Annotated in this window: 56 protein-coding genes (2 of these 56 running past the window's edge); 32 read left to right on the top strand and 24 right to left on the bottom strand. The window is 69.8% G+C overall.

All coding sequences use genetic code 11. The features are described 5' to 3' along the window. Together AB0383_RS00585 and AB0383_RS00580 are read right to left on the bottom strand one after the other, a co-directional pair. On the bottom strand, window positions 1-826 hold the 5' portion of the coding sequence (locus tag AB0383_RS00585) for an MFS transporter (RefSeq protein ID WP_366184239.1). It extends 704 nt beyond the left edge of the window; 826 of the gene's 1530 nt are visible here — the first part of the coding sequence; the start codon lies at window positions 824-826; its stop codon lies beyond the left edge, outside the window. 345 nt (window positions 827-1171) lie between these two features. Further along, window positions 1172-4285: a BTAD domain-containing putative transcriptional regulator gene (locus AB0383_RS00580; protein WP_366184237.1), complete on the bottom strand. Its 3114-nt coding sequence runs from the start codon at window positions 4283-4285 to the stop codon at window positions 1172-1174. Window positions 4286-4415: 130 nt separating this feature from the next. On the opposite strand from AB0383_RS00580, the gene AB0383_RS00575 reads away from it, so the two are divergent. The 7 genes from AB0383_RS00575 to AB0383_RS00545 all read left to right on the top strand — a co-directional run bounded on the left by AB0383_RS00575 (window position 4416) and on the right by AB0383_RS00545 (window position 10288). After that, window positions 4416-5561: a DegT/DnrJ/EryC1/StrS family aminotransferase gene (locus tag AB0383_RS00575; RefSeq protein ID WP_364173757.1), complete on the top strand. Its 1146-nt coding sequence runs from the start codon at window positions 4416-4418 to the stop codon at window positions 5559-5561. Between the two features lie 35 nt (window positions 5562-5596). Then, a complete protein-coding gene (locus AB0383_RS00570; RefSeq protein WP_366184235.1) occupies window positions 5597-6526 on the top strand; it encodes an NAD-dependent epimerase/dehydratase family protein in 930 nt (309 codons plus the stop codon). A gap of 32 nt (window positions 6527-6558) precedes the next feature. Then, window positions 6559-7755: a glycosyltransferase family 4 protein gene (locus AB0383_RS00565; RefSeq protein ID WP_364173752.1), complete on the top strand. Its 1197-nt coding sequence runs from the start codon at window positions 6559-6561 to the stop codon at window positions 7753-7755. Continuing rightward, window positions 7742-8356, top strand: a complete 615-nt coding sequence (locus AB0383_RS00560; RefSeq protein ID WP_364173749.1) for an acyltransferase — start codon at window positions 7742-7744, stop codon at window positions 8354-8356. Before AB0383_RS00565 ends, AB0383_RS00560 begins: the two co-directional genes overlap by 14 nt. Beyond that, a complete protein-coding gene (locus tag AB0383_RS00555; RefSeq protein WP_366184232.1) occupies window positions 8313-8924 on the top strand; it encodes a Uma2 family endonuclease in 612 nt (203 codons plus the stop codon). The genes AB0383_RS00560 and AB0383_RS00555 overlap by 44 nt, the downstream gene beginning before the upstream one ends. Window positions 8925-9005: 81 nt before the next feature. Beyond that, a complete protein-coding gene (locus AB0383_RS00550; protein WP_364173744.1) occupies window positions 9006-9515 on the top strand; it encodes a SigE family RNA polymerase sigma factor in 510 nt (169 codons plus the stop codon). Continuing rightward, window positions 9512-10288, top strand: coding sequence for a hypothetical protein (locus AB0383_RS00545; protein ID WP_366184229.1), 777 nt, complete (start codon window positions 9512-9514; stop codon window positions 10286-10288). The genes AB0383_RS00550 and AB0383_RS00545 overlap by 4 nt, the downstream gene beginning before the upstream one ends. Before the next feature lie 18 nt (window positions 10289-10306). Here the strand turns inward: AB0383_RS00545 and AB0383_RS00540 are convergent, their stop codons facing one another. Together AB0383_RS00540 and AB0383_RS00535 are read right to left on the bottom strand one after the other, a co-directional pair. Beyond that, complete coding sequence (locus AB0383_RS00540; RefSeq protein WP_364173739.1) at window positions 10307-11263, bottom strand: Gfo/Idh/MocA family oxidoreductase; 957 nt, start codon at window positions 11261-11263, stop codon at window positions 10307-10309. Continuing rightward, entirely contained in the window at window positions 11260-12366 is a 1107-nt protein-coding gene (locus AB0383_RS00535; protein ID WP_220245599.1) for a DegT/DnrJ/EryC1/StrS family aminotransferase, read from the bottom strand. The genes AB0383_RS00540 and AB0383_RS00535 overlap by 4 nt, the downstream gene beginning before the upstream one ends. Before the next feature lie 203 nt (window positions 12367-12569). On the opposite strand from AB0383_RS00535, the gene AB0383_RS00530 reads away from it, so the two are divergent. The 7 genes from AB0383_RS00530 to AB0383_RS00500 are packed head-to-tail and all read left to right on the top strand — an operon-like array spanning window position 12570 to window position 19058. Then, window positions 12570-13301 (top strand): UDP-N-acetylglucosamine acyltransferase, encoded by a 732-nt coding sequence (locus AB0383_RS00530; protein WP_364173736.1) that lies wholly within the window; start codon window positions 12570-12572, stop codon window positions 13299-13301. Window positions 13302-13311: 10 nt separating this feature from the next. Continuing rightward, on the top strand, window positions 13312-13554 hold the full coding sequence (locus tag AB0383_RS00525) for an acyl carrier protein (protein WP_366184227.1): 243 nt from the start codon (window positions 13312-13314) through the stop codon (window positions 13552-13554). After that, the gene (locus tag AB0383_RS00520; RefSeq protein WP_364173732.1) at window positions 13547-14278 is read left to right on the top strand and encodes a glucose 1-dehydrogenase; all 732 of its coding nucleotides are present in this window, start codon (window positions 13547-13549) and stop codon (window positions 14276-14278) included. Before AB0383_RS00525 ends, AB0383_RS00520 begins: the two co-directional genes overlap by 8 nt. Continuing rightward, window positions 14275-15684, top strand: coding sequence for an AMP-binding protein (locus AB0383_RS00515; RefSeq protein WP_366184224.1), 1410 nt, complete (start codon window positions 14275-14277; stop codon window positions 15682-15684). Before AB0383_RS00520 ends, AB0383_RS00515 begins: the two co-directional genes overlap by 4 nt. After that, the gene (locus AB0383_RS00510) at window positions 15681-16754 is read left to right on the top strand and encodes an acyl-protein synthetase (protein ID WP_366184222.1); all 1074 of its coding nucleotides are present in this window, start codon (window positions 15681-15683) and stop codon (window positions 16752-16754) included. The genes AB0383_RS00515 and AB0383_RS00510 overlap by 4 nt, the downstream gene beginning before the upstream one ends. 26 nt (window positions 16755-16780) lie before the next feature. Continuing rightward, window positions 16781-18025 (top strand): acyl-CoA reductase, encoded by a 1245-nt coding sequence (locus AB0383_RS00505; protein ID WP_366184220.1) that lies wholly within the window; start codon window positions 16781-16783, stop codon window positions 18023-18025. 43 nt (window positions 18026-18068) lie between these two features. Next, window positions 18069-19058 (top strand): lysylphosphatidylglycerol synthase transmembrane domain-containing protein, encoded by a 990-nt coding sequence (locus AB0383_RS00500; protein WP_364173722.1) that lies wholly within the window; start codon window positions 18069-18071, stop codon window positions 19056-19058. 51 nt (window positions 19059-19109) lie between these two features. Here AB0383_RS00500 and AB0383_RS00495 read toward each other — a convergent pair whose 3' ends face one another. Next, complete coding sequence (locus tag AB0383_RS00495) at window positions 19110-21041, bottom strand: DUF6541 family protein (protein WP_364173719.1); 1932 nt, start codon at window positions 21039-21041, stop codon at window positions 19110-19112. Window positions 21042-21344: 303 nt separating this feature from the next. On the opposite strand from AB0383_RS00495, the gene AB0383_RS00490 reads away from it, so the two are divergent. The 3 genes from AB0383_RS00490 (at window position 21345) to AB0383_RS00480 (ending at window position 25056) form a co-directional block, all read left to right on the top strand. After that, window positions 21345-22883, top strand: coding sequence for a hypothetical protein (locus AB0383_RS00490; RefSeq protein WP_364173716.1), 1539 nt, complete (start codon window positions 21345-21347; stop codon window positions 22881-22883). Then, window positions 22880-24250 carry a hypothetical protein gene (locus AB0383_RS00485; protein WP_366184217.1) on the top strand — a complete coding sequence of 457 codons (1371 nt, stop codon included), beginning with the start codon at window positions 22880-22882 and terminating at the stop codon, window positions 24248-24250. Before AB0383_RS00490 ends, AB0383_RS00485 begins: the two co-directional genes overlap by 4 nt. 65 nt (window positions 24251-24315) lie before the next feature. Further along, window positions 24316-25056: a lysophospholipid acyltransferase family protein gene (locus AB0383_RS00480; protein ID WP_364173712.1), complete on the top strand. Its 741-nt coding sequence runs from the start codon at window positions 24316-24318 to the stop codon at window positions 25054-25056. 626 nt (window positions 25057-25682) lie between these two features. Here AB0383_RS00480 and AB0383_RS00475 read toward each other — a convergent pair. Continuing rightward, window positions 25683-26468: an HAD family hydrolase gene (locus tag AB0383_RS00475; RefSeq protein ID WP_366184215.1), complete on the bottom strand. Its 786-nt coding sequence runs from the start codon at window positions 26466-26468 to the stop codon at window positions 25683-25685. 93 nt (window positions 26469-26561) lie between these two features. Here AB0383_RS00475 and AB0383_RS00470 point away from each other — a divergent pair, with 93 nt between their 5' ends. Continuing rightward, window positions 26562-27449 (top strand): LLM class flavin-dependent oxidoreductase, encoded by an 888-nt coding sequence (locus AB0383_RS00470; protein WP_364173709.1) that lies wholly within the window; start codon window positions 26562-26564, stop codon window positions 27447-27449. A 197-nt stretch (window positions 27450-27646) separates the two neighbouring features. On the opposite strand, the gene AB0383_RS00465 is transcribed toward AB0383_RS00470, so the two are convergent. Beyond that, window positions 27647-29659, bottom strand: a complete 2013-nt coding sequence (locus tag AB0383_RS00465) for a DUF6541 family protein (RefSeq protein ID WP_366184213.1) — start codon at window positions 29657-29659, stop codon at window positions 27647-27649. 88 nt (window positions 29660-29747) lie between these two features. Here AB0383_RS00465 and glf point away from each other — a divergent pair, with 88 nt between their 5' ends. From glf to AB0383_RS00440, 5 genes are all read left to right on the top strand, one after another. Continuing rightward, on the top strand, window positions 29748-30971 hold the full coding sequence (glf, locus tag AB0383_RS00460; RefSeq protein WP_364173703.1) for a UDP-galactopyranose mutase: 1224 nt from the start codon (window positions 29748-29750) through the stop codon (window positions 30969-30971). Beyond that, window positions 30964-31524, top strand: coding sequence for a phosphatase PAP2 family protein (locus AB0383_RS00455; RefSeq protein WP_366184211.1), 561 nt, complete (start codon window positions 30964-30966; stop codon window positions 31522-31524). Before glf ends, AB0383_RS00455 begins: the two co-directional genes overlap by 8 nt. Next, window positions 31521-32570, top strand: a complete 1050-nt coding sequence (locus AB0383_RS00450; RefSeq protein WP_366184209.1) for a decaprenyl-phosphate phosphoribosyltransferase — start codon at window positions 31521-31523, stop codon at window positions 32568-32570. The genes AB0383_RS00455 and AB0383_RS00450 overlap by 4 nt, the downstream gene beginning before the upstream one ends. A 467-nt stretch (window positions 32571-33037) precedes the next feature. Then, window positions 33038-33409, top strand: coding sequence for a hypothetical protein (locus AB0383_RS00445; protein WP_366184207.1), 372 nt, complete (start codon window positions 33038-33040; stop codon window positions 33407-33409). A 98-nt stretch (window positions 33410-33507) separates the two neighbouring features. After that, window positions 33508-34899 (top strand): hypothetical protein, encoded by a 1392-nt coding sequence (locus AB0383_RS00440; RefSeq protein ID WP_366184205.1) that lies wholly within the window; start codon window positions 33508-33510, stop codon window positions 34897-34899. Between the two features lie 4 nt (window positions 34900-34903). Here the strand turns inward: AB0383_RS00440 and AB0383_RS00435 are convergent, their stop codons facing one another. The 8 genes from AB0383_RS00435 to AB0383_RS00400 form a co-directional block, all read right to left on the bottom strand. Further along, complete coding sequence (locus AB0383_RS00435; RefSeq protein WP_366184203.1) at window positions 34904-35539, bottom strand: VC0807 family protein; 636 nt, start codon at window positions 35537-35539, stop codon at window positions 34904-34906. Between the two features lie 164 nt (window positions 35540-35703). Then, a complete protein-coding gene (locus AB0383_RS00430; RefSeq protein ID WP_364173691.1) occupies window positions 35704-36318 on the bottom strand; it encodes a hypothetical protein in 615 nt (204 codons plus the stop codon). Continuing rightward, window positions 36318-37028, bottom strand: coding sequence for a hypothetical protein (locus AB0383_RS00425; RefSeq protein WP_364173688.1), 711 nt, complete (start codon window positions 37026-37028; stop codon window positions 36318-36320). Before AB0383_RS00425 ends, AB0383_RS00430 begins: the two co-directional genes overlap by 1 nt. Next, entirely contained in the window at window positions 37025-37528 is a 504-nt protein-coding gene (locus tag AB0383_RS00420; protein ID WP_366184200.1) for a hypothetical protein, read from the bottom strand. The genes AB0383_RS00425 and AB0383_RS00420 overlap by 4 nt, the downstream gene beginning before the upstream one ends. Beyond that, the gene (locus AB0383_RS00415; RefSeq protein WP_366184198.1) at window positions 37525-38121 is read right to left on the bottom strand and encodes a hypothetical protein; all 597 of its coding nucleotides are present in this window, start codon (window positions 38119-38121) and stop codon (window positions 37525-37527) included. The genes AB0383_RS00420 and AB0383_RS00415 overlap by 4 nt, the downstream gene beginning before the upstream one ends. After that, on the bottom strand, window positions 38079-38312 hold the full coding sequence (locus AB0383_RS00410) for a hypothetical protein (protein ID WP_366184196.1): 234 nt from the start codon (window positions 38310-38312) through the stop codon (window positions 38079-38081). Before AB0383_RS00410 ends, AB0383_RS00415 begins: the two co-directional genes overlap by 43 nt. Before the next feature lie 73 nt (window positions 38313-38385). After that, window positions 38386-39141, bottom strand: coding sequence for a decaprenylphospho-beta-D-erythro-pentofuranosid-2-ulose 2-reductase (locus AB0383_RS00405; protein WP_364173683.1), 756 nt, complete (start codon window positions 39139-39141; stop codon window positions 38386-38388). Then, on the bottom strand, window positions 39138-40511 hold the full coding sequence (locus AB0383_RS00400; protein ID WP_366184193.1) for an FAD-binding oxidoreductase: 1374 nt from the start codon (window positions 40509-40511) through the stop codon (window positions 39138-39140). The genes AB0383_RS00405 and AB0383_RS00400 overlap by 4 nt, the downstream gene beginning before the upstream one ends. Window positions 40512-40678: 167 nt before the next feature. On the opposite strand from AB0383_RS00400, the gene AB0383_RS00395 reads away from it, so the two are divergent. From AB0383_RS00395 to AB0383_RS00385, 3 genes are all read left to right on the top strand, one after another. After that, entirely contained in the window at window positions 40679-41146 is a 468-nt protein-coding gene (locus AB0383_RS00395; protein WP_364173678.1) for a GtrA family protein, read from the top strand. 5 nt (window positions 41147-41151) lie between these two features. Beyond that, window positions 41152-43062, top strand: coding sequence for a glycosyltransferase (locus AB0383_RS00390; RefSeq protein ID WP_366184191.1), 1911 nt, complete (start codon window positions 41152-41154; stop codon window positions 43060-43062). Between the two features lie 96 nt (window positions 43063-43158). Next, window positions 43159-44172 carry an acyl-CoA dehydrogenase family protein gene (locus AB0383_RS00385; RefSeq protein ID WP_364173672.1) on the top strand — a complete coding sequence of 338 codons (1014 nt, stop codon included), beginning with the start codon at window positions 43159-43161 and terminating at the stop codon, window positions 44170-44172. On the opposite strand, the gene AB0383_RS00380 is transcribed toward AB0383_RS00385, so the two are convergent. The 6 genes from AB0383_RS00380 to AB0383_RS00355 all read right to left on the bottom strand — a co-directional run bounded on the left by AB0383_RS00380 (window position 44169) and on the right by AB0383_RS00355 (window position 49056). After that, on the bottom strand, window positions 44169-45365 hold the full coding sequence (locus AB0383_RS00380) for a cytochrome P450 (protein ID WP_366184188.1): 1197 nt from the start codon (window positions 45363-45365) through the stop codon (window positions 44169-44171). The genes AB0383_RS00385 and AB0383_RS00380 overlap by 4 nt on opposite strands. Window positions 45366-45388: 23 nt before the next feature. Beyond that, a complete protein-coding gene (locus AB0383_RS00375; protein ID WP_364173666.1) occupies window positions 45389-46204 on the bottom strand; it encodes an ABC transporter permease in 816 nt (271 codons plus the stop codon). Beyond that, window positions 46201-47175 carry an ATP-binding cassette domain-containing protein gene (locus AB0383_RS00370; protein WP_364173663.1) on the bottom strand — a complete coding sequence of 325 codons (975 nt, stop codon included), beginning with the start codon at window positions 47173-47175 and terminating at the stop codon, window positions 46201-46203. The genes AB0383_RS00375 and AB0383_RS00370 overlap by 4 nt, the downstream gene beginning before the upstream one ends. A gap of 27 nt (window positions 47176-47202) precedes the next feature. Continuing rightward, on the bottom strand, window positions 47203-48045 hold the full coding sequence (locus tag AB0383_RS00365) for a DUF4097 family beta strand repeat-containing protein (protein ID WP_364173660.1): 843 nt from the start codon (window positions 48043-48045) through the stop codon (window positions 47203-47205). A gap of 76 nt (window positions 48046-48121) precedes the next feature. Then, window positions 48122-48649 carry a ribbon-helix-helix protein, CopG family gene (locus AB0383_RS00360; RefSeq protein WP_364173658.1) on the bottom strand — a complete coding sequence of 176 codons (528 nt, stop codon included), beginning with the start codon at window positions 48647-48649 and terminating at the stop codon, window positions 48122-48124. Between the two features lie 164 nt (window positions 48650-48813). Then, window positions 48814-49056 carry a hypothetical protein gene (locus AB0383_RS00355; RefSeq protein ID WP_220245629.1) on the bottom strand — a complete coding sequence of 81 codons (243 nt, stop codon included), beginning with the start codon at window positions 49054-49056 and terminating at the stop codon, window positions 48814-48816. Between the two features lie 135 nt (window positions 49057-49191). Here AB0383_RS00355 and AB0383_RS00350 point away from each other — a divergent pair, with 135 nt between their 5' ends. From AB0383_RS00350 to AB0383_RS00340, 3 genes are read left to right on the top strand one after another with little or no spacing between them, the layout of a single operon-like run. Then, entirely contained in the window at window positions 49192-49938 is a 747-nt protein-coding gene (locus tag AB0383_RS00350; RefSeq protein ID WP_364173655.1) for an ESX secretion-associated protein EspG, read from the top strand. 32 nt (window positions 49939-49970) lie between these two features. Beyond that, window positions 49971-50399, top strand: coding sequence for a hypothetical protein (locus tag AB0383_RS00345; protein ID WP_366184184.1), 429 nt, complete (start codon window positions 49971-49973; stop codon window positions 50397-50399). Next, entirely contained in the window at window positions 50396-51508 is a 1113-nt protein-coding gene (locus AB0383_RS00340) for a hypothetical protein (protein WP_366184182.1), read from the top strand. The genes AB0383_RS00345 and AB0383_RS00340 overlap by 4 nt, the downstream gene beginning before the upstream one ends. A 58-nt stretch (window positions 51509-51566) precedes the next feature. Here AB0383_RS00340 and AB0383_RS00335 read toward each other — a convergent pair whose 3' ends face one another. From AB0383_RS00335 to AB0383_RS00325, 3 genes are read right to left on the bottom strand one after another with little or no spacing between them, the layout of a single operon-like run. Continuing rightward, a complete protein-coding gene (locus tag AB0383_RS00335; protein ID WP_285974378.1) occupies window positions 51567-52475 on the bottom strand; it encodes a glycosyltransferase family 2 protein in 909 nt (302 codons plus the stop codon). Continuing rightward, complete coding sequence (locus AB0383_RS00330) at window positions 52475-53290, bottom strand: ABC transporter ATP-binding protein (RefSeq protein WP_364173646.1); 816 nt, start codon at window positions 53288-53290, stop codon at window positions 52475-52477. Before AB0383_RS00330 ends, AB0383_RS00335 begins: the two co-directional genes overlap by 1 nt. 3 nt (window positions 53291-53293) lie before the next feature. Then, entirely contained in the window at window positions 53294-54247 is a 954-nt protein-coding gene (locus tag AB0383_RS00325; RefSeq protein WP_366184179.1) for an ABC transporter permease, read from the bottom strand. Window positions 54248-54402: 155 nt separating this feature from the next. Here AB0383_RS00325 and AB0383_RS00320 point away from each other — a divergent pair, with 155 nt between their 5' ends. The 3 genes in view from AB0383_RS00320 to AB0383_RS00310 are tightly spaced (at most 33 nt apart) and all read left to right on the top strand, a layout consistent with a single transcriptional unit that may run on beyond the window. Next, window positions 54403-55032 (top strand): hypothetical protein, encoded by a 630-nt coding sequence (locus tag AB0383_RS00320; RefSeq protein ID WP_366184862.1) that lies wholly within the window; start codon window positions 54403-54405, stop codon window positions 55030-55032. A gap of 33 nt (window positions 55033-55065) precedes the next feature. Then, entirely contained in the window at window positions 55066-55512 is a 447-nt protein-coding gene (locus AB0383_RS00315) for a hypothetical protein (RefSeq protein ID WP_366184177.1), read from the top strand. Then, a protein-coding gene (locus tag AB0383_RS00310) for a GNAT family N-acetyltransferase (RefSeq protein WP_366184175.1) crosses the window boundary here: on the top strand, window positions 55509-55813 show its 5' portion. The gene runs 157 nt beyond the window's last position; 305 of the gene's 462 nt are visible here — the first part of the coding sequence; its start codon is at window positions 55509-55511; the stop codon falls past the right edge of the window. Before AB0383_RS00315 ends, AB0383_RS00310 begins: the two co-directional genes overlap by 4 nt.

Raw genomic sequence — 55813 nt, 5'->3', positions numbered from 1 at the left:
AGAAGGCGCGGTTGCGGAACAGCCGCAGGTCCATCAGTGGCTCGGCCAGGCGCGGTTGGCGCAGCACGAACGCGAGCAGGCTGCCGACGCCGAGGATCGCCGCCGCGTAGACGTCCCAGTGGTTCAGACCCTCGTACGCGATCTCCTTAATGGTGTAGACCATCCCGAGGATGCCCACGAGCGACAGCGCGACACTGACTCCGTCCAGCCGCCCGGGCGCAGGGTTGCGCGACTCCGGCAGCACGAAGATGCCGACGGCGATCAGCACGACGACCACGGGCACATTGATCAGGAACACCGAACCCCACCAGAAGTGGGACAGCAGCGCGCCGCCGATGAGCGGGCCGAGGCCGAACCCGAGGATCGTCAGCCCGCTCGACACGCCGATCGCCGCGGTGCGCTCCTTGCCGGTGAAAGTGTTGCGCAGGATCGACAGCGTCGACGGCATGAGCGTTGCCGCGCTGGCCCCGAGCAGGATTCGCAGCACGATGAGCAGCTCGGCACTCGGCGCGTACGCCGTGGCCACCGAGACCAGCCCGAACACCGCCGCCCCGACGAGCAACAGCTTCTTGCGCCCGATGCGGTCGCCGATGTTGCCCGCCGTGATGAGCAGCCCGGCCAGCGCGAACCCGTACCCGTCGGCGATCCAGAGCGCCTGCGTGGTGGTCGGCCGCAGCGACTCGGACAACGCCGGGATCGCCAGGTGGAGCACCGTCATGTCGACGGCCGTGAGGATCTGCACGAGCACGCAGACGCCGATGATGGCGGCTTTGCGCGCCGGCGTCAGCGTTCTGCCCGGACTGGTGGACGCTGCGGTGATGGTCATGGTGGGCCTCCGTGGTTCGCTCCGGGCCCTCACGCTGCCGGGCCCCGCTGACGACCCACGCACGAACGACGCACGATGGCTGACAGTGCAGGTCAGCGGGGTGTGGGTCCTCGAATCGCCGACCATGTCCGTGGTCGCCCACTCAACGCGCACCCGGTGACCTGCCGGCTCGAAGGTGTCCGACGGAGGCGCGGTCTGGTAACGGGGGTCGAAGATTTCGAATTCTTCACGCATCCCGCAAAGCCAGATTGGGCGTGCGCGGACCGAGAAGGGTTGACGCACAGAGCTTCTGAAGTCGATCAAGTTCTCCGGTGCGAACTCGCGTGGGCGTATCCCGAGCGTGAGTTACGGAGCGATCCCCGCCGCCGTCAATGCCTTCTGCACCGTCAGCTCCCGTCCGCCGGCGTAGTACCGGTCGTAACCCGGACCAAGCTGAGCGCGGGCGCGGTCGGCCACCTCGGCGACGTCCGGTTGGCCCGCGACGTCCGTGCCGCGCGCGGCGACGGCGGCGCCGAGGAGCATGGCGGCCTCCTCCGCGTGGCCCTCCAGCAGAGCGGCGCCCGCGACGCACTCCAGGGCTGAGGCCAGCACGGTGCTGTCCTGCCACCGGTGCGCCGCCTCCACGGCTTCGCGCATGAGCGCGCGGGCTTCCGAGGCGTGGCCCGCCGCGACGGCAACCCAGCCCAGCGCGATCGTCGCCGCTCCGCGGACCGCGGCGACCGAGAAGGAGCCGCTGGTGCACTCCGCCAACGCGCGCTCCGCCAGTGAACGAGCCCCCGCCAAGTCGCCGTCCCGGCGTGCCAGAGCCGCCAAGCCGACGTAACCCGAAGCGCGCGTCTCCGGCATTCCGGAGCGGCGCGCCAGCGCGATCACCTTCGAGTAGTCCTCGCGTGCGCCCGCGACGTCGCCGCGGAGGGTGCGGCTGTCGGCGCGGCGGCAGAGCAGGTCGGCGTAGTCGTCGGCCGCGCCGAGTTGCTGCATGAGGTCCATGGACTCGGTCATGGCGGCCATGGCCTCGTCCCAGCGGCCGCGCCAGGTGAGCAGTTGCGACAGGTGGTCGAGCGACATCGACAGGCCCCAGCGTTCGCCGAGGGCCCGGTAGCGGGACTCGCCCTCGCGCAGCTTCGTCTCGGCCTCGTCGAGGTCGCCGGTGAGCATCGCGCGCAGACCCGTGCCCATGGGGACGAGCGCGCTGCTCCACGGGTCGCCGCCGGCCATGATGCTGCTGCGGGTGAAGAGCGTCTCCTCGTCGGCGGGCGGGCCGATCACCACGCCCAGCAGCAGGCTCAACGTCGGATGCCTTGGCGCCCAGGACATGTCTCGCGCGTAATGCTCCACTGTGGACTGGTACGGCAGCGTCGCGTCGTGGCCCGGGGCGCCGGACATCGCGTTGAGCACGCACATCAGGAACTGCTCCTCGTACCCCTCGGGAGCGACCGGACCACAGCGTTTCACGACTTCCAGCGACAGCATCGCGCCCTCGTAGCGTCGGCCGCGCATCCACCAGTATGTGGCCAGCGCGGCCGTCAGCCGCAACGCCGTGGGCAGGTCCGCGTCCGTCGACCAGCGCAGCGCGGCGACGAGGTTGTCGTACTCCGCGTCGAGCCGGTCGAGCCAGCGCAGCTGGTCGGCGGTGCGCAGCAACGGGTCGGCTTTTTCGGCCAGCTGCAGGAAAGCCGAAGCGTGCGCCGCCTCGAACCGCGCCGTTTCACCCGCGCCCGAAAGCTTCTCCGCGCAGAACGCGCGGATCGTCTCCAACATGCGGTAGCGCTCGCCCGTGGTCTCGACCAGCGATTTGTCCGCCAGGCCCGGCAACAGGTCGACGGTGTCCGGCACCTCGCACACCTGCTCGGCAAGACCCAGCGTCGCCCCGCCGGAAAACACGGTGAGCCGCCGCGCGAGCCGGCGTTCGTCGTCGTCCAGCAGCTCCCAGCTCCATTCGACGACGCCGCGCAGCGAACGGTGCCGCGCCTCCGCCGTGCGGCTGCCACGCGCGAGCAGGTGGAAGCGGTTGTCCAGCCGGGCGGCGATCTCGCCGACGGGCAGCGTCCGCACGCGCGCCGCCGCGAGCTCCAGCGCGAGCGGCAGTCCGTCGAGCGCGGCGCAGATGTGCTGGACGTCGCCGATCGTGTCCTCGTCCACGCGGAACGCCGGGTCGCTCGCGGCGGCGCGGTCCGCGAACAGCCAAACGGCCGAGAACCCCAGCGCCGCGGCCGCGGGCGTGCCCGGCGGCGGCACCGCGAGCCGCGGCACCGGCGCCAGCTGCTCACCGGTGATGCCGAGCGGCTCCCGGCTCGTCGCGAGCACGCGCAGGCCGGGACACGCGGGAAGCAGGCGCGCGAGCAGCTGCGCGGCCGCGTCGACCACGTGCTCGCAGTTGTCCAGCACCAGCAACGTCGATTGGTCGCGCAACGCCGACACCAGCCGTTCGACGGGGTCCTGCACACCCGAACCCCGCAACGGCGACGCGCCTTCGCGCAGGCCCAGCGCGCTCAGCACGGCCTGCCCGACATCGTCGGCGACGTGCGGCGCCAGCTCCACGAATGCCGCAGACCCGGTATGAGCCGTCGCGACTTCCACGGCCAGCCGGGTCTTCCCGGTGCCGCCGGGACCCAGCAACGTCACCAGCCGCGCGTGCCGCAGCATCTCACCGACTTGCCGCAGCTCGCCGTCTCGGCCGACGAAGCTGGTCAGCTGCGCGGGCAACGGCGACGACGCGGCCGCCGGCTCACTGCGCAACGCGGCCAGATGCGCCTCGGCCAGCTCGGGCCCGGGGTCGGCGCCGAGCTCGTCGGCCAGCGTGCGGCGCGCGTCCTCGAACGCCGCCAGCGCCTCGGCCGAGCGGCCCGCCGCGTGCAGCGCGCGCACGAGCTGGGTGCGCGACCGTTCGCGCAGGGGTGCGGCGACGACTGCCGCCCGCAGCTCGTCGAGCACCTCCGCCGCACGGCCCAGCGTGATCTCGGCGTCGATGCGGTCGCTCGCCGCGTCCGAGCGCAGCTCCTCGAGACGGGTCGCCTGCGTCGCCGCGAAGGGCGCTTCGGTCACGTCGGCGAACGCCGGTCCTCGCCACAACGCCAAAGCTTCACCGAGCAGGTCGCTGGCACGCGTGGCGTCGGCGGCCGCGAGCTCGCGCCGCCCGTCGCCCGCCAGCCGCTCGAACCGGTGCACGTCGACCTCGTCGGGCTCCACGACGAGCCGGTAGCCCGCGCCCGTGAACTCCACCGGCGCCACAGCTTTCAACGCGCTGCGCAGCCGTGACACCTGTGACTGCAGCGCATTGGCCGCGCCGTCCGGCGGTTCCTCGCCGTACAAGCCGTCGATCAGCCGCTCCGCCGGCACGAACCGGCCCGCCTCCAGCGCGAGCTGCGCCAGCAGCGCCCGCACCCGGGGACCCCCGACGACGACCGGCTCCCCCGCCGCGCCCCACGCCGTGACCGCCCCCAGAACCCCGATCCGCATGCGGCAAGACTAGGCGCACCGCCCGCCCGTTACCGGCACGTTTCGTCCCCACGCCCGGCTCGGCGGAGCGCGTATATACACTTCGGGGCGAGCTAGCGCAACGTTGTTCGAGGAACAAACTGGAGTGGGGATGTCTGGACAACCGGCCGAGGGCCAGGTGCTGCTCGGACGGCCGACGGTCGGCGAGGAGGAACTGGCGGCCGTCGCCGAGGTGTTCCGCTCGGGCTGGCTCGCCGGCGCCGGACCCGCGTGCCGCCGCTTCGAGGAGCGGTTCGCGCAGGCCACGGGCACCGCGCACGCCCTGACCACGAGCAGCTGCGGCGCCGCGCTGTTCCTCGGCCTCAAGGTGCTGGGCGTGAAGCCGGGCGATGAGGTCATCGTCGGCGACTACACCTTCCCCGCCACCGGCCACGCCGTGCTGCAGGCCGGCGCGAAGCCCGTGTTCGCCGACATCCGGCCCGACATCTTCAGCGCCGACCCGGCCGCGATCGAAGCCCTGATCACGCCGCGCACGGTCGGGATCCTCGCCGTCGATGTCGCGGGTCTACCGGGTGACTTCGACGAGTACCGCGCCATTGCCGACAAACATGGCCTGTGGCTGTTCGAGGACGCCGCCTGCTCGGCCGGCGCCACGTACAAGACGCGCCCGGCCGGCAGCCTCGCCGACCTCGCGGCGTTCTCCTTCCACGGCCGCAAGGGCATCACCGCGGGTGAGGGCGGCGCGCTCGTGTCGAACCGCGAAGACCTCATCGCCCACGCGCGCAAGGTGCACACCTACGGCATCGAGCCCGCCATCAGCCGCGAGGGCTCGGGCACGCTGCCGATCCCGGAGTTCCACGAGCTGGGCTGGAACTTCCGCCTGTCGGACATCCAGGCCGCGATCATGGGCGTGCAGCTCGACCGGCTGCCCGACCTGCTCGCCGCTCGCCGTTCCGTGGCGAAGCGCTACCACGAGGCCTTCGCCGACGTCGAACAGCTCACCGCGCCCGTCGAGCTGCCCGACCGCGAGCACCCGTGGCAGGCCTACCTCCTCACCGTCGCGTCCGGCCTCAGCCGCGACACGCTGGCGCTGCGCATCCGTGAACAGGGCGTGCAGTGCAACTTCGGGACGTACGCTTCGCACCTGCAGCCGGTGTACGGCGAGCAGCAGCCGCTGCCCATCTCGGCCGACGCGTTCCGCCGGCAGCTGGCGATCCCGATGCACGCGGAGCTGACCGAAGCCGAAGTGGACCGCGTGGTGACCACGGTGCGCGAAGCAGTCCACGCGCTCAGCTGAAGAACAAGATCGTCGACCGAGGAGAAGCAGCGACCATGTCCGAGAAGAAGGTGTTCTTCACCGGCGGTGGTGGGTTCATCGCCGCCCACGTCATCCCGCTGCTGCTCGATGGTGGCTACACCGTCCGCATCTTCGACAACATGACCCGCGGCGACCGTGCTCGCGTGAACGAATTCGTGGCCACCGGCAAGGTCGAGCTGGTCGAGAAGGACGTGCGCTACGGCGGTGCGGTGCGCGAGGCCATCCGCGGCTGCTCGCACGTGATCCACTTCGCCACGGTCTCGATCAACAAGTCGATCGCCGACCCGCACGAGTCGATCGACATCAACATGACCGGCAACCACAACGTTTTCGCCGCGGCCGCCGACGAGGGTGTCGAGCGCCTGGTGTTCGCGTCCACGGCGTCGGTGTACGGCGAGCCCAAGCGTCTCCCGATGCACGAGGACGACGAGCTGCGCCCGCTCACGCCGTACTGCATCTCCAAGCGTGCCGGCGAGGACCTGCTGGGCTTCTACGAGCGCACCAAGGGCCTGTCGTGGAACGCGCTGCGCTTCTTCAACGTGTACGGGCCGGGCCAGAAGATCGAGGCCTACTACACGTCGGTGATCAACCACTTCATCCAGCGCCTGCGCGCCGGCCGGCCGCCGATCATCGACGGCCGCGGCGACCAGTCGATGGACTTCGTGCACGTGTCGGACCTGGCCCGTTCGGTCGTCGCCGCGCTGGAGTCGGAGCAGTCGAACCTGCCGATCAACATCGGCACCGGCGTCGACACGTCCATCGCCACGCTGGCGAAGATCCTCATCGAGGCCGTGGGGGTCGACGTGCAGCCGCAGTTCAACGAGCGTGACGTGCTCGTGTCGCGCCGGGCCGCGGACATCACGCGGGCGCGGGAGATGCTCGGCTGGGAGCCGACCATCTCGGTTGAAGAGGGCATGCGGGCTCTCGTGCAGGATTCCGAGTGAATGCCACCGCGGGCCCGGCTCAAGGACGCGCCATGCGCATCGCGGTGGTGAACAACTTCTTCCCGCCCCGGGTGGGCGGCAGCGCCCACATGTCGGCGTCGCTCGCGGGTGAGTACGCGGCGGCCGGCCACGAGGTCCTGGCGATCACGGCGGCCTACGGCGACGCGCCGGCCGACGAACAGCGCGACGGCTACCGCGTCGTGCGGCTGCCGGCGGTGAAGATGCCGCAGCTCGGCCTGTCGATCGACTTCGACATGAGCTTCGCGTCGCTCAAGCCGGGCAACTGGCGGCGGCTGTGGAAGCTGCTGGACGAGTTCAGGCCCGACGCGGTGCACCTGCACGGCCAGTTCTTCGATCTGTCGTGGCTGGCCGGGTTCTACGCGCGGCGCCACAAGCTGCCCGTGCTGCTGACCATTCACACGCTCCTGATCAGCGAGAACAAGCTGTACTCGCGCGTGTTCCGGATGCTCGACGCGGTGCTGGTCAAGCCGGTGCTTTCCTACATCCGGCCGCGCTACGTCCTCCTCGACAAGCTCGGCGTGGACTACTGCGTCGAGCGGTACGGCACGAGCGACGCGAACTCCGAGTACTTCCCGATCGCCGTGGACACGGGGCACTTCGAAAAGCCGGTGACCAAGGACGTGCGCGCGGAGCTGGAGCTGGGCGACGCGCCGCTGATCGTCTCGCTCGGCCACGTGATCCCGCTGCGCAACCGGCTGCCGCTGATCGAGTCGCTGCCCGCGATCCTCGACCGGCACCCGGGCGTGCGCGTGGTGATCGTCGGGCGCGTGTACCACGACGCGTTCCTCAAGCGCGCCGAAGAGCTCGGCGTGGCCGAAGCCCTGGTCGTGACGGGCGCGGTGCCGAAGGAAGACGTGCCGGCGTACTTCGCCGCGGCCGACATCGTGACCCACGACCTCAACGGCGGCTGCGGCACCGCGTCGCTGGAGGCGATGCTGTCCGGCACGGCCACCATCGCGTCGGTCACGGAGGACAACTACCCCGGCATCGAGCTGCGCAACGGCGAGAACATCCTGCTGGTGCGCCCGGACGACGCCGAGGCCGTGGAGACGACCGTGCTGTCGCTGCTCGACGACCCCTCGCTGAGGGAGCGGATCGCACAGCGGGAAAGCGCCATGGTCCGGGCCAATTTCGGCCTCGACGTGGTGGCCGAGGAACACCTGCGCGTGTTCACGAAGATGGTGGCGGACGACGATGTTCTTCGATGACGACCGCAGCAACCGCCTGCGGCCGATGATCCTGAACGACCTCGTTTCGCAGTATCTGAACGACGCCGAGCGGGCGGCGTTCTACGGGCTGCCTTCGACGTGCCGCGTGCGCGAGCGCGTGAAGATCATCAGCCCGGAGAACCTGACCATGGGCGAGCACTGCTGGATCGGCGAAGGCGCGGCGCTCGACGCGAGCGGCGGCCTGGAGATCGGCGAGCACACCAGCATCGGCCTCAACACGCTCATCTTCACGCACTCGAGCTGGCTCGCGAACATGACGCTGCAGAACCACTCCGGCAGCGACCTCATCGAACGCAAACCCGTGAAGATCGGCAAGGGCTGCTTCATCGGCGGCCTGGTCGTCATCATGGCCGGCGTGACGATCGGCGACTTCGCCACCGTGCAGCCCAACTCGGTGGTGGCCAAGGACGTCCCGCCGCGCACCCTGGTCGCCGGCAACCCCGCGCGCGTGTTCCAGCGCTACGACGAGGAGTACATCCAGTCCGAAGTGGAACGGGTGCGCGCGGAGAACGCCCGCCGCCGCGGCCTGTCGGACGATGCCTCCGGCTGGGGTTCCCCGGCGGGCGATTTCCGCGAATGAGTACGCCGACCTGCCTCGCGAGCTGGTCACACTCGAATACTGGGAAGCCCTGCCGGAGACTTCGGAGTGGCACATCGAGGTGGTCGAGGGGGCGTTGCTGACAACGCCACCGCCACCGTTCTGGCGCCAGCGGGTGGCTTATCGAGCCGCTCATCTCATCGATGAACAGTTCGGCGGGCACGGTGCGTTCGCACGAGGCGAGATGTTGCTGGAACATCGGCCGCTGACGGTCCGGGTGCCCGATGTGGTGGTCGTTCCCTGGGAAATTCTCGAAACGAACCCTCAGCGGGTGCAGGCCGAGGATGTTCTTTTGGTCGTCGAGGTCCTGTCCGAGGGCACGAAGCGCACAGACCAGATCACCAAGCATTCCGAGTACGCCGCTGCCGGGATGAGGCAGTACTGGATCATCGACGTCGAAGCACCGGTCAGCATGATCACCTATCGTCTCCTCGACGGTCGCTACGAAACCGCCGGCGAGTATTCCGGCAAGGTGAAGCTCGGCGTCTCGGGTCATCCCATCGTGCTCGACCTCGACAAGCTCATCGCCCCGCGGCCGTCGCGTCTGTAGCGTGAATCCGGGCGAGCCGACGTCGGGACAACCTCCGCTGCGCCCAGCCGTCCCGTAGAGGTGGAGATCGGGGGTACGCGGGTGGCGCGCAGTGACGACGAGTTCGTCGATTTCGTGCAGGCCTCGTCGAACCGGCTCACGCACGCGGCGTACCTGCTGACCGGCGACCGCCACCAGGCCGAGGACGCTGCCCAGACCGCCTTCACCCGCACCTACGCCGCCTGGTCGCGCGTGCGCCGCAAGGACGCCTACGCGTACGCCCGGACGGTGCTGGTCAACCACGTGATCGACGGCTGGCGGCGCCCGTTGCGCGAGTACGCCTCCGAGGAAGTGCCCGAGCGGCCGACGAGCCAGGACGTCGCGCAGGCCGTGACGCAGCGCGAGTGGCTGACGTCCGCGCTGGCGCGGCTGACGGGCCGCGAACGGGCCGTGGTGGTGCTCAGGCACTTCTTCGACCTGCCGGAACAGGCGGTCGCCGATGAATTGGGCGTGTCGGTGGGTACCGTCAAGAGCACGAACTCGCGGGCGCTCGCGAAGCTGCGGGTGGATGCCGGGCCGGAAGACGTGCTGATCGGAGGGAGCGGGCGGTGACCGACCTCGACAAGCTGCGCTCCGCGTTGCGCGAAGAGCCCGACCAGCCGTTCGCCGCGCCCGACCTGGGCCGGATCATCACCGAGGGCCGGCGCATCCGTCGACGGCGCAGGATCGCCACGGGCGCGGGAGCGGCCGCCGCGGTGGCCGCCGTCGTCGGGATCGTGTTCGGCGCCGTCGCTCTGCGTACGCCGGCGGAGCCGACGCAGGTGCCTGCCGCCGCGCCGCCGGCCCCGGCGACCAGTGGCCCGGTCGCGTCGGACGGCGCCGTGCCGACCACCTCGCCACCGCCGACGTCGGCGATCGACCAGCTGCCGGAGTCGGTGACCCAGCCCTACGGCGATGTCATCCACACCGGCATCAAGACCGCCGCCGGCGGCGAGCTCGTCTTCTACGCGACCAAGATCGACGACAACGCGGCCCTGCCCGACGTCCACTTCGGCATCATGGTCGCGGTCCAGACCAAAACCGGTCACCTGTCGCTCTACGCCAGCAACGAGATCCGCGGCGCCGACCGGTCGTTCGGCTTCCATGCCACCGCGGGCGGCATGGCAGCCGGCGGCACCTGGGTGCCTGTGTACGGCTACTTCTCCGGACCCGCCGTGAAGATCGTCAGCACCGTGCACGGCAAGCCGGTGCAGGCGCGGACGGCGTCGTGGAGCGTGGACCCCCGCGTGGTCGTGTTCTGGTTCGACCAGCGCGAAGTGCCCGACCCCGCCGTACTGACCCCGTTGGTCGCGTACGGCAAGGACGGCACCCGCCTCACCAAATGACTCCGCCTCGCCGAAAACCTAAGCGGCGGCCTGCGTGAGCACCTGCGCCACCACGTGGTGCGACGGCAGGATCAGGTCGCGCTCCACGGCGGCGTCGATCTTGCCCTCGAGCAGGTCCAGGAACCGGTCCAGCTGAGTGGCCAGCGGCTCGCGCGCGGTGACCAGCTCCGGGATCTCGATCACGGTCTGCTGCCGGTAGCCGAGGCCGTCGGGCGTCACGGAGTCGTGCGACACGTGGCGGTAGATCGTCACGTCGCGGCGCAGCAGGTCGATCTCGATCAGCCGGTCCAGTTCGGACACGACCAGCGAACGCACCTTCTTCTGCCCCAGCCGCGAAGCCGACACCGTGGCCAGGCCGGTCGGGAACGACAGCACCGTCTCGATGGTGTCCTCAGCGCCCTCGACCGAGTTCGGGTGGAAGTAGCCGGCACCCGAGGTGACGCGGGCCGGCGTGGCGCCACCGAAGAACTGGATCGCCAGGTCGACGTCGTGCACCAGCAGGTCCCACGCGACGCCGGTCTTGATGCGCGGCGCGTACGGGCCGTGGCGCCGTGCCATGAAGTGCACCGGCTCGTTGACCAGCGCCCGCGCCGTCATCACGGCGGGGTTGTAGCGCTCGAGCAGGCCGCACATCAGCGGCACGTCCTTCTGCTCCGAGAGCGCCACGATCTCCTGCGACTTCTCGAAGCTGTTGCACACCGGCTTCTCGACGAGCATCGGCTTGCCCTGGCCCAGGATCTCCTGCGCCAGGTCGTAGTGCACCTCGGTGGCCGACGCGAGCACCACGGCGTCCACATCGGACAGTGAGCCGAGCTCCGGCGTCCACTGCGTCTCGTAGCGCTCGGCGACAGCGCGGCCGGCTTCCTCGCGCGGGTCGATCACGCGGACGAGGTCCACGCGCTCGTTGGCCGTCAGCACGCGCGCGTGCAGCGAGCCCATGTTGCCCGTGCCGATCAGGGCGATGCGGTGGGTCATGCGCCGAGCACCTCGCGAACCGTTTCGATGATCTTGTCGAGCTGTGCGTCGGTCAGGTGCGGGTGTACCGGCAGCGAAAGCGCCTGCGCCGCGACGGCCGTGGCCACCGGGAAGTCGTTCACATCGGCGCCCGGGATCAGCGGGTGGCCGCGGTAGCAGTCGTAGTCGAACACGATCTTGGGGTAGTAGATCCCGTTGCCGATGCCGCGCTCGGTGAGCGAGGCGGCCAGCTCGTCGCGCGAGAGCATCGCGTGCGGACCCACGAGCACGGTGTACTGGTGCCACACGTGCTCCCGGCCCGGCAGCACCTGCGGGATGTCGAGGCCCGGCGTGCCCGCCAGCCCCTCCGACAGCCGCTTCGCGTTGGCCTGGCGGGCCGCGGTGAGCTGGTCGAGCTTCTCCAGCTGCGGGATGCCGACGGCCGCGTGCAGGTCCGTCATGCGGTAGTTGTGGCCGGCCATCTCGTACTGGTAGCGGGCGCGCATGCCCTGGTTGCGCAGTACGCGCAGCTTGTCGGCCAGTACGTCGTCGTCGGTGGTGATCACGCCGCCCTCGGCGGTCGTCACGTTCTTGGTCGCGTACAGCGAGAAGCAGCCGATGCCGTACGAGCCGGCGGCGCGGCCCTCGAACGACGCGCCGACCGCCTGCGCCGAGTCCTCGATGACCTGCAGCCCGTGCTCGGCGGCGAGCGGGGCGAGCTTGCCCATGTCCGCCGTCTGGCCGTACAAGTGCACCGGCATCAGGACCTTGGTGCGGTCGGTGACGGCGGCGCCCACGGCGTCGGGGTCGATCGCGAAGTCGTCGCGCCGGATGTCGGCGAACCGGACGGTGGCGCCGGCCTCGAGGATGGCGTTCAACGTCGCGACGAACGTGAACGGCGTGGTGATCACCTCGTCACCCGGTGCCAGGTCCAGCGCCTGCAGCGAGGCGACCAACGCGGTGGTGCCGTTGTTCACGGCGATGGCGTGCTTCGTGCCCGCGACGTGCGCGAAGGCGTCCTCGAAGCGCTTGACCATCGGCCCCTGTGCGATGGCGCCGGATCGCAGCACCTCGACGACGAGGTCTTCCGCGTCACGGACGTCGACCACGGTAATGGGGATCATCGGCAGTCTCTCTCGGCAGGCGATTTCGATGCGTCCGGTACAGTGCAGTGCGCTCAGGCCGCGAGGCCGGCGAGCCGCCGGTTCTGCGCCCGGCCGCGCCTTGCGTGAACGCGGGCCACACGTTACCGGGCGCCGCCGCCTGCCCCAGACCCCAGGCCGCTCGGACCCGACAGCGGTAAAACGAAACGGAACGGATCACCAGCGTGGCCAACCGAATCCACCCCACCGCGATCATCGGCGAAGGCGTCGAGCTCGGCGACGACAACGTGATCGGACCGTACACGGTGATCGTCGGCCCGACCAGGATCGGCGACGGCAACTGGATCGGCCCGCACGTGACCATCGGCACGCCGGGCGAGGACCGTGGCCGTGAACACCCCGCTGCGTGGGACACCGCCCCGACCGGCGACGCGGACGCCGACGGCCACGGCGTGGTGATCGGCAGCCGCAACCGCATCCGCGAGTACGCGACCGTCCACCAGGGCACCTGGCGCACCACCACGCTCGGCAGCGACGGTTACTACCTGCGCGGCTCCCACATCGCCCACGACTGCCTGGTCGGCTCCGGCGTCACCATCGCGTCCAACGTGCTCACCGGCGGCCACTGCCACATCTGGGACGGCGCCAACCTCGGCATGGGCGCGATCCTGCACCAGAAGGTGGTGGTCGGCCCCGGCGCGATGGTCGGCATGGCCTCGGCCGTGCGGCGCGAGGTGGGCGCGTTCACGATCGCCGTGGGCAACCCGGCGCGCGTCACCGGCGTGAACGTCGTGGGCCTGTCCCGCCGAGGTCTGGACGAGGCCACGATCGAGGCACTGGGTCCGTGGCTGAAGGGCAAGGAGGGCCTCCCGGAGGATGGGCTGGCCGACCGCCTGCCCGGCGACCTCTCTACCTTGGTCAAGGCGTGGGACGCCCGCCCGCGTGACGAGCACTAGGAGCTGTGAAATGAGTGTCGCCCCCAAGCTGCGCGAGGTCTTCGTCGAGGCGCTTGACCTCGACGGAGATGTGGACGTCGAGAACCTGAAGTACCGCGACATCGAGGCGTGGGACTCGGTCGGCCACATGGCGCTGGTCGCGGCCATCGAGGACGAGTTCGACGTCGAGTTCGACACCGACCAGGTCATCGACATGTCGAGCTTCAAGGCCGCCGTGGACATGGTGACCGAGCTGAAGTCGAAGAATGACTGATCTCACCGGACGCGTCGCGCTGGTGACCGGCGGTACGCGCGGGATCGGCTTGGCCACCGCGCGCGCCCTGGTCGAGGCCGGCGCGACGGTGGTCCTGACCAGCCGCGACGAGGGCCGCGCGAAGGAAGCCGCGGAAGCCGCGGGTGCCGCCGCCGGTCTCGCGCTCGACGTCACCGACGCCAAGGCCGTGTCGACGGTCGTCCGCGGGGTTGCGAAGGAGCACGGCAGGCTCGACGTCGTGGTCGCCAACGCCGGGATCATGGAGGACGCGCTCCTCGGCATGATCCGCGAGGAGCTCGTCGACACCACGCTGGCCACCAACGTCGCCGGCACGCTGCACACCGTGCAGGCCGCGGCGCGGGCGATGATGCGCAAGAAAACCGGTGCGATCGTGGTGCTCGCCTCCGTGGTGGGCCAGTACGGAAGCGCAGGTCAGACCGTGTACGCGGCGTCGAAGGCGGCGGTGGCCAACATCGCGCGCTCGGCCGCGAAGGAGCTTGGCCGCTCGGGTATCCGCGTGAACGCGGTGGCGCCCGGCGTGATCGAGACGGACCTCACCTCGGCGCTGTCCGAGGACGCGAAGGCGGACAACGTCGCGAAGACACCGCTGGGCCGGCTCGGGACCGCCGAGGACGTGGCGAAGGCGATCCGGTTCCTGGTGAGCGACGACGCCGCGTTCATCACCGGACAGGTGCTGGGGATCGACGGAGGCTTGGTGCTGTGACGCTGTGGGGTGCGGGTGCCCGGCTGGTCGACGCGGCCGGGGGCCGCACGCTGGCGGGCGACGAGCTGGACGCGGAGGTCGCGCGCGTCGCGGCCGCGCTCGGTGAGCTGCCGGCGGGTGTGCTGTTCGCGCGGATGTCCGTCGACCTGGCGAGCGTGCTGCGGTACCTCGGCGCCGTCGAGGCCCACCGCGCGGTGGCGCTGATCGACCCGGCGCTCGACGCCGACGTGCTCGCGGGCCTGATCACGCGGTTCCGGCCCGCCGCCGTGCTGGCCGCGCCGGACGCCCCGGCGCCCGAGGGCTACACGGCGTCCGGTGAAAACTGGCTGCGCGAGTCGGCCGACGGCGTGAAGCCGCACCCTGACCTCGCCGTGCTGCTGCCGACCAGTGGCTCCACCGGCAACCCCAAGCTCGTGCGCCTGTCGCGCAACGGTTTGCTCGCCAACGCCGAGGCCATCGCCGAGGTGCTGCACGTCGACGCCGACGAGATCGCCCCCACCTGCCTGCCGCTGCACTACAGCTACGGCCTTTCGGTGCTGAATTCGCACCTCGTGCGTGGTGCGACCGTGGTGATCGAAGCGTCCGGCGTGCTCGGCCGCGGATTCTGGGACGCGGTGAACGAGTACGGCATCACGTCGCTGTCGGGCGTGCCGTACCACTACGAAATGCTGCGGCGCCTCAAGTTCGACCCCGCGAAGTACCCGACGCTGCGCACGCTCACGCAGGCGGGCGGCAAGCTGCGCGACGAGCTCGTGGTGGAGTTCAACGACAAGATGCGCGCGGTCGGCGGCCGGATGTACGTGATGTACGGCCAGACCGAGGCCTCACCGCGCATGACCACCGTGCCCGCCGAGCGCCTCGCCGACAAGATCGGCTCCGCCGGCCCCGCGCTGCCCGGCGGTGTGTTCTCCGTCCGCCGCGACGACGGGATCGAGACCAAGCACCCCAAGATCGTCGGCGAGGTCGTCTACCGGGGACCCAACGTGATGATGGGCTACGCCGACGACGAGGCCGCCCTGGCCGCGGGCGACGAATGCGGCGGGCTGCTCGCCACCGGTGACCTCGGGTACCTCGACGAAGAGGGGTACCTGTTCATCACCGGGCGGCTCAAGCGCATCGGCAAGGTGTTCGGCAACCGCGTGAGCCTCGATGACCTGGAGCACGCCGTGCGCCAGGCCGCGGTGGGCATCGACGTGGTGGCGGCCGTGCCTGCGGGCGACAAGGTCGTGCTGTGGGCCGAGCTGCCCGAGGGCGACGGCGCCAAGGCGATCTGCAAGGACGCGTCGCGCGCGTTGTCGGAGCGGCTGCACCTGCACACCAGCGGGTTCGACGTGCGGCCGATCGACACGGTGCCGCTGCTGGCCAGCGGGAAGATCGACTACCGGTCGTTGGAAGGACGGGTATGAGTGTGTTCACGCGCTCGCAGGCCGAGCGGGAGGCGCAGCTGCTTCCCGAGCTCGCGGAGCTGACCGCGCACCACCGCGCGAGCTCCGAAGGCTACGACCGGATCCTGACGTCGCTCGGAATCGCGCCGAACGCGCCGTTCGCCACGATCGCGGACCTGCCGTGGCTGCCGGTGCGCATGTTCAAGACGCACGACCTCAAGTCGATTCCCGACGCCGAGGTGTTCAAGACGCTCACGTCTTCGGGCACCACCGGCGCCGGCGCGTCGCGCATCTACCTGGACAAGGACGCGGCGGGCGCGCAGACCAAGCAGCTCGGCGCGACGCTGCAGGAAGTCCTCGGCGGCGAGCGGCTCCCGATGCTGATGGTCGACACCATCGGCATCATCAAGAACCGCCGCTCGTTCTCCGCGCGCGGCGCCGGCGTGCTGGGCATGGCCAACTTCGGCCGCAAGCACACGTACGTGCTCGACGAGAACGACCAGCCCGACGTCGAGGCCGTGAAGAAGTTCCTCGCCGAGTACGGGGACAAGCCGTTCCTGATCTTCGGGTTCACGTTCATGGTGTGGCTCTACCTGTACGAGGTGGCGCGCGACCACGGGCTTGATCTCTCCAACGGCATCCTGATCCACTCCGGTGGCTGGAAGAAGCTGATCGACCGCGCCGTGGACAACACCGAGTTCCGCCGTCGGTTCAAAGAGGACACCGGCCTCACGCGGATCCACAACTACTACGGGATGATCGAGCAGATCGGCACCGTGTTCCTCGAAGGACCGTCGGGGAACTCCCTGTACTGCCCGGATTTCGCCGACGTCGTGATCCGGGACCCGGAGACGTGGCGCGAGCAGCCGGTGGGCAAGCCAGGCGTGATCGAGGTCGTCTCGACGCTGCCACGCTCGTACCCGGGACATGTGCTGCTGACCGAGGACCTCGGTGTGTACAACGGCATCGACGACGGTGACTGGCCCGGCAAGCACTTCTCCGTGCTGGGGCGGCTGCCGAAGGCCGAGGCGCGGGGTTGTTCGGACACGTTCTCGGCGGAAAACAGCAGCGTGGCGGAGCCACTCCGTTGAGGGCGGTGGAGGGGAGGAAGGCGGAGATGACGTCTCTGGAGCAGCGGTTCCCCGTTGCGGAGCCGGTTGAGGTTGGTTCGCTGCTGGCCGAGGTGCGCGCCGAACCGCCCGGTGGCCGGTTGACCGTCGGCGACCCGCGCGTGGTCGAGTTCGTCACGAAGTTCGCGCGCAAGCTCCTCGCGCCCGCCCTCGCGCGGCGTTACCCGGAGCTGGCCTCGCTGGGTTTCTTTCTGCGCAAGGGAGAGCTCGCGAAGGCACTGTCCACTTTGGAAACCTCCGGCGACGCGCTGCGCTTCCCGCGCGGTCTTGTGTTCCACGTGCCGCCGGCCAACGTCGACACGATCTTCGTGTACTCGTGGGCCCTCTCGGCGCTGGCGGGCAACCCGAACGTCGTGCGCGTGTCGTCGCGTTCGGCGGGGGCGGCGGAGGCCGTGCTGGAGGCGTTGAACGCGGCGCTGGACGACGTGTCGCCGGAGACCGCGGCGACCATCCGCGCGACCCAGCGCATGGTCACCTACGACCGCAGCGACGAGATCAGCGGCGCCCTGTCGCTGGCCGCCGACCTGCGCGTGATCTGGGGCGGCGACGGTTCCGTCGCCGCGCTGCGCAAGTACCCGCTGGCGCCACACGCGCGTGACCTCACGTTCCCGGACCGCTCGTCGTTCGCCGTCGCGTCGGTGCGCGGCTGGCAGGAGGCCACGCCGCAGCAGCGGCGAGCAGCGGCCGAGGGCTTCTACAACGACTCGTACTGGTTCGACCAGGCCGCGTGCTCGTCGCCGCGGGCGGTGTTCTGGGTCGGCGACGCCGACGGTGCGCGCGCGGCGGGCGAAGAATTCCGGGCGCTGCTCGCGTCGGTGCTCGAGGCCAAGCAGCACGTGACCGAGCCGGCGATGGCCGTGCAGAAGCGCGTGTCGGCCTACGGCGCGGCGGTCGACGGGCTCGTGTCGGCGGTCTCTTTCGACGGAAATTCCCTGGCCACACTCGAGCTCACCGACGTGACCGTGATGCCGCGCGAGTGGCTCGGCGCGGGCACTTTCGCCAACGCGCACCTCGCCTCGTTGGGTGAACTTGTGCCGCTGGTTCTGCGCAAGGACCAGACCGTGGCGCAGTTCGGGTTTACCCGCGACGAGCTGGTGGAATTCGTGACGGAGCTCGCCGGGCGCGGCGTCGATCGGGTGGTGCCGTTCGGGTCGGCGTTGACGTTCGCGGGCGTCTGGGACGGTTACGATCTGCTTGCCGAGTTCAGCCGCCTGGTCACGGTGCAGGCCTGACTCGCGGTGACGAGTCTGTGTTGCGTTGTGAGGAGACTGGTCAGTGACGACCGTTCGAACGCCTGAGGAGGACTCCCCGGCTCCTTCGAAGCCGAAGACGGGGAAGTCCACCAAGGCCAAGATCCTCGACGCGGTGCGCTGGCTCGCGATCGTGCTCGTGGTGGCCTTCGCGGCCAAGGCGCTCACCGACAACTGGACCGAGTTCTGGCGCACGCTGTCCGATGTGGCCTGGCAGTCCTCAGTGCTGAGCCTCGTCGCGCTCGTGCTGGCGATCATGGTGTCGACCTGGGGCTGGCAGGTGCTGGTCGATGACCTCGGCAAACCCATCGGCTACATCCGCGGCGCGCAGATCTGCCTGGTCGGCTCGCTCGGCAAGTACGTGCCGGGTTCGGTGTGGGCGTACCTGCTGCAGATGGAGCTCGGCCGCAAAGCCGGCCTCGCGCGCGCCCGGATTTTCACCGGCTCGCTGATCCAGCTCGGCGTCGGCGTGGTCTCGGCGCTCGTCGTGTCGCTGCTCGCCGCGCCGGCCGTGTTCAGCCACAGCCCGCGTGCGATGTGGCTGTTCGTGCTGATCCCGGTCGGCCTCGCGCTGCTGCACCCGCGCGTGCTGACCTGGGGCACCTCGCTCGTGCTTCGCCTGCTTCGCCGCCCGCCGCTGGAACGCCCTTTGACCTGGGGTGTCGTGCTCAAGACCTTCGGCGCGTCGACGCTGGCCTGGGTCCTGCAGGGCGTGCACCTGTGGCTGCTCGCCAACTCCGTCGGCGCCCCGGGCTTCAACGGGCTCGTGCTCTGCGTCGGCGCCATGGCCGTCGCGATGACCGTGGGCACCTTCGCCTTCATCCTGCCCAGCGGCATCGGCGTGCGCGAAGTAGCCCAGGTCGCCGTGCTCACGGCCAGTGGCCTCACCGTCGGCCAGGCCACCGCGTTCGCCGTGGCGTCCCGCGTGATGTTCACCGTCGCGGACCTGCTCACGGCGGGCTTCGCGGCGGGCGCCGCCTGGGCCACGAATCGCCGCACGGTCGCCGCTGCCTGACGCGCCAGAGGTTCGCGGTCCGGACCTCAGCCGTTTGAAAAACCCGCCGCCTCAGCTCTTCAGCCGGTAAATCACGGCGTCCGAGTTCCGGTACACCTGCTGCAAGAACGGCAACCCGTCCAGCCCTACCAGCCCCGGCGAGGCGTACGGGGGGCTGGGCGGCGCCATCGGCCGGCCCAGGATCACCCAGTGGATGTTCAGCCGCTTGACCGCGTCGCGCACCACCGGGTCCGTCTCGTAGTCGCGGAACTGCCAGGCCAGGTACAGGGCGTCCGTGGGGGGTGCGGTGCCGTCGTCGTGCGCGGCGACGGTGCGGACGCCCGTGAGGGCATACGTCCAGACCGTGCCGTCGAGGCGGTCGTTCATGGCCCATTCGCCGGGGGCCGCGAGGTGGCCGAGCTGGACCATCGCGGCTTCCTCGCCGGGCGTGATGGTCTGGTCGTGCGGGTTGGCGGAGCGGTAGCCGGGGGCGAGGCGGTCGCCGTTGGACACCGCGTACAGGCCCCTCGTGGCACCCGCGAAGCCGACCAGCACCAGCACCGCCAGGATCACCGCCGGCACCCGCGGCGGCAGGTGCTCTCCGAGCCACTGCTGCAGCGACGCCAGGCCGTGGCCCGCGATGAACGACAGCGGCACGATGGCCATCGAGATGAACCGGTACGGGTCGTCCCACCAGGGCCGGGAGAACGCCATCACCAGCGGCGAGTTCGACGACGACACGGCCGCGTACGCGATGCCGGTGATCAGCGCTGTGACGCCGATCCACCGCAGGTCGCCGAGCCGGCGGAAGAAGATGAAGCCCAGCAGCAGCGCGGCGGAAAGCCACAGCTGCGGGTGCGGTTCCCAATGCTGGAAGCCCAGCAGCGCACCGATCGCGCTGGTCGCGCGCCACTCGATCGGCCAGCCGAGGTAGGGCAGGGTGCCGTTGGCCAGGCCGAGCGCGCCGAACAGCTGCAGCCACGCCACCAGCACCGACACCACGGCGATCGGCAGCAGCGCGAGCAGGTCGTGGCCGAAGCGGCGCCAGCGCCGGCCCGGGGAGAACCAGCGTTGCAGCAGCAGCGGCCCGGCGAACAGGATCCCGCCGAACAGCGTCGACGAGTGGATGCACAGCAGCCCGACCGCGGCCACGACCAGCAGAAACCCGGTATCGGGCGCCACGCGTTCCAGGTAGCGCTTCAGCACCACGGCCGCCAACGGTGTCAGGGCCAGCCCCAGCAGGAACGGGAACAGCGGCCCGCGGCTCATCGACTCGTACGTGCTCATCACCGGCGCCGCCGACGCGAGCGCCACCGCGCCGGCCAGCACCGCGCGGCCGCGGAACTCGCGCACCAGCACGACCAGCGACAGCGCCAGCAGACCGGGCAGCACCACGGTGTTCACGTCGAGCGTCAGCGGGATCGACGTCGAACCGGTCAGCGAGTACTGGATGGCGGCGAGCAGGTGGTAGGCGTTGGGGTAGAAGGGCGGGTGGGCGTCGCCGTACCAGTTGAGCGTGCCCATGCCGAACAGGCTGCCGTCGCCCGTGGTGGCGATGTAGCGCACGCCGTTGGCCGCGTATGGCGCGTCGCCGCCCTGCGCGATCGCGCCGAGGTGGCCCATGCCGCGCACGGCGGCGTAGAACCCGAACCCGGTGGCCAGCAGCAGGCACCCGACCACGCCCCACTGCCCGCGCGCCGACCACACCCGCGGTTCGGCCACCGGCGGCCACCGCCGCACCGTCAGCCGCCTCAGTCCGAACGCGACAGCCACGAAGACCACAGTGGTCACGCAGAACGTGACCGTGTTGAACGGCAGCCCCATCGCCGCGGTCCACGGCCCCGCCAGGCCGCCGATCGCGTAGCTCAGGAGCGGCGTCAGGCCGGCCAGCACCCAGCCGCGCAGGCCGGCGGCGAGGCCGGTGAGCACCCCCGGCAGGCCGAGTACGAGCACGAGGACGGCGAGACTCGCCACATCGGACAGCAGTGTGGGTTCGCTCGGCAACAGACTTCCTCGGCTGTGACGGATCCGCTCGGTACCCCCGGGTGGCGGATCGGAATCGGAGTCACAGATTAGCGGGCCCGATATACACCCGAACGGCTTATGTCCGGGAAGCATAGTGAAGCGATTGACTGGACTGCGTGAAGTGACGGCCGGAACCGCCCGACAACGCTGCGCATTCCGGCCAATCGCTCACCCGAAAGCGAGGTTTCGTCGCGGGGATTCACCGTGACAACGGGTGACGGCGGGTGGCGTCGGGGTGGCGGCCGGTGGGGACCGGCCGGGGGCTGGAGGCAGGGGGTCCGCGTGGTCTACGCGGTCGTGGGGGGCTGGCTGGTGCTGGGCGCGCTCGTCGTCGCGACCTGGCGCCGGATCGCCACCGACGCAGGGTGGCGGGCGTTCGTGGTGGTGCTCGTGCTCGCGTTTTCGCTGGTGCACCAGCTGTTGTTCGCCACCGTGACCGAAGACGCGCTCGTCACCTTCCGTTATGCGCAGAACATCGCCGACGGCAACGGGCCCGTGTTCAATCCCGGCGACCGGAACGAGGGTTACGCGAATTTCCTGTGGCTGGTGGTGATCGCGTTGCCGCGCGCGGCATTCGGCGCGGATATCCCGACGTCGGCCGTTGTACTGGGTGTCGTCGCGGTGTTGGGGTGCGTTCTTCTCGCGTACTTCCTCACCAATCGCATCGTGCGTCTCGCGCTGCCGGAAGGCGCGGAACCGCAGCCCGCGATCGGTGTCGCGGCGGCCGTGCTGACGGCCGGCGCGAGCGGCCTCGCCGTGTATGGGCCGTCGGGCACCGAGCTGCCAATGTTCGTGCTGCTGGTGCTGGCCGTGGCCAACGCGCTGGTCGCCCGCCGGTCCGTGGTGGCGGGGGTTCTCGTGGCCGGCGCGGTGATGACCCGGCCGGAAGGTCTGGTGCTCGCCGTCGTGGCGGGGCTGTGGCTGGCGCTCGGCGCTGCGCGCGGCCGGCACAACTGGTGGACGCCGGCGGGCTACGTGCTGGGCGCGCTGGTGTTCCTCGTGCCGTGGACGGCCTGGCGCGCAACCTACTACCACCACTTCCTGCCCGACTCCGCCGTGCGCGTGCTCGGCCCCGACTGGCGCTACCTCGCGGGCTTTTCCTTGGCGCACCTGGGGTTCCTGGTGCTTGCCGTTGCCGCTGTGGTGGGGTTGCTCGCGCTGCGCACGCCCGAACGCGCGGCCGAACCGCGCGCGGCGCTGTGGCTGCTGTTCACGTTGGCCTTGTGCTTCACGGTTTTCGTGGTTGTGCTCGACGGTGACACCGGCCCGTCTTGGCGGCTGCTCGTGCCCGTGCCGCCACTGCTGGCCGTGGCTTCGGTGGGCGCGTACGGCGTGCTGACGGCCGCGAACCCGTCACCGAAGCCGCGCACGGTGTCGCATCTGGTGCCAGTGGTCGCGGCCGTGCTGACCGGGTTCGCGGTGCTCGTGTCGGTGGTGAGCCCGGACGTGCTCACGAGCGTGCGGGCGTGGCACACCGACAGTGCGCAGCTCGCGGAAGTCGGCGACTGGCTGGCTTCGTACCTGCCGCCGGGCTCCGTGGTGAGCGCCGCCGCGCCGGGCGCCATCGCCAGCCGCGCGGGCTCGCGGCTGCTGGTGGGCACCAACCTGATGCGCGCAACAGTGGCCGTCCCCGAGGAAACCGGCTACGCCAAACGCCAGCACTGCGCCGACGACACCCGGGCCTGGTACCGCGTCGCCACGTTCCGCCGCACCGGCACGCCGTTCTGGATCTCCGTGTACCCGCGCGCCGACGAGGCCGGCCTGCTCATCGAGTACCTCGATCGAGCACCGGACTTCCAGTACGTATCGTGCCCGGGATGACGGTGGCGCGCAGGTCCACGGCCCTCGGGTTCGGGGTCTTCGGCGTGTCCCTGGCCGTGTTGCTGGTGCGCTTTCTCGTGCCGCGCCCGGTGTCCATGTCCGACAACGGCGACGGCTTCCGCGTGCTGTGCGGCGCCGGGATCACCTGGACCAGCAAGCCGGAGCAGTACGTCCACCTGGTGTACGAGGCCACACCCGGCGGCTGCGACCCGACGTACCAGCTGAGCCAGAGCTGGCTCGCCCGGCTGGCGGTGGCGTTCGGGTCGCGGTCGGAGCTGAGCCTGGTCGTGCTCGGCGTGATTTCTTCGGTTGTCGCCGCGGCAGCGGTGGCCGTGGTGGTGGTCGGATTGCCGTACGGGCCGCGGGTGCGCTTGCCCGTGGCCGTCGGTTTGCTACTGGTGGTGGCGGATTCGGCGTTCTTCGGCTATTTCTCGTCGACTTTGGGCGAGGGGACGGCTTTTCTCGGCATTTTGCTGGCCGTCGGCGGCCTGCTGCTGATGGGGCGACGGTGGCTTTGGATCGGCGGCGCGGTGACCGTCGTCGGCGGGTTGATGGCGGTGAACGCCAAGGTGCAGACGTTGATGGTCTTGCCGTTTCTGGTCATCGCGGTGCTGCTGGTGACGCGTTCTCGTTGGGTGCCGGGGGTTCTCGTGATTCTCGCTCTGGCCGGCGGGACCTGGTGGGCTCAGACGGCCGTCACCCCGGCGGTCGCTCCCGACGGCACGGCGTCTGCCCGACCCGGCGACGACTCGCGCGACATCAACATGGTGAACACGGTGTTCCTCAACATCATCGACGGCCACCACGACACCGCCGCGGACCTGGCGGCTCTCGGCCTGCCGGCGTCGTTCGGGCAATACGCGGGCAACGGCTGGTGGCACCCGCATCCGGTGACGTTGGATCCGCAGTACGCGCAGTACCGCGACCGCTTGAGCCGGCGCAACGTCGTGGAGTGGTTCGCCACGCACCCGGACCGCACCCTGGGCGTTCTGAACCGCGCGGCCGGCGACCTGCTCACAGCGCGCCCTCCGTACCTGGCCTCCTTCGACGCTTCGGCCGGCTTGCCGCCGGCGGCGCAGGAGTACCGGGTGCCACTGTGGTCGGGGCTGACGGGGTTGCTGGCGCCCCTGGGCTTGTTCGCCTTGCTGCCCGTGTGGCTCCTCGTCGGCTGGCGCGCGTGGCGACATCGGCGGGCTGCGCTGGGCGTCACCCTCGCGCTCCTCCTGACGACTGCGGTGGGTCAGTTCGTCGTGGCCGCTCTGGGCGACGGGATCGAGAACGTGAAGCACCAGGTCGTCGCGTTGTTCTGCACGCTGGTGGCGGTGGTGCTCGGCTGTTGCCCGGCCGTGGCGAAAGTTCCCGAATGACGGGTTTCGTGCCGACGATCACTTTGAGTAGCCGCAAGAAACTTACGGTCCCGTAGCCTCGCGGTATGGCTGACTTCGTGTACCCGCCCGTGCTGGTTGCCGCGCGGACGATGTTCCGGGTGCTGGACAACCGCATCCGCATCGAGGGCGCGCAGCACGTGCCGGCGCACGGCGGGGCGGTGATCGCGTGCACGCACGTCAGCTACCTGGACTTCATTTATTGCGGCCTGGGCGCGCGGCCGGCCAAGCGGCTGGTGCGCTTCATGGCCAAGCACGAGATCTTCGCGAACCGCGTGGCGGGACCGTTGATGCGCGGGATGCACCACATCCCCGTCGACAGGTCGGCCGGCCAGGCTTCGTACGACGAGGCCGTCGCGCGGCTGCGTGCGGGGGAGGTCGTCGGCGTGTTTCCTGAAGCGACGATCAGCCGGTCTTTCACGGTGAAGGCCTTGAAGACGGGCGCCGTGCGGATGGCCGCGGAGGCCGGGGTGCCCATCGTGCCGATGGCACTGTGGGGCACGCAGCGCCTGTGGACGAAGGGGCACCCGAAGGACCTCACGCGCCGCCACGTGCCCATCTCGATCCTGCTCGGCGCCCCGATGCACCCGGGGCTCGCGGACGACTGCGAGGCGGGAACCGCCGAACTGCGCTCCCGACTGTCGGAGCTCCTCGACCGCGCCCAGGCGGACTACCCGGAATCCCCCACGCCCTCCGAACGCTGGTGGCTCCCCGCCCACCTCGGCGGCACCGCGCCCACCCCGGAGGACGCCGCAGCTTTGGACGCCCGCCCCGCCACCCGCGACTGACTTGCCACTGCGGCCGGCAAGTCGCCACGTGGATTGGCAACCACTCCATGTCGACGGCAATCGGCCACGTCGATCGGCAAGTACGCCACGTCAACGGCAATCCGCCACTCGCTTGGCAATCCGGACGCCCGGCAAGTTGCCACTCGAGCTGGAAGTTTGCCCAACGAACGGCAAGCCTCCGTCTGACCTGGCATGCCTGAGCAGCTTGCGGCAAGCCAGACCACCGAGTGGCAGGCACATCCGTGAATGGCAAGTCACCGTCACATCGGCAAGGTCGGCAACTCCTGCTCGCGAACGGCAAGCTCGCCACTTGATGGCAAGTTGCCATGTCGATGGGCAAGCAGCTGCCCAGGCGACAAGGCCGCAACCCAGCTCGCGCCCGGCGCCCTTGCCACTTCCGCTGGCAAGTCGCCATGTCGGTTGGCAAGTGGGAGCGGCAAGCGGCAACTAGCCGGTGAAGTGGCGAGCCAGGCCCCGAGTGGCGAGCTCCGTGCCATGGCAAGTGCGCCGGTGAGCGGCAAGTCGTCCAGCCCCTTGGCAAGACAGATCGCCAAGTGGCAAGGCGCCGTCCCCACACGCAAGTGCCGAAGCCAGCGGCAAGATCCCACGCCGAGTGGCAAGACCGTCTAAAACCACCGCTCCAAAACCTGCGCCACGCCATCCTCCGCGGCCGGCCCCGTCACCTCCTCCGCCACGTCCAGCACTGCGCGGTGACCGTTCGCCATCGCCACCCCGTGCCCGGCCCACTGCAGCATCTCCACGTCGTTCGGCATGTCACCGAAAGCGATCACCCGCTCAGCCGGCACCGAAAACCGCTCAGCCACATCCGCCAACCCCGTCGCCTTCGTGACCCCGTGCGCCGACAGCTCGATCAGCCCGCCCGAAGACGAGTACGTGATGTCCACTGCCCCGTCCAGCACCGCCCGCGCCGCCGTCGCCATTTCCTCCGACCCCAGGCCCCGGTGGCTGATCAGCAGCTTGATCGCCGAATGCCCCAGCACCTCGGCGCGCGGAGCTGTCCGGCCCTCGCCATCACCCCACGGGTTCCGGTACTCCGGCTCGATCACAAAACTCCGGACATCCGTGCTGATCCGCTCCGCGGCCAGCCGGCATCCCGGAAGCGCCTTGTCCAGCGCCGAAGCCAGATCGTTCAGCAGCACAGGCGAAAGCAGCCCGTGCACAGCCACCACCTCCGAAGAAGCGATATCCAGCAGCACCGCACCGTTCGCACACACCGCAAATCCCGTCAGCCCCAACGGCCCGGCGATCGGCGGGATCCACCGCGGCGGCCGGCCGGTGCACAGGACGAACGGCACGCCGTCGGCGCGTACCCGACGCACGACCTCGATGGTGCGAGCGGAAAGTACCTCGGTGGGGCCGAGCAGGGTGCCGTCGACGTCGGACGCGATCAAGCGGGGTTTCTCCACTCGCCCATTGTCCCCGAACCGGGCACGGGCACCGCCCGTTCGAGCGAATGTCGGTGGTTGCCGATACCGTCCACCCTCGTGCGAGCAGGCATCGTGATCCTTCCGGAAGATCGTTGGTGGGCGGCCGAGCCCAAGTGGCGGGCCGCCGAGGAGTACGGCTTCGACCACGCGTGGACCTACGACCACCTGGGCTGGAGATCCCTGGTCGACGGCCCGTGGTTCTCGGCGGTGCCCACCCTCACGGCCGCCGCCATGGTCACGTCCACCATCCGGCTGGGCACGTTCGTCGCGTCGCCCGTGGCGCGGCACCCGGTGCCGTTCGCGCGCGAGCTGATCACCCTCGACGACGTGTCCGACGGCCGCTTCGTGCTGGGCGTCGGCGCGGGCGTGGACGCGAAGAACTACGACGTGCAGGTGCTCGGCGCGCCCGATCTCACGCCGAAGCAGCGCGCCGACCGCTTCACGGAGTTCGTCGAATCGCTCGACGGCCTGCTGATGACCGACCGCTTCGACTTCGAGGGCGAGTACTACCAGGCCCGCGGCGCCCGCAACCTCCCCGGCACCGTGCAGCGCCCGCGGCTGCCGTTCGTCGTCGCGGCCAACGGACCGCGCACGATGACGCTGGCCGCCCGTTTCGGCGCCGGCTGGGCCACCACCGGCCGCGGCGGCGCGACCACCGACGAGTGGTGGCAGGGCATCGCCGAGCTCAGCCGCGTGTTCGACGAGCGCCTCGACGCCGCCGGCCGCGAGCGCGACTCCGTGCACCGCTACCTGAGCCTCGACGCGGCGCCCGTCTTCTCGCTGAGCAGTGTCGACGCGTTCCGCGAAGCCGTCGAACGCTCGCGGGAGCTGGGCTTCACCGACGTCATCGCGCACTGGCCGCGTTCGAGCGGCCCGTACGAGGGCCACGAGTCCGTGCTGGAGCAGGTCGTGGAGAACGTCCTGCCCACGCTCAAGGACAGCTAGTCCGTTCAGGTGACTTCACCCCCGCCGGGAAACCGATTTCCCGACCCGGGCGTCAAGCAGGTGAGAAGAGGGGGAGACGGCCCTTCACCGGGCCGCTCTTCTCACCCGTGAGCACCCCGGGGGTGCTGGGGAATGGGAGGTCCTCGTGGCCGCGGCCGGGGCAGCCGCGGCCACGAGGCTCCAAACCTCCGAAAAACTCACTTCACGATCGTGTAGATCACCGCACCGGGATTCCGGTAGTCGACCCGCAGGAAATCGAGCCCGTCCAGCCTCTGCAGCCCGGGCGCGATCGGCGTGTCCTTGCGGATCGTGCCGCTGCCCACCAGCACGTGGCGCACGTCGAGCCGCCGCACGGCGTCGCGCACGCGCGGGTCCGTGTCGTAGTCGCGGAAGTGCAGGGCCAGGTACACGGCGTCCGGATCGACGCGGCCGCCGCCGTCGTAGTGGCCGGCCACCGGGTGCACACCGGCGATCGCGTACATCCACGCGGTGCCGTCCATGCGGTCGTTGAGCACCTTCTCCTGCGCAGGGATCCCCATCGTGCCGAGGTGCTCCATGGCGGCGATCTCGTCGGCGCTCACCGGTGGCGTCACCTCGCCCTCGGGCCCGTTGTAGTACAGGTACGAGACGGCCGTCGCGTTCGCGTTGCGGTAGAAGCCGCCGGTCAGCACGGCCATCGCGGCCACCACGACCACGGCCGTCACCAGGCCGAGTCGCGCCAGCACCTGCGGCCGCGAGCGCACCCACGAGCCGCTGCGGGCCAGGCGCGCGATCCACCGCTGCAGCTCCGCCATGCCGTGGCCCGCGAGCAGGCACAGCGGGATCGCGGCCAGCGCCATCAGCCGGTACCGGTCGTTCCACCACGGCCGTGACAGCGACACCACCCACGGCAGGTAGCCGTAGCAGGTGACCAGCACGAAGAAGCCCGAAAGCCCGATCGCCGAGAGCAGCACCCAGCGCATCCGCCGCAGTGTGAAAAACATGAGCGTGCCCAGCGCGAGCAGCACCGTCAGCCAGATCTGCGGCCGGCTGAGCACCTGCTGGAACGTCACGAGCAGCTTCAGCGCCAGCGGGATCGGCAGGTTCGAGTTCCACGAGTAATACGGGTACGCGCCGGAGGTGAACCCGATCGCGCCCAGGATCTGCGGCGCCGCCAGCACGCCGCTGACCACCAGCACCGGCAGCATCCGCAGCACGTCGCCCAGGATCACGCGCCACGCCGGCGTCTCGAGAGCCACGCCGTCCACGCGCTTGCGCCGCAACGACCGGTACCAGCGCTGCACCACCAGCGGCATCGCGAACAGCACCGCGCCGAACAGTGCGCTCGAGTGCGCCGCGAGCAGCCCGTCGGCGGTCAGCGCCAGGATCAGGCCCGTGTCGACGCCCGGGCGCACCAGGAACCGCTGCAGCGCCGCCACGGCCAGCGGCGTGAGCACGATGCCCAGCGCGTACGGCAGCAGCCCGCTCGACACCGACTCGTACGCACCCGTCGTGGCGGCCGCCGCGACCAGCGCCGTGCAGCCCGCGTACACCGCGCGCCCGCCGAGCTGGCGGATCAGCGCCACCATCGACAGCGCGAACAGGCCCGCGACCGGCATGGTGATGGCGTTGAGCGTGACCGGGACGCTCGTGCCCGAGATCTGGTAGACCAGCGCGCCGACCAGGTGGTACGCGTTCGGGTAGAACGAGCCGTCGGGGTACCAGTTGATGGTGCCCATGCCGGTGAGTGAGCCGTCGCCGGTGTCGGCGATGTAGCGGATGCCGTTCGCGTGGAACACGGTGTCCCAGCGCTGGAAGACGGCCGTCGTGCCGCCGCGCGCCGAGAGCACCACGGCGATCGACAGGCCCACGGCAACGACCAGGCACCCGGCCACGGCCCAGTGCGCCCGTTTGCTCCACTCGATCGGCGGCTCCTCCGCACCCGGCCTCAGCCAGCCGCGGGCCATCAGCAGCCGCCGGACGCCGTACATGAGGGCCGCCAGACCCACGGTGCACAGGGCGGCGGATCCGACGTTGTACGGGAGCCCGGCGTCGGCGAGCCACGGGCCGGCCAGACCCGTCACGGCGTAGCTGACCAGCGGCGCGAGGCCGGCCAGTGCCCAGCCGCGCACTCCGGCGGCCCAGCCCACCAGGCCGCCGGGTATCGCCAGCACGGTCAGGTAGGTGACGACCGCTACCAAGTAGCTTCCCAAGGTGTCCGGTGCAGGCATGCTTCTCACGTGTGTCGGTGCGGTACGGCCGGCGGTATGCCGAGGTCGGTTCGGGCCACGGTGTCAGGACTGCGTACCCTGGGCGCCCGTGAGCGAGCACACGAACCCCGCCAAGATTACTGAACACGAGTTCGCCGGCTACGACCTCGTCGTCGTCGGGTCCGGTTTCTTCGGGCTGACCGTCGCCGAGCGGGCCGCGGCCGAGCTCGGCAAGAAGGTTCTGGTGCTCGAGCGCCGGAGCCACCTCGGCGGCAACGCCTACTCCGAGGCCGAGCCCGAGACCGGCATCGAGGTGCACAAGTACGGTGCGCACCTGTTCCACACCTCGAACAAGCGCGTGTGGGAGTACGTCAACCGCTTCACCGAGTTCACCGGCTACCAGCACCGGGTGTTCGCCAAGGTCAAGGACCAGGTCTACTCGTTCCCGATGAACCTGGGCCTGATCAACCAGTTCTTCGGCAAGTCCCACACCCCGGACGAGGCCCGCGAGCTCATCGCCAAGCAGGCGTCCGAGTTCCAGACCGACGCCGCCGAGAACCTCGAGGAAAAGGCCATCTCGCTGGTCGGCCGTCCGCTGTACGAGGCCTTCATCCGCGGGTACACCGCGAAGCAGTGGGAGAACGACCCCAAGAACCTGGGCGCGAACATCATCACGCGCCTGCCGGTGCGGTACACGTTCGACAACCGGTATTTCAACGACACCTACGAGGGCCTGCCCGTCGACGGGTACACCGCGTGGCTCGAGAAGATGGCCGAGCACGAGAACATCGAGATCCGCCTGAACGTCGACTACTTCGACGTGCGCGACCAGATCCCCGCGGGCACGCCGACCGTCTACACCGGGCCGCTGGACCGCTACTTCGACTACTCGGCGGGCCGGTTCACCTGGCGCACCGTCGACTTCGAGTCCGAGGTCGCGCCCACCGGTGACTTCCAGGGCGCCCCGGTCGTGAACTACAACGACCAGGAAGTCCCCTACACCCGCATCATCGAGTTCCGCCACTTCCACCCGGAGCGGGACTACCCGAAGGACAAGACGGTCATCTTCCGGGAGTTCTCGCGCTTCGCGACGGATGACGACGAGCCGTACTACCCGATCAACACGCCGGAGAACCGCGAGAAGCTCGAGAGCTACCGCGAGCTGGCGAAGGCCGAGGCGCGTGAGAAGAACGTGCTGTTCGGCGGCCGCCTGGGCACGTACAAGTACCTCGACATGCACATGGCGATCGGCTCGGCGCTGTCGATGTTCGACAACAAGATCGCGCCGCACCTCACCGAGGGCAAGCCCCTCGACGGGTCGATCGATGCTTGAGCAGCGTGCTGTTCCGGCCGAGGCCGGAACTCCCGTCGTCACGCCGGCGGCCGAACCGAATGGTGAGGTCGCCGTGTTGTCCCAGGCCCAGCGCTTCCTGAAGAAGCCGGGCACGGTGCAGGTCGCGCGTGGGATGTCGCTGTTCGGCGAGCACAGCGCGGGCTGGTTCGCGTTGGGTCTGATCGGCGCCGCGGTGGACAAGCCGCGGCGCAAGGACTGGCTCGTCGCGTCCGTCGGCGTCGTCGGCGCGCACGCCGCCTCGATCGCGGTGAAACGCGTGGTCAGGCGGCGTCGTCCGGACCACCCGAGTGTCGAGGTCCTGGTCGGTACGCCGAGCAAGCTGAGCTTCCCGTCTTCGCACGCGACGTCCACGACGGCCGCGGCAGTGCTCTACTCGGGACTCACCGGGCGTAACCTGGTCCCCGCCCTCGTACCGCCGATGCTGGCCTCGCGGCTGCTGCTCGGCGTCCACTATCCGACCGACGTACTGGCCGGTGCGGCCCTGGGAGGCCTCGTCGGTGGTCTGATCCGACGGAAGCTGAAACGACGATGAGCGAAACGACCGACGAGCGTGCCGAGAACTCGACCGACCCGGCTGAATCCGCGAAGGCGGACGAAGCTGTGAAGGTCGAGACGGAGGAGGCCGCCGCGGACGCGGCCGCGTCTTCGGCTGCCGTTTCGGAGCCGGCGACCCCGGCTGCCGCTTCGGCCGGCACGAACCCCGTGGCGCTGCTGCTGGGCGTGATCAAGACTGCGCGCCCGAAGCAGTGGGTGAAGAACGTGCTGGTTTTCGCCGCGCCGTTCTTCGCGTTCTCGAAGGCGACCAACCGCACCGAGCTGGTCATCGACGCGCTGATCGCGTTCGTGGCCTTCTCGCTGACGGCCTCGTCGGTCTACCTCATCAACGACGCGGTCGACGTCGAAGCCGACCGCGCCCACCCGACGAAGCGCAACCGGCCCATCGCGGCCGGGATCGTGCCGGTGCCGGTGGCCTACGCCGCCGCGGTGGTGTTCTTCCTGGCCGGTCTCGCGGTGTCGTTCACCGCGAGCTGGGAGCTGGCTGTGGTGCTCGGCGTGTACGAAGCCGTGCAGCTCGGGTACTGCTTCGGGCTCAAGCACCAGCCGGTGGTGGACCTCGCGATCGTCGGCTCGGGCTTCCTGATGCGCTCGATCGCCGGTGGTGTCGCCGGCGGGATCGCCATGTCGCAGTGGTTCCTGCTGGTCACGGCGTTCGGCTCGCTGTTCATGGTGGCGGGCAAGCGCTACGCGGAGATCATGCTGTTCGAACGCACGGGCGCGAAGATCCGGTCGTCGCTGAAGAAGTACTCGGCGAGTTACCTGCGGTTCGTGTGGGCGACGTCGGCGGCCATTCTGATCATGTCTTACTGCCTGTGGGCGTTCGAGATCCGGCAGGCGGAGCACGATTCGCTGTGGGCTGTCGTGTCGATGGTGCCGTTCGTGATCGCTGTGCTGCGGTACGCGGTGGACGTCGATGGTGGCAACGCCGGGGCGCCGGATGAGATCGCGTTGCGGGACCGGGTGTTGCAGGTGCTCGGGTTGGCGTGGGTTGTGACGTTGTTCTTGTCGTTCTACCTGTGAGTCGTTTTACCTGTGAATTGCGCTGCAATTTAGACAGCTGAGTTTCAGGCTGCGCACAGAAATACCGGTCATCCTCGGACGTGGGGGCGGGCAGGCCGCCCGTTCCCACTTCAGCCGGAGGAGCCGAAGATGAGTGACCAGGTCCCGCCGGAGCGGTCCGGTGATGGTGGTTCGCCGCAGGATGCGACGGCGGAGAGTTCGCAGCCCGGTGTTGGTGGCGCGGCTGCCGGTAGTGGTTCTGGGGATGACACGCCGGTGACGGCGGAGAACCAGCAGCAGGGGTTGGCGCCGGCGGGCAGCAGGCGCCTGGGCCGCAACAGGTCCCGCCCGGACAGCAGCAATCGGGGGCGCCACAGCCCGGAACGCAGCAGCCCGGCGCTCAGCAGCCTCAAATGCCGCAGCCTCAAATGCCGCAGCCTGGAATGCCGCAGCCTGGAATGCCGCAGCCTGGAATGCAGCAGCCTGGAATGCAGCAGCCTGGAATGCAGCAGCCGTACGGGCAGCAGCCGCCGCCTGGTGCGTGGGGCGCACCGCAGCCGGTTCGCAGGCCCGGCGGGTTCCGCCGGTTCGTGGGCAATCGGGTGACCCAGCTGGTCGGCGTCGGCGTCCTGGGGCTGCTCGTCGGCGGCGGCATCGTCGGCGGCGTCATGGCCGCGACTCAGCACGACGGGCGGCCGGGGATGTCGCACTTCCGTGACGGCGGTGGCGGCGGGTACCGCGAGTTCCGTGGTGGGCCCGGGTTCGGCCAGGGTGGGCCGGGTGGTCCCGGTGGTACTGGAACCAGCAACGGGACGGGAACCGGGACTGGGACTGGGACTGGGACTGGTGACGGAATCTGACCGCTCGGCCCCGCGTGAGTTCGTGCGCGGCCTGAAGGGGCCGAAGCCCCGGGAGTAGGTCACAGGAAGATCACGGTCGTTGTGTACGGTGTCGCGTGATGCGAAGCGACACCGTTGTCCGGCCGGCCATCGACAGGTGGCTGCCGTTCGGTGTCGCGGCCGTGTCAGCCGCCGTGTTCCTGCTGGCCAGCCGGCATTTGGTCGACGACGTGTACGTCACGCTGTCCTACGCCCGCAACCTCGCCCTGCACGGCCACTGGGGCCTCGTCGAGCAAGGCATGGCCAACACGGCCACCTCACCGCTGCACGTGGCCGCCGTGGCCGCCGTGACGGTCGGCGTGCGCGATGCGGTGGTGGGGGCCGGCGTGGTGTTCGTGGCCGCGCAGGTGCTGCTCGCGACAGGACTCAACAGGCTCGCCGAAAAAACCGGCCTCCCGCGCCAGTTCGTGCTGCTCGCCTTCACCGCCTTGCTGCTCAACCCGCTGCTCGTGTCGGCGGTCGGGCTGGAGGTGTTGCCTGCCGCGGCCGGTGCGGTGTGGGTGCTGGTGTTCGCGACGGAACGGCGCCCCGCCGCACTCGGGTTTGCCGCCGGGGCCTTGATTCTCGTGCGGGTTGATCTTCTGGTGGTCGCGCTGGTGGTGTTCGTGGCGCGGCCGAGGTTTTGGGACGGTGTCTGGCGGACGACGTTCGCGGCCCTTGTCGTCGCGGTGCCGTGGTTTGCGTTCAGCTGGTTCGTGCTCGGGTCGGCGGTGCCGGACACCGTCGTCTTTCAGCAGCCGACGGTGCCGTGGCTCGACTTTCCCGCCGCCACGCTGATTTCGTTTCTTCCGGTGCCGCTCTCGGCCATCGTGGCGCTGGTCCGCCGGGACGAAGCCAGTCGACCGTTCGCCGTACTCGCGGGGGCCGGGATCGTGCACTCGGTGGTCGTCGCGTCGCCTGATCCGTGGTCGTACGCGCCCGCGATCGTTGGTGCGACGGTGTTTCTCGCGGCGTGGATTTGTGTGACACCGCACCGCATCCCGGCGGCGGCCGCGGCCGGGCTGGCGCTCGCCGCCGCGGTCGGCGTGTATGTGGCGCCCGGTCTGCCGCGACGGTTCGCGCCGATCACAGGCAACCTCGCCGCGACGGATGAGTACCGCGAAATCGGCACGCAGCTGGCCATGCTGGCGAAGGGGCGCGCCGTGAAGAGTCCCGGTGAAGCGGGTGCGCTCGCGTACGCGTGCGATTGTCACCTCGTCGGCGAGTTCTCCGACCGCGGTGCCGTCGACCCCGCGATCACCGAGACGAAGCTGCACAGCACCGAGCTCGGCCGGGCCCTGATCGAAGCCAACTTCCACCACTTCGACCACGGCGTCGCGCCCACGACCCCGGACCTGGTGCTCGAAACGACGCCGCGCGCGCCTCCGCCGACGGCGCTGGCGGCCTGGACCATCGACTCACCCCGCGCCGGCACGCAGCACCTCTACCTGGCGCCGGCGCGCCGGCAGTGACCGGTCAGCGCACGGGCGCCGGCCGCCGCCACACCGTGCGCATCGAGCCCTCGCGCACGAGCAGCACCTGCGTCACCACCTGCAGGAGCACGAAGAACGCGATCGACACCACCGTGTCCAGCGCGGGCACGTCGTCGATGGGCAGCGTGTACGCCATGGCGATGCTCACGCCGCTGTGCAGTAGTCCGCCGACGCCCCAGACCACGGCGAGCACCCGCCACAGGCGCCGGAACGACAGCCGCTGCTCCCACGCGTCGTCGAGCTGCTCGCTCTTGCCCGGCAGCAGCGCGCGGGCGGCCTCGTAGGTGAGCGGCTGACGGCCGATGACCAGGCTCGCCAGCAGCCAGACGCCGGCGAGCGAGCTGAACCACGCGTTTCGCACCAGCAGCAACCGCGCGTCGCCGGTGAGCAGCGTCGTCACCACGCTCACGGCGACGATCGCCAGCACGAACAAGCCCATCCCGTCCACGCGCCGCCGCGTGACGGCCGTGTAGAGCACGCGCAACGCCGGCGGCAGGCCGCTCAGCAGCAGCGCCCACACGGGCACCACGCCGAACGCCCGCAGCAGGTAGTAGCCCCCGACGGGTGCGCCGACGTCGATGAGCAGGGCGAACGCGGACGAACGGAAGTCTTTACCCATACGTCCGAGTCTTCGGGGAACACCGGCCCGGAACCATCGTCGGTCCGGTCACCCGACATCCACCGATCGGTTGATGCCCGTTACTGGCCCGGCCAAAAGTAGGCCGACCCCCACGCGGCACGTAACCGTTGCCACGAAGCCATTCGGCCGTGACTGTGGTCCGATTAGTAACGATCGGCACAGTGGCGGCGCGAGAGGGCCCTTCGCACTTTCATCGGCGCCAGCAGGTCACGCTGGGTCAGCGTGGAGCCGTCGGCGAAGGTGAACCGGATGCCCGGCTCGGGCGGGAAGCTGCGGCCGGGTGTCACGGCGTCGAGCCGCGCCACGACGTCGGCCGGGAACTCCTCGGCCGTCACGAAGAAGTCCTTCGTGTCCGGCTCGGCCACGAACTTCGTCGGGTACACGAGCGCGAGCCGCCGATCGGTCCAGGTCAGGCGGGCGGCCCCGGCGGAGAACGCCAGGTGGTCGGCGATCCGCACGGCAACGGCCGTAGGCGCCGCGGCTTCCACGCGGTAGGCCAGTGACGGGTCGTCGGTCCAGTCTTCGTCGGGCAGCCCGGCGGGCGTCGGCCAGCGGCCTGGCGCCGTCGTGACCTTCACCGGCTCGCGCGCCGGCGCATACGGCAGGTGCAGCGCGCCGCCGACCCACGCGGCGACGTGGCCGTGCGCCGGCGGACAGCCCAGCAGCAGCCGTTCCTTCTTGCGCAGCCACACCTTCGCGTAGTCGCGCTCGATGATCTCGTCGACATCACCGGCCTGCTTCAGCTCCTGCGCGCGCATCACGCGGCTCCGTTCGTGCGGGCCAGCAGCCAGTCGAACGCCTCGGGCTCTTCGGCGCCGAACCGGAGGTCGAGTCCGGAACCGTCCACAAGCGACATTCGCAGACCCGGTCTGCGGTCGCGGGCAGCCACCGCGAACCCGGCGATCTGTTCACGCGGCAGCGAAGCCGCCACCTCGAACTCCCGCAACGCCACCGGCTCACCCTCGCGGTTGGCGCCGTACGTCTTGCGCCGGTCCGTGACGATCTCCGCCACGTCCTTGCCGAACTTCGCCATCCCTCGCCCGAAGCCCATCGCCTTGCCCAGCAACGACTTCTCCGGCTCCTCCACGGGCTCCGGCGCCACCACGACCCGCAACAACACCAGCCGCGCCGACGTCAGCACCCACAACGACGCCCGCGACCCGCGCACGAGCCCCTCGGCCGCCATACCCGTCCGATCGCCGAACACCACGACCGCCGGCTCCCGGGGCGCGGAACCAGCGCTGCCACTGTCCTCACTGGACAGTGCCGCGTCCATGACCCCGCCCGCGAAGTCGGCCACGCCGGATCCGACCTTGCGCAGCAGGCTCTTCGCAGGCTGCCCGAATTCATCGAGGCCCCGCACGGCATACCCGACAACACCGCCATACGCGGCCCACAGCAACCGCTCGTCAGCACGCAGGTGCGGCCGCGCCTGCGTGGCGGCACCCAGGGGATCGGCGAGATTCATTCTTCGAGTGAGAACCCTCGGTCGGTCGCCTCGCGGCGCTCGTCTTCACCTTCGGTCTGAGACTGGTTGTAACCGTACTTCACACCTTGCTCGATGCCCTGCTCGGCGACGTTGCCCGCGCTGCCCCGCCACGCCGCCTTGCCGACGCTCGACGTCCCGCTCATGCCCGCGAGCCGCAGCCCCGTCTCGGTCAGGTTGGTGGTCAGCGCGTTCGCGCCGTTCTCGCCGACCCCCAGCGCGTTGGCGAACCGGTTGCCCGTGCGCGAAGCCCCGGTGGCCGCGTCGGCCTTGGTCAGGATCTTCGCGAGCGGGTTCTTGTCGATCATGTCCGCCACGCGCTTCTCGAGGAAGTTGCCGTTGCGCAGGCCTTCCACGCGCTCCACGACCTTCTTCAACGGCCCCGTCCGCAGCTTCTGCAGGATCTTCTCCAGCTCCTCGATGAGCGGCCGAAGCTTGCCCATCAGCTGCTTGACCTTCATCCCGAGTCGCCCGCCGGTCACCGCGACCTCGCCAGTCCGGTTCCGAGCGTTCTGCGGCGGTTGTGGCATTTGCGCGGGCGACTGAGCCTGCCCTGGCGCGGCCAGCGTGCTGGCGGGCGGCGGCGCACTCGGCCAGGCGGCTCGACGTGCGCGTTGAACGCCTCGCGGAACTGCTCCGCGCGCTCACCCAGCACGGGCTCCACGGTCTGGTTCAGCGCGGCCGCGGCCTGCTGCGTCGCCGAGCGGATGGCGCCGAGGATCTCCTGCTGCAACGCGGTGTGCGAGCGCCGCATCGCCTGCGGGCTGACGACGTCGGTGAGCACGAGCGCAAGCGCGCGGACCTCACGAAGGAGCCGTGGGAAGGCTCCGGCGGCGACGCGTTCCGCAAGCAGATGGGCGAATTCTCCGAGGGCGCCTCGGCTTTCGCGGACGAGGTGCGCGGGCTTCAGCCGGTCCTGGAGCTGGCCGCGGGACCTGTTCGACGCGTTCGTGGAGATCGTGATCGACATCCTGCAAGAGCTGGTGATGGGCCTGATCATCGAGTGGCTCGCGACGCTGGCGGCGTCGTGGATCACGGCCGGCGCGTCGGTGGGGGCCGCGGGTGCGGCGACCACGCGTGCTCCAGCGGTTCCAGGAGCAGGCAGCCCGCGCCGCCGAGCTCAAGGACCAGATCGCGAACCTGCGCGGGCACGGGCGCAACGCCGACGGGTCGGTGACGGTCACCGTCGCCCCGTCGGGTGCCGTGCTCGGGCTGGAGCACGGCGTCGAGCCGCGCTGCCTGGGCAGGCGCTGCTTGGTCAGACATGGTGGAACCCCCAGAAAGGTGAAAGACCTTCAATCACCATATGCGACGAAGGTCCCGCCTCGGGAGTTCCCGGTCAGATCGGCAGTTTCCGGAAAATCGGACGCGGCACGTGCCGCAGCACCGACATCACCAGCCGGAACTGCGCCGGCGCCCACACCAGGTCCTTGCCGGTGCGCGCCGCGGCCACGGCGATGTCGGCCACCTGCTCAGCGGTCTGGGCCAGGGGAGCGTCCTTCAGCCCGGCCGTCATCTTGGTCTTCACGTGACCCGGACGGACCACGGTGACCTGCACGCCGTGGTCGGCGAGCGCCTCGCCGAGGCCCAGATAGAAGCCGTCGAACCCGGCCTTGGTCGAGCCGTACACGAAGTTCGAGCGCCGCACGCGCTCGCCGGCCACCGAGGACAGCGCGATGATCGTGCCGTGGCCCTGGGCCTTGAGCTTCTCCGACAGCGCCACGCCCACCGATACCGCGGCCGCGTAGTTCACCGTCGCCAGCTCCACGGCCTTGGCGTGGTCCTGCCAGACCTCCTCGGGGTCGCCGAGCAGGCCGAACGCGACCACGGCCACGTCGATGTCGCCACCGGCGAACGCGCGGTCGAGCACGGCGGGGTGCGAAGCCGTGTCCTTGGCGTCGAAGTCCACAGTGGACACCTCGGCGCCGCGATCCTTCAGGCGCTGCGCCGCGGCGTCGAGCCGGGGCGACGGACGCGCGGCCAGCACGACCCGCAGCGGCTTCTCCGCGAGGTACTTCTCCGCGATGGCCAGCGCGATGTCGGACGTGCCGCCGAGCAGCAGCAGGGACTGGGGGTTGCCAACGGCGTCGATCACAGTGCGAGCCTCCGGCTCATGTCAGAGGCGAAAACGCCTTCGGGGTCAACGGCGGCGCGGACCTTGCGCCACTCCTCGAGCCGCGGGTACATCTTCGCGAACGTCTCGGCGCCGGTCCGCGAGTCCTTCGCGGTGTACAGGCGGCCGCCCGCGGCGAGCACCTCGTCGTCGAGCTCGAGGCAGAACCGGCTCAGGCCGGTCTTGATCGGGAAGTCCACGCTCAGCATCCAGCCGGGCGAGGGCCACGACATGGGCGCCGGGTTGGCGTCGCCCATGCGCTTGAACACGTTGAGGAAGGAGTAGTGCCCCGAGGTCGCGATCCGTCGGCAGATGGCCTTGAGCTGGTCCTCCGCGCCGAAGGGCACCGAGAACTGGTACTGCAGGAAGCCCTTGGAGCCGTACGCGCGGTTCCACTCCGAGATCATGTCCAGCGGGTGGTAGAACTGCGTCAGGTTCTGGACCTTGCCGCGCACACCCTTCTTGGGCACGGTCTTCTGCCACAGCTCGTTGATCAGGCCGAAGGTGAGCTTGTTGCCCAGGCCGTTGGGGAACACGTCAGGCAGCGTCGCGAGCTTCGGCGCGTCGAACTTCAGCGGTTCGCTGCGCAGCTTCGCGGGCAGCTGGTCCAGCGTGGCGAGTGAGCCGCGCGAGAACGTGGCGCGGCCCAGGCGCGAGTCGGACGAGATCAGGTCCGGGACCGACATCGAGTAGTCGTAGTTCAGGTCCGAACCATCGGTGAACAGCGCGAGCGTCTCGTCGAGGCTCGACGTGCGGTCGGCGTCGACGTAGAAATAAGCCGACTCCGTCTTTTTCATCCGGACCGTGGCGCGCGTGACGATGCCGGTGAGGCCGATGCCGGCCACGGTCGCCCAGAACAGCTCCGCCTCGTCGCCGTCCGGCGTGAGCGTGCGGACGCGACCGTCGGCCGTGAGCAGGTCCATCGACACCACGTGGTTGCCGAAGCTGCCGGCCGAGTGGTGGTTCTTGCCGTGGATGTCGTTGGCGATCGCGCCGCCGATCGTCACCTGGCGCGTGCCCGGCAGCACCGGCACCCAGAGACCGTGGGGCAGCGCCTCGCGCATGAGCTTGTCGAGACTCACGCCGGCGTCGAGGTCGACCAGACCGGAGTCGGGGTCGATCGAGTGGATGCGGTCGAGCGCGGTCATGTCGACCACCAGGCCGCCGGCGTTCTGCGCCGGGTCGCCGTAGGAGCGGCCGAGGCCGCGCGCGATGACCCCGCGGGGCCCGGCCGATGTGACCGCCTCGGCGATGGCTTCGATGTCGGGTGTGCTCAGGACGTCGGCGACCGTCCCGGCGGTGCGGCCCCAACCGGTGAGCGTGCGTCGCTGTGTCTCGGGTGAATGGGTCACTCGACCAGAGTAGACACGCGCAAGGACGCCCGGAACGTGGCCCTGAAGTGACCGCTTCTACACTTTGCGCATCAAGGCACAAGCGTCCGCGCGTCAAAGTCGACACGGACTAGACATGTCTGCATGTATCCAGAGACGACGACGCATCGAGCCGAGAAGGTATTCCAGTGGTGGCTACGGAACCGCAGAGTGAGACGACGGTGACAGCACCGACGGGCCCCGGTCTGCTCGGTCAGCTCATCCGCTTCGGGCTGATCGGCGGGTTCTGCGCGCTGCTCGATCTGGGTACATACTCGCTGCTCAGGGCTATCGGCATGGACGCGGTGCCGTGGGTCGACATCGCTCGCGCGATCAGCTTCGTCGTGGGTACGACCACGGCGTTCTTCCTGAATCGCCGGTTCACGTTCGCCGGCGGCCGTCGCGATGGCGGCACGCAGGTCGGCAGCTTCATCCTGCTCTACGCCGTGACCTTCCTCGTGGCGGTCGGTGTGAACCAGTGGATGCTGCACCTGCTCCCGGAGTCGACGTGGAAGGCCACGTTCGGCTGGGTCGTGTCACAGGCGACGGCGACCGTGATCAATTTCGTCATGCTCAAGTGGGTCGTGTTTCGTGAGCGGCCGGTAAAGGAGAACTGAGTTCGATGCCCGGTAAAGCAGCCCCGGTCGCGGAGGCGGCCCCCGAAGGCGAGACCCGGTTCGCGGAGCACGCGCCCGAAGGGAGGCTGACGGCCCAGCGCGGGCTGTACGCCGGCCCGGCGCCGATCGTCAGCAAGGACCTCTACGCCGAGCTCGAATGGGGTTCCGCGGTGCGTGACCGCGACGCGCTCACCGTCGAACCGTCGTCGAAGGTCACCGGCAACACCTACTTCGGCCGCTTCCCGGCCAGCTACTGGCAGCGCTGGACCACGGTCACCTCGGTCACCGTGGAAGCCGTGGTCAGCGGTGACGGTCTGCTCTCGGTCGGCGCGTCGGACCTCCAGGGCGACGCCCGCGTGGTCAACGCCGAGCAGGTCTCCGGCGCCAAGGCCCGCAAGGTCACGATGTCCGCGAGCCTCGACAAGTTCTACGACGGCGGCGCGCTCTGGCTCGACCTCGAAACCGAAGGCGGCCAGACGCTGCGCGTCGAGCAGGTCCGCTGGACAGTTGAAGCACCGGCCGTGATCCGCCCGACCGCGGTGACCATCTGCACGATGAACCGCGCGGACGACTGCCTGAAGAACCTGCAGGCGCTCGCCGCCGACGTGTCGTCGCTGCACACGCTCGACGCCATCTACGTCGCCGACCAGGGCACCGACCTCGTCGAGTCGCGCGACGGCTTTGAGCAGGTCGCGAAGGACCTCGGCGACAAGCTGCACTACATCAAGCAGCCCAACCTCGGCGGCGCCGGCGGCTTCACCCGCGGCCTGTACGAGGTGGCCGGCCACACCGCCACCGAGCACGCGAACGTGCTGTTCATGGACGACGACGTGCTCCTGGAGCCGGACCTCGTCGTGCGAATGACGGCGTTCTCCAACCGCGCGGCCAACCCGATCATCGTCGGCGGCCAGATGCTCAACCTGCTGCACCCGAACCAGCTGCACGTCGGCGCCGAGTACGCGCGCCTGAACACTCTGGAGCCGGGCCAGCCGGTCACGCACTCGCTGTCCACGGCCGACCTGCTGGGCGTCGACGAGGACACCCTCAAGCCCAACCGCCAGGAGCGCCGCCTCGACGCCGGGTACAACGGCTGGTGGTCGTGCCTGATCCCCTACGAGGTCGTGAAGGCCATCGGTTACCCGATGCCGTTCTTCTTCCAGTGGGACGACGCGGAGTACTCCTACCGGGCCCGCGAATACGGCTTCCCGACCGTGACGCTGCCGGGCGCCGGCGTGTGGCACGCGGACTTCCACTGGAAGGACTGGGACGAGTGGCACCGGTACTTCAACCTGCGCAACTCGATCATCACCGCCGCCCTGCACTCGCCGTTCAACCTGAACCTGCTTTCGCGGGTGCTGCTCGCGCAGCTGGTGCGCTACCTGCTGGGCATGCAGTACGGCCTGTCGGCCACGCTGATCAAGGCCGTCGAGGACTTCCTCGAGGGCCCGGAGGTCCTGCGTGACGGCGGTGTCGCCGCGATGAAGGAGATCCGCCGGATCCGCGGGGAGTACCCGGAGACCAAGCGGCACAAGGCCACCGACGTCCCGGGCATCGCGTCCAACGACATCGGCATCATCAACAGCGCGCCGCGGCCCAGCATGCAGCGCCTGGTGCTGATCAAGCGCGTCATCGACCGCGTGCTCGGCCGCAGCCGCTTCGGCCTCGGTGCGGTGCCGATCGACGAGGCGCACTGGTGGCACATCGCGCTGTTCGACACGGCCGTGGTCACCGACGCTTCGCAGGAAGGCGTGCGCGTGCGCACGTACGACAAGGTGAAGATGTTCGACCTCGCCCGGCGCGGCGCGAAGGTGATCCAGCGGCTGCGCAAGGAAGGCGCGGGCGTGCAGGAGCAGTACAAGCGCGCGATGCCGGAGCTCACCTCGCGGGAGAACTGGAAGCGTCTCTACGAGCTCTGATGCTCTGAACACCGAAAGCCACCACGGTTGCCTCCGTGGTGGCTTTCGGTGCATTCGGGGGATTGTTTCCGGCCGGGTTAGGGTAGCCTAACTCTCGTGTCGAACCTCGTCGCCCGAGCGCGGGCACTCGCCGATGACGTGCTGTTCCCCGCTGCCGCGCAGGTCGACCTGCGTGGCGAGGTGCCGCGGTCGCACTTCGACGCGCTGGCCGAGGCCGGCCTCTACGGCCTCGCCGCACCCCCCGACGCCGGTGGCCCCGGCGCGGGCCTGGCCGAGCTCGTCGAGGTGATCGAGACGCTGGCCGGCGGGTGCCTGAGCACCACGTTCACCTGGATCCAGCACCACGGTCTCGTCGCCGGCCTGTCCGGTTCGGCCAACGAGGCGTTGCGCTCCGAATACCTCGCCGACCTGGTCAAAGGCACTGTCCGGGCCGGAGTTGCCTACGCGGGGGTGATCCCGACACCGCCGCGCACCCGGGCCAGGCGGGTCAGCGACGGGTTCCGCTTCGACGGCGAGGCACCGTTCGTGAGCGGCTGGGGTGGGATCGACTTGCTGATGCTCTCGGGTCGAACCCCTCAGGACACTGTCGTCACCACCGTGGTCGCTCCGGTGGCCGGACACGGACTCGACGTCAGTCCGCTGCACTTGATTGCCGCGCAAGGCACCTCGACCGTCCGCATCGGACTGGACGACTACTTGGTGCCCGCCGAACGCGTGCTCGCCGAGGTCTCACACGCCGACTTCATCGCGGGGAACACCTTCGCGTCGCGGCTCAACGGCTGCGCCCCCCTCGGCCTGGCCGAACGCTGTGCCCGCCTGCTCGACGACCTGGGCCAGACCGGAACGGCCGCGGCCCTGCGTGCCGAGCAGGAACAGATCCGCATCCGCCTCGACTCGGGCCTCACCGACCCGGCCTCACTGCCTGCCGCCCGCGCGGCGGGCGCTGAGCTGGCCTACCGCAGCGCCGGGGCCCTCGTGGCCGCCACCGGCAGCCGCTCCGTGCTCGTCGGCGAGCACGCGGGCCGGCTGGTGCGGGAAGCCACGTTCCTGCTGGTGGCCGCCAGCCGCCCCGAAATCCGTGACGGCCTGCTGGCTTTGGCGCGTCGCTAGTCCTGGTCCCAGGTGACCGGCAGGCTCTGCACGCCGTAGATGTTCTGGTGCCCGGGCCGCAGCGCCACGTCCTCGGGCGCGACGGCCAACCTCAGCGTCGGGAACCGGCTGACCAGCGCCGGCAGCGCGACGCGCATCTCGACCCGGGCCAATTGCTGGCCGAGGCACTGGTGGATGCCGTGGCCGAACGTCAGGTGCCCAGGCACGCCCCGGCTGAGGTCGAGCGTGTCGGGCTCGGCGAACCGCTCCGGATCGCGGTTGCCGGCCTGCACGGAGACGGTGACCGACTCGCCCGCCTTGATCAGCTGCCCGTCGAGCTCGACGTCCTCCAGCGCCGCCCGCACCCCGGTGTGCGTGATGCTCAGGTACCGCAGCAGTTCCTCGACCGCCTTGTCGGCGAGGTCCGGGTCGGCGCGCAACGCGTCGAGCTGCTCGGGGTTTTGAAGCAGGGCGAAAGTGCCCAGCGCCAGCATGTTCGCGGTCGTGTCGAGACCGGCACCCAGCAGGAAGGTCGCGAGGCCGGCCAGCTCCTCGTCGGTCAGGTCGCTGGTGGTCAGCTCGCTGAGGATGTCGTCGGTCGGCTCGGCGCGTTTCGCCGGGACCAGCCGGCCGACGTACTCCTGCAGCTTGCCGTACGCGGCGAAGCGTTCCTCGGGAGCGGCGTCCACATCGGACACCGCGGCGGCGTGGCCCTGGAAGGACTCGCGGTCGGCGTAGGGCACCCCCAGCAGCTCGCAGATCATCACGGCGGGCACCGGGTGCGCGAAGGCCTGGACCAGGTCCACCACAGGACCCTGCCGGGCCATCGCGTCCAGGTGCTCGGCGGTGACCTGCTCGACGCGTTCGGTCAGCTGCCGCATCCGCCGGACGGTGAACCGGCCGGTCAGCAGCTTGCGGTAGCGGGCGTGCTCCGGGTCGTCGACGCCGGTCAGGTCGCCGGGCGCCGCGGCCGGCACCTCGATGCCTTCCAGGCCGGGCATCGGGTAGTGCGCGAGCTCGTAGCGGGAGCTGAAGCGCTGGTCGGCCAGCACCGCGCGGACCTGCGCGTAGCCGGTGACGAGCCAGCCCTCGTGGCCGTCGGGGTAGGTCAGGCGGACCACCGGGTGCCGCTCGCGAATCGGGCCCAGCTCCGCGGGCGGGTCGAAGGGACAGCCGACGGGACGGTCGACAGGCAGCTCGGGAAGGTGCGTCATTTCGGGCCTCTTTCGACTGCAGGTCAGTGGGCGTATTCGCGGTTGAACAGGCGCTTCGACCACAGGTAGCCACCCAGCGCGATCACGGCGCACCAGCCGAGGGCGAACCACATGTTGCTGCCGAGCGGCTTGTCCATCAGCAGCCCGCGCAGGGTCTCGATGATCGGCGTGAACGGCTGGTACTCGGCGAACCAGCGCAGCCCGGCCGGCATGGAGTCGGTGGGCACGAAGCCGCTGCCGAGGAAGGGCAGCAGGATCAGCGGCATCGGCAGGTTGCTCGCCGTCTCGACGCTCTTGCTCACCTGGCCGAGCGCGACCGACAGCCACACGAGCGCAAACGTCACCACCAGCAGGAACCCGGCCGTGGCCAGCCACCCGCCGAGCCCGGCCGAGGGCCGGAAACCGACCAGCAGAGCCACGCCGATCACGATCGCCAGGGTGAACGCCGCCTGGATCACGCTGCCCAGCACGTGCCCGGTCAGCACCGAGACGCGGGCGATGTGCATGGTCCGGAACCGCGCGATCACGCCTTCGGTCATGTCCATGGCGACCGAGATCGCGGTGCCCTGGACAGTGGCCGTCACGGTCATCAGGATGATCGCCGGCGCCACGTAGTTCACGTACGTCTCTCTGCCGCCGCCTCCGCCGAGCCCGGCGCCCATCGTGCCGCCGAAGACGTAGACGAACAGCAGCAGGAAGACCACTGGCATCCCGACGAGCATCAGCGTCATCGACGGGTAGCGCAGCATGTGCTTGAGGTTGCGACGCAGCATCGTCGCCGAGTCGCGCAGCGGCTGGAACTTGAGGCCGGTGGGGGCCGGCGCGGTGAGAGTGCTCATCGGGTCGTCACCTTCTCGAGTGTGGTGTTCTCGGTCGCGGGGTTGCCGGTGAGGGCGAGGAAGACGTCGTCGAGGTCGGGGGTGTGCACGGACAGCTCGTCGACCTCGATGGCCTGGTCGTCGAGGCGGCCGATGAGGGCCTTGAGCGAGCGCAGGCTGCCGTCACTGGGCACGCGCAAGGTGAGCGAGTCGTTGTCGCGCGCCGCGTCGTCGAGCGTGGTCATGGCGGTGTCGAGGCCGCGCGGGTCGGCGAAGCGCAGCCGGACGTGCCCGCCGGGGATGCGGCGCTTGAGCTCGTCGGCGGTGCCCTCGGCCACGATCCGGCCGTGGTCGAGCACCGCGATGCGGTCGGCCAGCTCGTCGGCCTCGTCGAGGTACTGCGTGGTCAGGAAGATCGTGACGCCGTCGGCCACCAGGTCGCGGACGATCTGCCACATGTTGCGGCGGCTGCGCGGGTCGAGACCGGTGGTCGGCTCGTCGAGGAAGATCAGCCGCGGGCTGCCGACGAGTGTCATCGCCAGGTCGAGCCGTCGCCGCATACCGCCGGAGTACGTCGACGCCGGCTTCTTGCCCGCTTCGGCGAGGTCGAACTGCTCCAGCAGCTGCGCGGTGCGGCGGCGCCGGTCGGCCCGGCCGAGGTGGTTGAGATCCGCCATCAGCAGCAGGTTCTCCTCACCGGTGAGCAGGTTGTCCACGGCGGAGAACTGGCCGGTGACGCCGATCGCGGCACGCACCGCGTCGGGTTCGCGGACGAGGTCGTACCCGGCCACCCGCACGTCGCCGGCGTCGGCATTGATCAGCGTGGACAGGATCTTCACGGCGGTGGTCTTGCCGGCGCCGTTCGCGCCGAGGAGCGAGAACACCGTGCCCTCGGCGACGGTGAGGTCGAGCCCGTCGAGCACGACGTGGTCGCCGTAGGACTTGCGCAGGCCGGTCGCGGCGATCGCCGGCCGGGAGTGGTTGCTGGTCATGGTTTCCCCTTCGCTGGAAAGAAAAAGTCAGGCGCGGCGGATGATCACGTCGCCGTAGGAGGTGCGGCCGCGCACCTCGACGGTCTCGTCGGCTTCCTCGGGGCGGGTGGCGTTCTCCATCAGGTTGCGCACGTGGCCGAAGCCGGTCGTCACGGAAAGCCAGGCCGCGGTGCCCTCGGCGACGCCGATTTCCAGGTCCCCCATGGAGGTTTCGAGCGTCACCGCGCCGCGCACGATCTCGCCGAGGCGGATCAGCCCGGCCGAGGTCTTCGCGTCGACGCCGGCGCCCGCGTGCTCGACGGTGATGTCGCCGTTGGCCGAACGCACCCGCGCGTCGCCGCCGACGGAGGCGATCGTGGTCTCGCCGTTGGAGTTCTTGACCACCGCGGTGCCCTCGATCTCGCCGATCCGGATCTTGCCGGTGCCGGTGGAGATCTCGGCGTTGCCCGCCACGCCGTCGACGGTCACGTGACCGGCCGAAGTGGACAGGTGCAGCGAGCCGGTGCGGTCGACCCGCGCGTTGCCGGCGGCGGTCTTGAACCGGCTCTCGCCGAGCACACCGGCGGTGCGGAAGTCGCCCGCCTGCAGCTCGGCGTTGACCGCGGACCCGGTGGGCAGCTCGATGGTGACGTCGACCGCGCGGGTCTTGCGGGAGAAGTCGAACGTGCGCTTCGGGCCGGTGACCGTCAGCGTGCCGTTGCGGTAGTCGACGCGGACCTGCTGTGCGGCCTTCACGTCGGACTCGTCGTTTTCGTCGCTCGGACGGACGTCGACGACGGTGGTCTGACGCTCGCTCGCGGTGATCTGCACGTCGCCGACGCTCAGGTCGACGGTGACGGAGATGGGGTCGGGCGTCTCGAATTTTGGCATGGCTGTCTCCAGAACTTGTGTCGGTGAACCGTCCCCGCAGGTCAGGGACGTGAGGTGAAGGTGGTGCGGAAAGGTGTTAGCGGACCCACCCGGTGAAGCTCTGCTTCGTCCGCTTGCCGCTGCTGGGCGGCTCGACGCGCTGGTCGCGGTCGGTGCGCTGCAAGGCCGTGGCGGCCGCCCGGACGAGCCAGGCGTTGACGGAGCGCCCCTCCTTGCCCGCGGCCTCCTCGACGGCGGCCTTGAGCTGTTCGGGCAGGCGCACGTTGATGCGCGCGGCGGGACCGTCTTCGGAGATGAGCAGCTCGCTCTCCGGAGCGGTGGCCGTGGTCGTGTCTTCGGCCGCGAGCTCGAGCGGCTCGGCCGGCGGCGTGGTCACGACGAACTGCGGATCGCGGCCACGCAGGCGCAGCTCCACCGAACCCGGAGCCAGGTCGCGGGTGATCTCGTCGGCGGCGGCCGACAGCGCGTCCAGCAGTGTCATCCGGATCGCCGACTCGAGCGAACCGGTCAGCCGCTCGACCAGCTCACGAGATTCCTCGCCACCGGCCTCGGCCAGCGTGGCGAACTCTCGCCCGAGGTTGCTGACGTACGTGGTCAAGTCCATGGCACAACTATGGCACACGAGTGGCACCATACCAATGCCGATTTGGCTCAGACGTGTGCCGCCGATGGCACCTGGATGGCCCCGTGTGGCACCAAGATGGAAAAGTGTAGGTCAGGGCCATTTCGACCCTGACCTGGATGTGGCACGTCCCCCAGAACGGCGGGCTAAGCCGACAGCCCGAACTTCCCCTTCCGGCTCAGATCGTCGACATACGCCGCGGCCACGTGAGCGAAGTTCACCGACACGGTGTTGCCGTCGCGCGTCCGCACGGAGTGGACCCCGCCGTGCTTGAGCAGGTCGGGGATCTTCTCCTCAACGCCGGCGGATTCGTCGTTCGTGATGGGGAAGATCAGCGGTTCGCCGCCGGAGGTCAGGTGCAGGACGAGCGCGAGTTTCGGATCAGCCATGACTCCATGCCACCAGCGCTCGATCACCGGCGGCAAGCGGGTTCGCGCACAGCAGAGCACTTCACCGGTCCGGGTGCGGCGCCCGTGCGGCGTCGGCTAGCGTTTCGTCGCGGAAACCCGACCTAGGGACGGACGATGCCGTATTCGTTCACGTTGTCACCCGCGGCGGTGGACCTGCTGCTGGAGCGGCAGGGTCTCGGCCGCACGCCGGCGCCGTTTTCGGTGGCGCACATCGGTATCACCGGCCAGGAACGCGCGGGCGTGCGCGACGCCGTGCTGCGCGACCTCGACAACCGGGGCCTCGCGCACCGCGGTTACCTCGACGACGACCTGGAGCTGGCGCTCACCACGTTCGTTCGAAGCCGCCTCGTCGTCACCGCGACGGCGCAGTTGGACAGTCGGCAACAGGGCGCGGGGCAGCTGTTCGCGCGCGTCGCGTCCACCGGTGACCAGGCCGTGCTGGTGAAGCAGGACAACGGCATGTTGGTCTTCGAGCAGATCCGCCCGACCGGTCTCGTACCGGCGCTGGTCGACCTGCTGCCGCCCGGGACCGCGGCGCCCGGCCAGTCCGTGACGATCACGCGCCCGGCGAAGCAGCCCCGCCGGGACGGGTACGACCCGTTCGCGGCGTCGAACGCCCCGCGAAACCCGCAGCTCAGGTCCGTCGAGCGGATCTTCGAGAAGCCGCGGCTGCGGGTCGGGCAGTTCACGATCGGCGCGCAGCCGCCGCTCGTCTGGTTCGACACGGAACTCGGCCGCTACCTGCTCAGCACCCGCGTCGCCGACGACGGGCAACGCTGGCTCACTTACGCGCCGGCCGACAACAACCGCCTCGCCCAGCAGCTGTTCGCGCAGCTGGAGGCGTATTCCGCAAACGCCTGACCGCGGCCGTCGTCGTCAGTAGACTTCGGGTCATGACCTTGGTGGAGCCGGGACAGGTCGCCGGCCTGGACCCGAAGGCCGTCGCTGCTGCCGCGGCCGAGATGACGAAACTCGTGAACGCCGCGAAGTCGGGCAGCTTCACCATCTCCGGTGAAGCGCTCGAGGACCTGCGCCAGGCACTGTCCGACATGGTGACGCGAGTGGACCGGCTGACCGGTTCCACGGCCGCGCTGGATCAGGCCCCGCAGCTCGGGAGCCACCCGTACGGGCACGCGGTGGCGGCCCACGACCTCAAGGCCGCGTCGCAGGACGTCGGGTCCGTGCGGTCGGTGCTGGGGCAGTTCCGTGCCGTGCTGACGCAGGCCGACGAGGCGCTGGCCCGCGCCGGCGGCGTCTACCGCACCGGTGAGGACAGCGCCGTCGACGCGCACGCCGCCCACAAGACGGGGGACCTCGCATGACCGCGCCGCAGCCGGGGCTCGAGCCGTCCGACGCCGACTATCTCGGCCACACCCACGAGCAGCTCCAGCAGTTCGTGACCACGAACCTCGACGTGAACCAGGTTTCCGGCGTCTCCGCCGCGTACACCGACGTCACGAAGGCTTTCGACGATTTCGCGACGCAGCTGACCGAGGCCGTGAACAAGTCCAAGGGCTCGTGGGAGGGCAGCGCGGCCGAGAGCGCGCAGGCCTACTTCGCCACGCTGGGCACCTGGGCCGACGCCACGGCGCAGAACGCGAAGCTCGCCGCGCAGACCGTCGACGACCAGGGTGCGGCCGCGCAGCACGCGCGCAACGCGATGACCGAGCCGATCCCGTTCGACTGGACCGACGAGATGGCGCACTGGACCGCCGCCGGCCCGTTCGACCTCGGCGACACCGTCGAAAAGTCGCTGAAGAAGCAGCAGGACAGCCAGTCGGCTCACGAGCAGGCCGCGCAGGTGATGTCGGACTACGACCACTCGCTGTACTCGGCCGCGTCGAAGCAGCCGGTGTTCGCGGACCCGCCGAAGTTCGGCACGGGCAGCGTGACCACCGCTTCGGCCGTGCTGCCCACCGGCTCCGGTTCCACCGACCACCAGTCCGGTGGCGGCGGTGCCGACTCGGGTGGGCAGGTTTCGGCTGCGCCGAGCCAGATCACCGGTTCCGGCCACGTGCCCCCGCCTGCCCCGAACTCGGCCACCACCGCGGCGGGCGTCGCGCCGGCGGCCGCTCAGCAGCAGGGTGCCGGCGCGGGTGCCGCGGGCGGCGCCATGCCGATGGGCGGGATGCCGATGGGCGGCATGGGCGGCATGGGCGGCGGTGGCGGCGGTTTCGGTGCCGACGAGGAGTACCAGTCGAAGTTCAGCCGCGGCGGCAGCTTCGGCCCGGGTGAAGGTGCGGCGCCGGGTGGCGCCGCGTCCGGCCTGAGCGGCGCGCCCGCGCGGGCCGGGATGGGCATGGGGATGGGCGGCGGTGCCGCTCGCTACGAAGAGGACGAAGCGGACGGCTCGCGCTTCTTCTCCCATGTGGACGAAGACGACGAATACGGCGCCGACCTGCGTGCCGCTCCGCCGGTGATCGGGGAGTAGCTCTGGCCGTACGAAAAGGGCCCCTCGGCGTTCGAGGGGCCCTTTTTCGTGCTGAGTCTCAGTAGCGGTAGAACTTCTCCGCCCGGCCTTGCCGCACCAGCTTCAGCCACTGCAGGAATGCCTTCGGGTCGCGCTTCACACCCACGAAGTACAGGCCGAAGCGGATCACTTCCAAAGCGCCGATCTTGCGCATGCCCGGCTGCGAGAGCAGGTAGCCGCGGTTGCGGTAGGTGTAGTAACGCTTGACCTCGTTCTCGGGGTCCTGCGCGTGGAACTTCCCGCCCAGCATGGGTTTGAACTCGTCCGAGCCGTCGGGGTGCAGGTAGGTCGTGCGCAGCGAGGTGCCGAACGGCAAACCCGAGCGCACGAGCCGGCGGTGCAGCTCCACCTCGTCGCCGCGGAAGAACAGGCGCAGGTCCGGCACGCCGGTGACGTCCAAAGTGGACGCACGGAACAGCGCGCCGTTCATGAGCGAAGCGATGCCCGGCAGGAAGTCCGTGCCCAGCTCCGCCGACGAGCGCTTCCACGTGAGCCCGCGCCGCAACGGGAACGCGAGCTTGGCCGGGGCGTTGATGTTCGCCACCACCGGCGAGATCTCCGCGAGGCCGCGCTTTTCGGCTTCCTCCAACAGGATCTGCAGCACGTGCTCGTCGGCGGGACGGCCGTCGTCGTCGGCGAGCCAGACCCACTCGGCGCCGAGGGCGAGCGCGTGGAGCATGCCGAGCGCGAACCCGCCCGCGCCGCCGAGGTTCCGGTGCGAAGGCAGGTACGTGTAAGGCAGCGGGTACGCCTCGACGACGTCCCGTGCCGACTGGTCCGGACCGTTGTCGACCACGACGAGGTGGTCGACCGGCCGCGTCTGCGCGGCGATGATCTTCAGCGAGTCCGCGAGCAGCTCACGACGGTGGCGCGTCACCACCACGCCGACGACGGCGCCCTCGGGCAGCTGCTGGGTCTCGCTGGTCATCATTCCCCGCCGTTCTTCGTGCCCACGGGCTCGATGCCGAGCCGCTCCAGGCCTTCCTGGCTCATGTTCTCGAACGGGTCTCGGCCCTTGTAGCCGGTGAGGACCTCACGCAGCGAACCCTGCTGCTTGACGTTGCCCTCGTCCATCCAGATCGCGGAGTCGCAGAGCTCGAAGAGGAACTCGTCGGAGTGGCTCGCGAAAACCAGGATGCCGGAGCGCTTCACCAGGTCCTTGAGGCGGTCGCGGGCCTTGTTGAGGAACGCCGCGTCGACCGCGCCGATGCCCTCGTCGAGGATCAGGATCTCGGGGTCGATCGAGGTCACGACACCCAGCGCCAGGCGCACGCGCATACCCGTGGAGTACGTGCGCAGCGGCATCTGCAGGTAGTCGCCGAGCTCGGTGAACTCCGCGATGTCGTCGACCCGCTTCTCCATCTCCTTGGCGGTCATGCCGAGGAAGAGGCCGCGGATGATGATGTTCTCGACGCCGGAGATCTCCGGGTCCATGCCGATGCCGAGGTCGAAGACCGGGGCGATCTTGCCGGAAATCCGGGCCGCGCCGCGGGTGGGCTCGTAGATGCCGGCGAGCAGGCGCAGCAGCGTGGACTTCCCGGCGCCGTTGTGGCCGACCAGGCCCACGCGGTCGCCTTCGCGCAGCTTCAGGGTCACGTCGTGCAGCGCCTCGATGATCGGCACCTTTTGGTCCGTGCCGATCTTGCCGCCGACCTTGCCCAGCACGCGCTTCTTCATCGACCGCGTCTTGGCGTCGAAGATCGGGAAGTCGACGTACGCGTTGTGAACGTCAATGCTGACCATGTGTCACACCCAATACGAGACGCGAGAGCGGTAATTGCGCATGGCGACGAGCGCGAGCGCCCAGCCGACGATCGTGAGTGACCCGACCACGACCCAGCTGGTCCAGCTCACGGCCTCCCCGAGCAGCGGGGCCCTGGTCACCTGCATGTAGTGGTACAGCGGGTTCGCCTTGATGAACGGCAGCGCCCAGGACACACTGTCGCGCGCGCCACCGGACTCCAGCTGGTCGACCGGCCACACGATCGGCGTGCCGTAGAACAGCAGCTGGATCAGGGAGTTAATCACCTGCGGGATGTCGCGGAAGCGCGTCGAGATGATCCCGAGCAGCAGCGCGGCCCAGCACGCGGTGAGTCCCAGCAGCAGGAAACCCGGAATGGCGAGGAAGATGTTCCAGCTCAGGCCCGGGTGGCAGAACTTGTCCGGGACGCAGGCGCCGGTCTTCGTGCCGAGCGAGTACGGCCCGTCGAGTGAGCTGAAGAAGATGATCAGCAGCACGAAGTACACGATCATGTTGTGCGCGAGCAACAGCGTCTGACGCCACACGGTGCGCAGCACGTAGACACTCAGCGGCGCGGGGAGCTGCTTGATCATCCCCTCGTTCGCGATGAACGTCTCCATGCCCTCGGACAGGCAACCCTGGATGAAGCCCCAGATGATGAACCCGGTGGAGATGTAGGGCAGGAACACCTGGATGGGCAGGTTGAACAGCTGTGAGTACAGCAAACCCAGCCCCAGCGCGATGACCGCCTGGCTGATCGTGATCCAGAAAGGACCGATCACCGACCGGCGGTAGCGCTGTTTGATGTCCTGCCAGCCAAGGTGGGTCCACAGCTGGCGAGCTGCGAGACCCTCCTTGATGTCGGCGATCGCCCTGGAGAACGTCTTGCGGTCCGACGCAGGTGGTAACGGCATCGAGACCTCGGGTTCGGCTACGTGAACCGTGCTGGTGGCATGCACGTGGACGAGGGTACCGATCGGAGGTCTCGTCCTCGGGACGCCCCGGCCCAGGCGTGCGCCCGACCTGTCGATGACCTGTCGATGCCGCACCGGACACGCGGTGTGTCCTGGTAGTTTCTTGCCCCATGACTGCTGCTCTCGGTGCGGCGAGCCTGATGGTCGATCTCCTCGCGGCGTACGCCGATCGTCCCGACCCCAAGTCGGTCGCGGTCGTCGGCAACCAGCCCCTGGACCCGGACTCGGCTCGGGCCAAGGCCGTGGACGACTGCGATCTCGTGATCCGCGTCAACGGTTTCGTCGTCGACGAGCCGGAAGGCCCGGAGGTGACCGGGCGCAAGGTCCACGCCGTGGTCTTCAACCGCGCCGTGCGGGCCACTCGCCACGTTTTCCGCGACTACCGCAGCAGGCTGTATCTGCTGGTGGAGCCGGGCCGGCTGCACTGGGAACCGGAGGCGCTGCCGGGCTGGTGGCCCGCCGACCTGGGGTTCGTGCCGGTGCCCAACCGCGAGGTCGTGCTGCCGCTGTCCGACGCGCTCGGCCTGCCGACTCGCACGGAGTCGACCTGGTCGACCACGGGCACGCTCGCGGCGTGGATCGCGCGCACGTCGTTCCCCAATGCGCAGCTGGTCCTCACCGGGTTCTCCTTCATCGACAACCCGAACCAAACTTCGTGGGAGCACGCCGCCGGCGATTCCTGCATCGTGGGTCCCGAGCACCAGATCGCCGCCGAGGGCAGGCTGCTGGACTCGTGGACCCGGACCGGCGACACTGTTCTGCTGCGCTGACCCAGTTTCCGAATCCCGAAGGAACCGTTCCCCATGGCAGTCCAGAAACTCCGCTCCGGCCTGTTCAACCGGATCGCCCGGCTCATCGACTTCCGCATCGAAGAGCGGATGCGCGACACCGTCCGCGACCTGAACCACCGCGTCAACGACCTCGAGCACGCGACCGCCGACCACCGGCGCCGGCTCGACGCCGCGGAGTCGAGCCTCGAGCGCGCCCGCGGCGACCTGCTCTGGACCCGCGCCGAGCTCGACCGGATCATCCCGCACATCGCCGCGCAGGAGGCGCAGCTGGAGACGCTGCGGGAGTCGATGGCACTCGTGCCGCGCGCCGACAGCGCCGAGATTGCCGAGTCGCGGTCGCTGATCGAGGAGATCCAGCGCCAGCACGCGCAGATCCGCGTCCGGCTCGCCGGAATCGCGCGGTACGAGGACCGGCTGCGCCGCCTCGAGGACAACCGCCTGGCGCCCTCGGCCCAGTGAGCCGGCTCGCGGCTCGCGAGGCCACCGAGGCCGACGCCGAGCTGCTGCTGGCCTGGCGCAACGACCCGCGAACGCGGGAGGCGTCGCGGTCCAGTGGCGTGATCGAGCTCGCCGAACACCTGCGGTGGCTGCGCGGCGTGCTGGCTTCGCCGGACCGGCTGCTGCTGGTCGTTTCCGACGACGACGGGCCCGTGGGTACCGTGCGGTTCGACCGGGAACGGCCGGGGGAATGGGAAGTCAGCATCACGCTCGCTCCGGCGAGCCGTGGGCGGGGACTTTCACGCGCCGTGCTCACGCTCGG

It is taken from the genome of Amycolatopsis sp. NPDC051373, from assembly GCF_040689465.1.
Lineage (GTDB): Bacteria > Actinomycetota > Actinomycetes > Mycobacteriales > Pseudonocardiaceae > Amycolatopsis.
The sequence above is the reverse complement of the archived record's forward strand: the minus strand, read 5'-3'. Positions and strand labels throughout refer to the sequence as shown.

Bases quoted from the DNA above. Each gene is read 5' to 3' on its own strand.
- AB0383_RS00340 (WP_366184182.1), top strand. From the start codon at position 50,396: ATGACCGCGCCGCAGCCGGGGCTCGAGCCGTCCGACGCCGACTATCTC.
- AB0383_RS00390 (WP_366184191.1), top strand. From the start codon at position 41,152: ATGCCCGGTAAAGCAGCCCCGGTCGCGGAGGCGGCCCCCGAAGGCGAG.
- AB0383_RS00355 (WP_220245629.1), bottom strand. From the start codon at position 49,056: ATGGCTGATCCGAAACTCGCGCTCGTCCTGCACCTGACCTCCGGCGGC.
- AB0383_RS00575 (WP_364173757.1), top strand. From the start codon at position 4,416: ATGTCTGGACAACCGGCCGAGGGCCAGGTGCTGCTCGGACGGCCGACG.
- AB0383_RS00535 (WP_220245599.1), bottom strand. From the start codon at position 12,366: ATGATCCCCATTACCGTGGTCGACGTCCGTGACGCGGAAGACCTCGTC.
- AB0383_RS00320 (WP_366184862.1), top strand. From the start codon at position 54,403: ATGGTCGATCTCCTCGCGGCGTACGCCGATCGTCCCGACCCCAAGTCG.
- AB0383_RS00365 (WP_364173660.1), bottom strand. From the start codon at position 48,045: ATGCCAAAATTCGAGACGCCCGACCCCATCTCCGTCACCGTCGACCTG.
- AB0383_RS00360 (WP_364173658.1), bottom strand. From the start codon at position 48,649: ATGGACTTGACCACGTACGTCAGCAACCTCGGGCGAGAGTTCGCCACG.
- AB0383_RS00520 (WP_364173732.1), top strand. From the start codon at position 13,547: ATGACTGATCTCACCGGACGCGTCGCGCTGGTGACCGGCGGTACGCGC.
- AB0383_RS00330 (WP_364173646.1), bottom strand. From the start codon at position 53,290: ATGGTCAGCATTGACGTTCACAACGCGTACGTCGACTTCCCGATCTTC.
- AB0383_RS00525 (WP_366184227.1), top strand. From the start codon at position 13,312: ATGAGTGTCGCCCCCAAGCTGCGCGAGGTCTTCGTCGAGGCGCTTGAC.
- AB0383_RS00410 (WP_366184196.1), bottom strand. From the start codon at position 38,312: ATGTCTGACCAAGCAGCGCCTGCCCAGGCAGCGCGGCTCGACGCCGTG.
- AB0383_RS00580 (WP_366184237.1), bottom strand. From the start codon at position 4,285: ATGCGGATCGGGGTTCTGGGGGCGGTCACGGCGTGGGGCGCGGCGGGG.
- AB0383_RS00455 (WP_366184211.1), top strand. From the start codon at position 30,964: ATGCTTGAGCAGCGTGCTGTTCCGGCCGAGGCCGGAACTCCCGTCGTC.
- AB0383_RS00440 (WP_366184205.1), top strand. From the start codon at position 33,508: ATGCGAAGCGACACCGTTGTCCGGCCGGCCATCGACAGGTGGCTGCCG.
- AB0383_RS00435 (WP_366184203.1), bottom strand. From the start codon at position 35,539: ATGGGTAAAGACTTCCGTTCGTCCGCGTTCGCCCTGCTCATCGACGTC.
- AB0383_RS00555 (WP_366184232.1), top strand. From the start codon at position 8,313: ATGCCTCCGGCTGGGGTTCCCCGGCGGGCGATTTCCGCGAATGAGTAC.
- AB0383_RS00485 (WP_366184217.1), top strand. From the start codon at position 22,880: ATGACGGTGGCGCGCAGGTCCACGGCCCTCGGGTTCGGGGTCTTCGGC.
- AB0383_RS00540 (WP_364173739.1), bottom strand. From the start codon at position 11,263: ATGACCCACCGCATCGCCCTGATCGGCACGGGCAACATGGGCTCGCTG.
- AB0383_RS00510 (WP_366184222.1), top strand. From the start codon at position 15,681: ATGAGTGTGTTCACGCGCTCGCAGGCCGAGCGGGAGGCGCAGCTGCTT.
- AB0383_RS00315 (WP_366184177.1), top strand. From the start codon at position 55,066: ATGGCAGTCCAGAAACTCCGCTCCGGCCTGTTCAACCGGATCGCCCGG.
- AB0383_RS00345 (WP_366184184.1), top strand. From the start codon at position 49,971: ATGACCTTGGTGGAGCCGGGACAGGTCGCCGGCCTGGACCCGAAGGCC.
- AB0383_RS00430 (WP_364173691.1), bottom strand. From the start codon at position 36,318: ATGCGCGCGCAGGAGCTGAAGCAGGCCGGTGATGTCGACGAGATCATC.
- AB0383_RS00560 (WP_364173749.1), top strand. From the start codon at position 7,742: ATGTTCTTCGATGACGACCGCAGCAACCGCCTGCGGCCGATGATCCTG.
- AB0383_RS00370 (WP_364173663.1), bottom strand. From the start codon at position 47,175: ATGACCAGCAACCACTCCCGGCCGGCGATCGCCGCGACCGGCCTGCGC.
- AB0383_RS00465 (WP_366184213.1), bottom strand. From the start codon at position 29,659: ATGCCTGCACCGGACACCTTGGGAAGCTACTTGGTAGCGGTCGTCACC.
- AB0383_RS00335 (WP_285974378.1), bottom strand. From the start codon at position 52,475: ATGACCAGCGAGACCCAGCAGCTGCCCGAGGGCGCCGTCGTCGGCGTG.
- AB0383_RS00505 (WP_366184220.1), top strand. From the start codon at position 16,781: ATGACGTCTCTGGAGCAGCGGTTCCCCGTTGCGGAGCCGGTTGAGGTT.
- AB0383_RS00450 (WP_366184209.1), top strand. From the start codon at position 31,521: ATGAGCGAAACGACCGACGAGCGTGCCGAGAACTCGACCGACCCGGCT.
- AB0383_RS00375 (WP_364173666.1), bottom strand. From the start codon at position 46,204: ATGAGCACTCTCACCGCGCCGGCCCCCACCGGCCTCAAGTTCCAGCCG.
- AB0383_RS00570 (WP_366184235.1), top strand. From the start codon at position 5,597: ATGTCCGAGAAGAAGGTGTTCTTCACCGGCGGTGGTGGGTTCATCGCC.
- AB0383_RS00565 (WP_364173752.1), top strand. From the start codon at position 6,559: ATGCGCATCGCGGTGGTGAACAACTTCTTCCCGCCCCGGGTGGGCGGC.
- AB0383_RS00380 (WP_366184188.1), bottom strand. From the start codon at position 45,365: ATGACGCACCTTCCCGAGCTGCCTGTCGACCGTCCCGTCGGCTGTCCC.
- AB0383_RS00425 (WP_364173688.1), bottom strand. From the start codon at position 37,028: ATGAATCTCGCCGATCCCCTGGGTGCCGCCACGCAGGCGCGGCCGCAC.
- AB0383_RS00350 (WP_364173655.1), top strand. From the start codon at position 49,192: ATGCCGTATTCGTTCACGTTGTCACCCGCGGCGGTGGACCTGCTGCTG.
- AB0383_RS00480 (WP_364173712.1), top strand. From the start codon at position 24,316: ATGGCTGACTTCGTGTACCCGCCCGTGCTGGTTGCCGCGCGGACGATG.
- AB0383_RS00445 (WP_366184207.1), top strand. From the start codon at position 33,038: ATGCAGCAGCCTGGAATGCAGCAGCCGTACGGGCAGCAGCCGCCGCCT.